Below are 57,671 nucleotides of genomic sequence, written 5' to 3' on the forward strand. Positions count from 1 at the left end.
TTTTACAGCCCTACTCAACTGTGCGGAGGTGGGACGACGAAATCGAATTCTAACGAATTACCGATTTCTGTCCCACTTTCATAATAATTGTTAGAAGAACCTTTTACTGTCCTTCTATTAATTTGTTGTACTCGATTTTCATATCCCCCAAGTTTTTCAGGGAATAACGGGAGCTTCCGTTTTTAAACCAAGTACCCAGGATATATTGCTCGGCGACCTTCTTACTTTGGTTTTTCAACCAAGTGCGGTCTTTGCCATAGGTGGCAAGTTGCTCAAGGAGTTGTTGGCCCTCGTAGGTAGTATCTTCTTTAGAAAGGTAGACCTCTTTCTGGAAAAACAACTTTTTGGATGAGTTGTATTTAAATATAAAACCAAGTGTCACACCTTTTTCCAATTGAAGATCATACATATAGGTCCAGTTGGGCGTTCCCCTAAACATCATCACGGACAGTTCTTCGTTAGCATCGACAATTCCTTTAGAATAGGGGTAGGTCTGAAAATCCTCGTTTTCTTTCCAAATACCATCGTTCCCTATCGTTTCTGTATAGGGCTTAAACATCACATAGCGCATCAATCCACCATTTTCAGAGTAGTTAATCTCCTCCATAGGGTTTTTGAGGCTCAGGTAGATTCCTACCCAATAAAGTCCAAAAAGCAGGAAGGGACTGAGCCAGAGGAATTTTTTTAGGTGTTTTTTCATGAGTCCTGTCCTGTCAGATAGTCATAGATTTCGCGAACGGTTCCAAGGGCCATTAATTCCTGCTCTTTCACCGTTTGTTTGAGATTTTGGTAGATGGTGCTTTCTGCGATTTCCCGTTTTTCTGCTGCTTTATTGACCTTCATGATGCCATTTTCAATGGTCACAAAGCCCAATTCTTGGAAGATCTGGATCATTTTAACCAAGAGGATCTGCTCGATCTTGAGATAGGTAGCTAGGTCTTTCAGTTTGTAGCGGACATCGAACTCTGGGTATTGGTAGATGGTTTTATAGAGCTTGGCATACTGGTCCCTGCTACCGTAGCCTGTCAGATAGTAGGCTTTAGCAATTTCATTTTTGAAATACACAGCTTGGAAATCATGCTCTTGAAAGATGTGACGCAGTTGCTCTATATCCTCAGGGATATTTCCAACCACTACAGCAGTTGCTCCTGCTAGATCAGGCAGTTCTTTGGTAAAATCAAGTACAGGAACACCTGCGGGGAGGCTGGCATTTTTGGAGCGGATATTAAAGAGCTGGACGCCGTCCACACGCGCATCGACCAGCATGAGCTGAAGGGTTGTTTGGCCATTCCATTGGTTGACAGATAATTGAACGGCTAGCTCTAAGTCTTGCGCCTGGGCAAACTCTGTTTCTAAGCTTCCCAAGCCAAAGGCAACCACCTCAAAGGTCGCATCTTCTTGAGAAATTTTGAGTTTCAAGTGAGTATTGCCAGCTCCCATCGAGCGCGCCCCTTCTACCTTGAAATTACGGACCAAAAAGACAGGCTTTTTATTGTCCATGCCAAAAGGACTCAAGCGTTCAAAGCTTTTCAGAGTCTCAAGCGTTAGTTCAGTTAAATGCAGTTCCTCGTCGATGGCTAAGCTGGACTTGCTACTGAGATCAATCTCTTGCTCTCGAATATAATCCGTAAGGGCCTGAGACAAGGCAGGGAGTTGGTCCACCTCGAGCGTCATCCCTGCTGCACCGGCATGTCCTCCAAAGGCGACAAAGAGCGACCGGTGAGGATCAAGAGCCTCAAAGATATTGACCGACTCAGGACTGCGAGTGCTCCCCTTAGCCCGTCCATCCTCGATGCTTAAAACAACGACCGGCTGATGGAGCTCTTCTAATAGACGGCCGGCGACAATGCCTAGCACTCCCGGATTCCAACCTTCTTTGGCTAAGACCTGGGCGGACAAGCTCGGGTCAACCATGGTTTTAGCTTCGTCGTAGATTGCTTGGACGATCTCTTTGCGTTCTTCATTCTTCTGATGAATCATGAGGGCAATCTCATGCGCCTCTTCATCGTCAAAACCAGTCAGTAGCTCGATGGCTGGATTAGGGTCATCGAGGCGGCCAAGAGCATTGAGACGAGGAGCAATCTGAAAACCAACCGTTTCTTCATTGACATCCTCCGGACGAATCCCTGCTATCTCCAAGAGTTCCTGCAAGCCCATGCGCTGGGTATGTTGGAGAACACCCAGACCGTATTTGACCAGGATCCGATTCTCATCTGTTAGGCTGACCATGTCAGCAATGGTCCCAATTGCTACCAGGTCTAAGAGATCGACTGGTACTTCCTCTAGGAGGGCACAAGCCAACTTAAAGGCTACACCACAGCCTGCTAAATAATGGAAGGGATAAGCCGCATCTGGATGTTCTGGATGAATGATCGCATAAGCATCTGGCAAAACCTCTGGCATGGAGTGGTGGTCCGTCACAATGACATCCACTCCCATTGCCTGGGCCATGGCTATGGCTTGATTGCCCGCCACGCCATTGTCCACCGTGACAATCAAAGAAATACCTTGCTGCTCGATAAAGTACTTGTAAACACTCTCATTGGGACCATAGCCATCTGTGAAGCGGTTGGGAAGGTAAACTTGCACCTCTGCTCCCATCTGCTCCAAGGTTTCCTTCATAATAGAGGCCGAAGTCATCCCGTCCGCGTCATAGTCCCCATAGATCAGGATCTGCTCGTAATCTTCGATAGCCTGTCTGATACGCTCCACTGCCTTGTCCATATCATGGAGCAAATAAGGGTCGTGTAGCTTCTCCAGCTTGGGTTCTAAAAAGTCTTCTAAATCCTCTTTGGTCTGAATGCCACGCTCATACAGCAAGGTTGCTACGGACGCTTCCAGGCCTGCTTTTTTGGCAAGGGCTAAAAAGGCCTCATCTGCACTTGGCGAAGCTAACTGCCAATCGTATTTTGAAGTGATCATCTAGCTTTTGGTCTCCTCTTTTTCTTATCTGAATATTATAACATGAAAGGCTAAAATGGCGGGAAATAAAAGGTCGACTTATACAAAAACCAAAATCAACATTTTTCGTTATTTTTGTTGCATTTAACTTGACTTATCATACTAAAAGAATATAATAATGATGATAATAATCTTTTAAATATGCAATGGGATGATTATTCTGTTAAAATTTGCAACGTTTATTATCACTTTAACATTATGACGCTTGTCATTTCCCTTGTTTTTCTATCTAAACAAACGTAGTTAGAGGGTTTGAGCTGATTTTGTCGGTGGGTTTGTTTTCTTTTAATGCATAAAGAGGAGCATATAATTCATCGATCTATCCTAAACTGAGGCAGCTGGTTTCATGGAGTAGAAATTAGAAGCCTTTCTATTTTGGGATATATCACTATGTAGAAAAGCCTCGGAAAGGGCAGGCAGAAGAAAGGAAATGAGGCCAATTGAAATCTCTTTATAAAAAGATAGTTGCATTTGTAGCTATCATCGGCGTGGTAGCCTTGGGCTTGTCTGTGATCAAACCCGTAAGCGCGGCCACTGTTTCACCAACCGTCACCAACTTAAAGGCCCAAGCAAGTGGACAAAAAGTTATCTTTTCATTTGACTGGGATTTAACTGGTAAATCAGTTAAAGACGGTGATACATTTACCATTGATGCTCCAGAGGGTGTCAATATCACTGAAATCGCAACACAATCACTCCAAGCTAATGGAGCTGAAGTCGCAACCATTTCGATGACAAACAAAAAGATTACTTTTACCTTTAAAAAAGCAATCGAGTCAATGAACGAAAATGTCAAAGGTGGATTCTCATACAAAGCAGAATGGGATAGCACTCCAGGAAATCCTGGAAACAAGACCGCCACTTCTAAAGTCGGTTCAGAATCTGTCATCATTACACGTCCTGACGGTCCTGGCGTATTTGAATCAGTCTTAAATAAATACAACCTTACAGGTGACTATGTAGCTAAGCAATTCAAATTAGACGCATCTGAAAACTATGCATGGATGAATGTTGGTGATGACTACTATCTGACAAAATGGTTCATCCGTATCAACGGGGATGGTAAGAAACAAGCCATCACAAACCCTGTTGTATCGGATAAAATCCAAGCTCCAGCTGTAGATTACTCAAAAATCACTTTTGCTCCTGCTGCAAATCACGCTGCAAGTGAATTCTTCGTGGGAACTTACTTGAAACCATCCTTCACATTAAGAAAAGGTGGACAAGTAGTTGCTTCAGGTTGGGACTTCTGGAAGCATGTGAAATTCGATGCAGACGGCAATGGATTTACTGTGAATTTATCAGACGTCAGTGATGTATTTAAAACAGCATCTAGTGATGAATTAATCGTTGAATACCAAACATTAATTCCTAAGACAACCATTCGCGTTGACAACAATGCTACATTGACAGCTGATGAAATCACAACACCTCAAACTGACCCAGCATTCTGGAACAACACTGAATTGAAATTCTGGGTGAGCGGTGATAAAACTGTCACTGTTCAAAAAGAATGGGTTGGTGACGAAGAAGCTGACCGTAAAGATATCACTGTTCAATTGTATGCGGACGGCAAAGCCTTGGATGGGTTAACACAAACCCTTACAAAAGCTTCTGGCTGGAAAGCAGAATTTACGAAATTGCCAGGTATCAAAGACGGTAAGAAGATTGAGTACTCAGTAGTGGAAACAAACACACCTGAAGGTTACACTTCTAAAGTTGAACCAATCAATGATTCGAATGTTATCAAAGTTGTCAATACTTCAAATAAACCAAAAGTTACTGAAACCACTGCAAATCTTGTTATTAAAAAAGCTTTCGAAGTAGCCGGCGATCAGGAACATACACAAGTTCCGATTACAGAAGGTCAATTCGAATTTGCCTTGAAAGACGAAAATAACAAAGTAGTCGAAACTGCCAAGAACAAAGCAGATGGCACTGTTAACTTTAAGTCTCTGACTTTCAATAAAGAAGGTACTCATACTTATACCATCACTGAAAATAAGGGTACAGATGCTAGTGTCAACTATAGTACACAAAGCATCACGGCTACTGTCGATGTGAAGAAAGATAACGACAAACTCGTTGCTACTGTCACTTACTCAGGTGGAGATGGTGAACAAAAAAATACGATCACCAATACTCAAAACAAACCAAAAGTTTCAAATGCTAAGGTGACCTTAAACCTTAAAAAAGAATTTGAAGGTGGCGAACTGAAGGGCGATGACTTTGAGTTTGTTGCAAAAGATTCAAACGATAAAGTTGTTGGTACAGCTAAGAACAAAAAAGATGGTTCGATTACTTTTGATAACATCACTGTAGACAAAGCAGGAACATTCAACTATACCATCACTGAAACAAAAGGTACGGACAAAACCATTACCTACAGTGATAAAACCATCACAGCTACGGTTGTAGTGGTTGAAAAAGACAATGCCTTGGTTGTAGAACAAGTCACCTACTCTGATGGTCAAACTGACACAGATACGTTCACCAACAAAAAAGAAGCTCCTAAAACAGAAAGTGTAAAAGCTACACTTCAAGTGAACAAGCTCCTTAAAGAAGGTGAAACAACCATACCGTTGACAGATGATCAATTTGAATTTGTCTTGAAAGAAGGAAACAATACCCTTGAAACGGCTAAAAACAAAGCAAATGGTACTGTAACCTTTAAGGAACTTACTTATACTGAAGAAGGAACACATACTTATACCATTACCGAAAATAAAGGTACGGATGCTTCTATCAACTATAGCACACAAACCATCACTGCTACTGTTGAGGTGAAGAAAGCAAACGACAAACTCGTCGCTACTGTGACTTACTCAGGTGGAGATACTGAAAAAGGTAATACGTTTACAAATACGAAAACACCTCCAACGCCTGTTCCTCCAACAGTGAAACCAACGTCCGCTCAATTCAAGGCTAAAAAAGTATTGGCGATCAATGGTTCGAGCGATCGTACATTGAAAGCAAATGAGTTTACTTTCCTTCTCAAGGATCAAAATGGTACGCTCGTTGATACTAAGACAAATGGTGAGAATGGTGATATTCTCTTCAATCCAGTAAGCTTTAATGAAGCTGGTACTTTCACCTACACAATTGCTGAACAAAAACCAGCTACACCGGAATCAGCCATCACTTATGATGAAGCTGTTCATACTGTCACAGTGACTGTCACAAAAGATGCAACTGGACAATTGAGCGCGGATGTGCAATACGATGGTAAGAAAGATACTCCTACCTTTACCAACACCTATACGCCTCCGACACCTCCAACTCCAAGTGAAAAACAAATTACCACAAGTAAGATTTTAGAAGGTCGTGACCTTCAAGGTGGCGAATTTAGCTTTAACCTCTTGGACGAAAATGGAACCGTTCTTCAAACAAAACAAAATGCTGCAGATGGTACAGTGACATTTGATGCGATCGCCTACACGGAAGCGATGATTGGTACTCATAAATATACCATTAAAGAAGTCGTACCAGCTGATCAGGCAAATATCCAATATGACGAAGGTCAAGTGGATGTCACAGTTACTGTCACAAAAGATGAAGCGGCAAACGCTATCCAAGCAGTTATTTCATACGGTGAAAAGAAAACCTTTATCAACAAGGTGATCCCACCAACTCCACCAACTATTGATATTCCTGAACTGAAACTCTACACCCTTAAGGTTCGTAAAGTGGATGAAAAGGGTAATTACCTAGCTGGTGCAGTATTTGGACTCTTTGAAGCAGATGGTGTGACACCTGTTGCAAATCCTTATGGACAAGGCCAAGCGCAAGCAATTTCTGGTCAAGATGGACTTGCAAGCTTTGTTGGATTTGAAGCGAAAGATTACGTGATCAAAGAGCTCTCTGCTCCTAATGGTTACCAACTTTCAGATACAGCCATCAAAGTTACTGCAAGCGACTTTAGTTCAGCTATAAACCTTGTCGTTGATAAAGGAAACGTGGTAAACAAACTTCTACCACCTCCACCATCAACAGATAAACCATATATTCCAACAACTAGCACAAGCAAACCTAAAAATCCATCACCAAATGGAGATAAACCTAAGTCTAACGACAAACCTAAATCCAGTGAAACTCCTAAGTCTAGCGACAAACCTAAAGAGGATAAAAAATCTCTTCCTTCAACAGGAGCTGCAGATCATTTAGGACTTCTTGCAACTGGTATGACATTAATCGCTACAGCTATTGCTTCTCTGAAACTTAAGAAGAAGGAAGACTTCTAAGAAACATGAAAGATCTAGTCAAACACGACTAGATCTTTTTTTGTATCTGCTTCTCTTATTCTGGTTTGTTTTGATCTTCATAAAAAACAACTTTCCCATCTTTAACCTTGAATGAGTAACTGATGGAATCGGCGTAACTACCTTTGGAATAGTAAAAATCATAGGCACCATCCGGTAGTTTGCTAGCGTCTAATTTTTTTGCTGCTGCTTTTAAGTCTTTTTCCTTAACGGATACACCATCCTTTATATAAATGGTCATAGTGATTAATTCTTGATCGATTAAGGTCTGAAAAGGGATTTGATAGTAACCAGCAAAGTCCTTTTTCCCTTCTTTGAGATTTTGGGTAGCAATGACATCCAACCTTGCCTCTTTCTCTTCTTTAAAAAAGTCCCCAAAGAAACTAATGAAATTAATAGGGAGACCGATCTTTTGCTTCTTTAATTGTTTCTCAATTTTATCTTCCAGTTCTTTAATCGATTTCTGCTCCAAAAAAGCTTTCTTATATTCTGGAAGATGGTCATTATATGAATCTGACCAGTCACCCGCAAAAGTTGTTTTCTGTTCTAATGACACCGTTTGATCATCGTAGGTTTTTTCAGAGTAGGTGTAGCTTACATGATAAGTTGGGAATTCCAAAGCAGTCCAATCCAGTTTGTTTATGGCCACATCCCCATGCAGACCAACCTTAGCAAGCTCACTGCTGACTACTTCCTTCGCCTTTTTATAATCACTCGGTTTCATGATCTTGCAACTGGAAAGAAACAGGCAACAAAGAATAAGTGGAATTCCTGCGAATAGTTTGAAATAGTTTGGCTTCATAGCCTGACCTCCTTGCTAAATCCGACCTAATCGATTAATTTTTTACATCATATGGGAACATTTTTTTAATATCTTCTTTCATCTTTTTATTAGGAATTTTCTCTAAATCCATATATTTGAAGAATTCCTCATCATTTTGAACGACATGAACCTTCCCATCTTTAGTATACTCAGCTGGTATGGTCAGATTACCGAAGGACTGACCAAAATCTCTAGAGACCACGTAGTTCTGTACTTCATATAAGCGTCTCAGCAATGAGAACTCTGTAGCATCGTTACTTTGATTTAATTCCTTTTTAAAATATTGGAAAAACTCCTTTTTGTTATTCACATAATGTTCTTGCCCATCTTTTGAAAGCTCTGCTGGTATCTTATGATACTGTAGGACATCATACCATCCACCTGAACGCTGCTCTGGAACTTTATAAAGCAGTTCCAAAAATGAAATATCAAAGTTGAGATCTTCTGGTCCGAGAAAGTATAGATAGGCATTCTCCCCTTTTGTCGATTCTTCACCCCATTTTACAGTAGTTGGATTATTCCCTTTGCTTAAAATAGAATATACTTTCGGATAGAGTGTTTTCAATGGGATGTCCTTAGTATAATCACTACGATCTGTAAATAACAAACGTGAATGTTGGAGCTGCAATTGTCCTCCTTCAAAATTGTATTCAAATGGATGTAAGTCTTTGTCGCTTTCTCGATTTTCTTTTTGAACTTGTTCATAACCTTTGCCTGATGAGGTTTTCCAAGCGAACTTTCCATCCTTAACATTCATTAACCCTATACGAGATTGATACTCTGTTTGTACATAGATATTTCCAGGTTCTACAATATATTTGTCTTTCTTATCGACAAGAATATCAATCGGAATGTATGTTTCTCCATCATCTGTATCCAACAACATAGAAGAAACTTTAACAGATAAGGGGATATAATTCTTATCCATATCTCGTACTATCTTAAAAACATCATATGTTTTCTTCACTAAGCGCTTGTCCTTGGTATCATAGACATCAATGAGCCAGTACTCTCCCTTTTGTGCTTTATTTGTAGTTAGGTAAGGAACTTGATTACCACGAATATAATATTGAAAATAGAGACGTGGGTCAGATTTTAATTTGTAACTTTCTTGTGCAATGTACCGTTCACTATTTCCACCATTTATAAACCATTCTACTTTAACTTTTGAATTATACGAATATGCTTCCAGCGCCTCATCCACTTCCTCTTTATTATCCCATTGAATGGCTACTGCTTTCCCACCTGCAATAAATTGGGAGTCAACTATGTTTGGACGAGGTTTCCAAGTTACAAATTGTGATATATCACGCTTATGAATTTCATACCGGATGAACCAGCCTCCTGCCAAGGTAACGAGTAATACAAATATCCAAAACTTGATTGATTTAAAAACCTTCTTCATTCTCTCATTTCTACTTTCTGTCCGCATTTTATTACCTTATTTGTTTGTCAGTTTTCTTTAAAGGTTTTCCGATTTTTCCAACCACATATGAATAAATTTTTTAATAATTCATTGATAACTGAAGCTTCTGATAATTTCTTAAACTAACTAACTTTTACAATAAGCTGACTAAAGGTTAGGATTCTTCTTTATTTTTGAAGGACCCATTTTGTATCACCATAAACAACCGTAAATGGTCCATCCCCATCTGTTAAATAGTTAATTTTATATATACCAGATTCTCCTGCTTCAAGGACTGTTGGCTGTTTATAATTTAAAGTGTTATTCAACATATAAGCAGATTTCCCCTGGCCATCATGTAGGTCTACATTTGTATAATCTGGAGTATTTGCAACGGTTAGATGAGTTGGATTTGAAATGGTAAACTGAACAATGATTTTGTGTTGATTTTTATTTTTATCAACAAATTCTTGATCGTCTTGGATATCTAGGTTCGGTTCTTCACGTACACTATCCAACGTTACGACTATTCCATTTCCGAAAACGACTGGCTCTCCAATTGCATATTTTTTGACTGGATTTTGTGGGTTAAAATCTTTTAGCTTTTCACTTACCTTTCCTTCATCAGTGACCCTATCAGTAATGATGGGCCAAAAGATACTATTATCATTTCCACCTCCAGATTGATTAGCTTTCTGCATTTGTTGAGGAATTTGTAACAAGAGTGCCAAATTTTTAGTATCAATTTGGACTTGACCTTGGTTGGTCACCTCCATTTCGATCGTCATTTCCGTACTACCAATCATATCACCTGTTGAAAAACTCGCATTAAAATTTTCCTTAACTAAATGTTGTAAGATGGTAGAAAGCATTATATAAGAAAGATGGTCTCCTCGGTTGTCTTTTTCAGCATAGTTCTCGTGTAGTTCATCTAACCAAGCATACATGGTCTCATTTGGATTCTTTGGATCAACACTCAATCTGTACCCTTTTCCTCTTGGTAATTGATTTGGACTATAGACTGGTGTTTGAATTTTTAGGACTACCTTATTCCCCTTAACTGCATATCCCTTTAATTCGTAACTCCTTTCAGTGGGTAGAGCATTGGTCATTAATTTTAAATACATGGGACCATAGATTTTGAGCGGATATTTTTCTCCTAGATACTCAAAATAAGTATTTGAATCAAAGGTCCTATTACTTTCTTCTATTTTAGGAACAATATAGTCCTTCCAGATCCGGTTATACATTTCTTCCTGACTCATTACTCCACTAGCCTTGACTACTGTGTCCATTTCATCTTGGTCAATGTAAATTGCTTCAACTACTTGCAAAGCTTTTTGAACTTTTCCCTCTTCATCGAGAGGAGCTTCATTTTGTTGCAGACTATATTTAGAAATCCCGTCACTCGGAGCTGATCTCATATATGAAGGATCATGATCAAATGTTCTGTATTTATTACCACTCTTAGCATTCCAATCAAATGATGCAGCTGGTCCTGTCTTATCAAAATGAATGTTTTTTCGATCGATTTTCTTCTGTACTTCTTTATTCGAAGAACCTTGTTTTTCTACAGTTCCTTGTTTGCAGGCACTCAAACATACTGGTATAAGTACCGAACATAAGACAAGGCACCATTTTATTTTCTTCTTCATTCCATCTCCTCCTGATCTCTTCCTCATTTTACCATCAAACTCCCCTTTTGTCAGTCAAATAGATAAGAGGCTGGGACAAAAGTCCTAGCCTCTCAATTATTTTTGGATTGTCAAGCAAGACGCAGTGGTTGAGTGGGCTCTACTACGCTGATTTCATCAGCTTTTACAGCCCTACTCAACTGTGCGGAGGTGGGACTACGAAATCGAATTCTAACGAATTACCGATTTCTGTCCCACTCTCTTTATTTCATATATATCATCCCTGTACAGGCTTGCTCTGAAAGTTCAACAAAGCCTAGTGACTGGTAAAAGGCTAGATTCTTCTCGCTACGTTCTGTGACGAGGAGCCGTTGATAGACATTTGGGAAGGTCGCTAAAGCCTCTGTTAAGAGTTTCCTTCCAATGCCTTGGCGCTGGTGATCTGGTCGTACCAAAAGGTCCTGTACCAAAAGGACAGAGTGGCCATCTCCTACCAAGCGAATGTAGGCGACGAGCTCTTTCTCATCATAGACGGCCAACTGCCAGAGACTGGCTTTGACGGCTTCTTCTAACATAGCTGGGTTCTTGGTATAATTGGTCCAGCCAACCGAGCTGTAGAGTGCGAGTAGGTCTTCCATCGCTGGAATTTCTTTTTTATAATGTAACATCTTAACTCCTTTTTAAGGTATAGTGCTGGAAGAAGGCGATATCCCGGTAAGGGGACTCTTGACAAACGGCCAGCTCCATCTCAAGCATAGACTCTCGCCAGCCTTCTTGGCCTTTGAAGCGGTTGTCCTGCAAGGCATAAAAGACTCGAATTCCTTGGTAATCCTTGACTTCAAGGGCTAGATCTTCTACTACTCTATCTAGATCATAGGCCTGAGCCAAGCCCATGGAGTGAGTTTCCAAGTCCTGACCTGCTAAGAGATCAAGCGCCTTTTGAGTATCATTTTCAAAGACGACTGTCTGCAGAACGCGGCCAACCTCATTATGCTTGACGATAGAGAGCAGGCCTCCTGGTTTCAAGAGACGAGTGAATGCCTTTAGAATCACCTTGCGATCCTCTACATACTCCAAGACATTGTGGCAGAGAATGACATCAAAGCTAGCATCTTCAAGACTTGCTAACTGGTCCAGACTTCCGACGAGTTGCTGGTAAGGATGGTCCTGGGCCCGCAAAGCCACCATTTCCTCATTAGGTTCCACAGCAAGGACCTCATTGTTTTGTGCCAGGTGGTTGGCTACAAGGCCAAAACCACTCCCGAAATCAAGCACCCGTTTTCCCTTGATGTCCTGTAATTGGGCAAAAAGGATATCATAATAGATCTGTCCCCAGGGTTGCCGGAGGTTCTCTAAATAGGCTTGAATATTTGCGGCCATCGATCTCCTCCTATTTGAAATTGAACATCTTGCTGGCTAGCTTGTCCGAGATTCGTGGGAAAAGGGTATAGAGCTTGTGGGTCAGGTTCAAAAGCCAAGGAAGATTGAGCTCACGTTTTGGTTTTCCAAAGTTCTTCACAATCTTCTTGGCTACAAAGTCCGGTTCCAAAATGTAGCGATCCACAGCTTTCACATAGCTTCTGTCTGGGTCTGCCTGGTCAAAGAAAGTAGTCCGGATGGGGCCTGGATTGACCGTCGTCACATGGACACCAAAGGGCATGAGTTCCAAACGCAGGGCATTGGAGAAGCCAATAGCCGCAAACTTGGTCGCCGAATAAAGGCTGGATTTGGCTGTTGCAACGAGACCCGCCATGCTGACTATATTGACAATGTGCCCCTTGCCTGCTGCCTTCATGTGCGCACCCATCAAGCGTGAAAGCTGCATGAGGGCAAAGGTATTGACTTCAAACATGGCATGAATTTGCTCATTGGTAATCTGGTCAAACTCTTCAAAGATCCCATAGCCTGCGTTGTTGACCAAGATATCGATCTGTCCATAGCGCTGATAGAGATCTTCTACCAAATCTTGGACGGCTGAGGAATCAGTGATATCGATCCCGATGCATTCAGCTTGAGGATGACTGGCATAGAGCTTTTCCAGTTTTTCTTGATTTCTACCTAGGAGAATCAGCCGGTCCTCAGGAAGGAGCTTTACCATTTCTTGGGCCAAACCTCCACTTGCTCCTGTTATGAGAATGGTTCGCATCTTAGATCTCCACTTCTTCCAAATCTTTGACGACATAGACATTTTCAAAAATGCTGGACGCATCCTTGCGCAATTGGCTGATGTCTTTTGATAAGAAGCGAGCACTAATATGGTTCAAAAGAAGGCGCTTGGCTCCAGCTTCACGCGCCACTTCTGCTGCCTGCATATTGGTCGAGTGACCGTGTTTCTTAGCAATCTTCTCATCACCCTTGCCATAGGTGGACTCATGGACCAAGACATCCGCATTGACTCCAAGGCGGACGCTGGCATCAGTCTTTCTGGTATCTCCGAGGATCGTGATAATCTTACCAGGCCGAGGGGCTGAAATATAATCCGCTGCAATGATCTTAGTCCCATCTTCCAGGGTGACATCTTGGCCATTTTTGACCTGACCAAAGAGTGGACCAAAAGGAACCCCTGCCGCCTTGAGCTTGTCTGCGTCCAGCGTCCCTTCGAGGTCTTTTTGCATGATTCGGTAACCCACGCAGAAAATGGTGTGGTCCAAGGCTTCCGCATAAACCGTGAATTTATCGGTTTCTAAAATCTTACCTAGAGAATGTTCATCGAATTCATGAAAATGGATGCGGTAAGGCAGGCGAGAGCCTGATACACGAAGACTAGTCATCACAAAGGATTTGATCCCTACTGGTCCATAGATATCCAGATCCGTCTGCTCTTCATTGGCCTGAAAGGCCCGACTAGAGAGGAAACCTGGCAAACCAAAAATATGGTCTCCGTGTAGGTGAGTGATAAAGATCTTGCTAACCTTTCGCGGACGAATGGTCGTTTCTAAAATTTGATTCTGTGTCGCTTCGCCACAATCAAAGAGCCAGACTTCATTGATCTCGTCCAGCAATTTGAGCGCTAGGCTCGATACATTACGGGCTTTTGAGGGTTGCCCAGCTCCCGTTCCTAAAAATTGAATGTCCATTGTCTACTTTCTATCTATATAAATCATGGCCGTCCGGTTCTCTGAACGGAAAGAAAGGTTGCCTGGGTAGGCTTGCGCTAGCTCAAGGAGCTCCTCTTGGTTATATCCTGACAGTTTCAAGCGTCCATCTTCCAAGGTCATCAAGTCAGTCAGGGCTGAGAGGGCTTCTGTTTTAGTGACCCCTTCTGGTTCAGCCTCTTGCAAGCAGATCTTACCATCTTTTTCAAAGACCAAACAATGTGGAAAGATCTCTGCGACTTCAAATAATATGGCAGGAGTGATATCTTCTGCTGGATGTTCAGCAAAGACACAGGCTAGCTCTTCATTTACGTAAGCCAAGCCATAAGACTTCCCTGATAAGTTGAGGCGGATAAAGGGCTTTCGTTCATCAAAGCTTTGCTGAACTGTGAATAAGTCAAATGCCCGGCTCAGGTCCAAGAAATAATCCATGGCCTCCTTGGGGCTCTTCTTTTGATAGAGCTCAGCAAAATAGGCGTTGATCACACTTGGGGGAGGCGTAATCACACGGAGACGCAATTCCTCAGGGATCGTGCTTAAAAGATTGGTCAGATAGACCCGATCGAGGCTGGTATAACCTCCATATTTTATTGCTAAATCAACGTAATCCGTCATAAAATTCTTCCAACTTCCACTTATTTTTCTCTGCGATATAACCTTGAATGACCTCGACGTCTTCTTCAATTTCGCGCTGGTCAATGATCGCAACCGTCTCTAGGTCATGGGTCCGATAGGATTTTGAAAAAGGAACGCGAATGGTAAAGGGAACAAAGAGTTCTCTCAATTTTTCTAGAAGCAAAGCCTGGAGATCTTCACAGGCTGTCTCAGAGCGCGCTGAAATCAGGCTAAAAGGTGTCTGGGTTGGGGTAAAGTCTGCCACTTTATCTGCTTTGTTGTAAAGCGTCAAGCGAGGGATCTCCAGCATATCCAGGTCCTTCATGATCGAAAGCACCGTCTTTTCATGCTCTTCATGATTGGGATCAGACGCATCGATGACATGGACCAGGAGGTCTACATTCTTACTTTCTTCCAGGGTCGACTTAAAGCTTGATACCAACTCTGTTGGTAGATCTTGGATAAAGCCAACCGTATCAGTCAGCGTCACTTGCAGATTGCCTGTTAGATGGATACTCTTGGTTGTGGCGTCCAAGGTCGCAAAGAGTTCATCGGCTTCATACTGGCTCTTACTGGTCAGCTGATTCATAATGGTCGACTTTCCTGCATTGGTATAGCCGATCAAACCAATCTTGAAAACAGGTGATTCCAAGCGTTTTTCACGAAGGGTTTCCCGGTTCTTTTCAACAGCCTTGAGCTGGCGCTCGATATCGGTGATTTGATTGCGAACGCTCCGGCGGTTCAACTCCAACTGACTTTCCCCTGGACCACGAGATCCAATTCCCCCGGCCTGACGGCTGAGCATGATCCCTTGACCAACAAGGCGTGGCAAGAGGTATTTAAGCTGGGCCAAGTGCACCTGCAACTTCCCTTCATGGCTTCTAGCTCGCATGGCAAAGATATCTAGAATCAGCTGCATCCGGTCAATAACCTTAACCCCAAGGATTTCTTCTAAATTGACATTTTGCCGGGGCGTCAGGCGGTTATTGACCACCACTGTCGTAATCTCATCTGCTTCGACCATCTGAGCAATTTCTTCTAATTTTCCTGAGCCGACAAAGGTCTTAGTATCGTACTTCTCCCGCTTTTGTGTATAAGAGCCCCGGACATCTCCACCGGCTGTTTTAGCTAGGCTTGCCAACTCCTCCATCGACATATCAAAATTGTCCATGCCTTGAAGTTCCACACCAACCAAAAGGATGCGTTCTTGTTTCTTTTCTGTTTCAATCATGCTCTAAAAACTCCTTTACATCTGCAAGAACCTGCTCCTTGAAGTGAGGTGCAGAAATGGCGTAAAAGGTCACTTCCATTCGATTTCGAAACCAAGTCAACTGCCGTTTGGCAAACCGCCGCGTATTGCGCTTGAGGATCTCACTGGCTTCCTCAAGGCTCTGCTCTCCCTTAAAGTAAGGAAAGAGTTCCTTGTACCCAATGCCTTTAGCTGCCTGAACCTCCGGATGGTCATCATAGAGCCAACGGGCTTCATCCAGCAAGCCTTCCTCTAGCATGCGATCTACTCGGCGATTGATGCGCTCATAGATCAAGGACCGTTCATCATCTAGACAGATGAGATAGGGGTCATAATCGGTCTCTTCGTTTGCAAGGTCCTGCCCAAAATGCGCAATTTCAAGAGCCCGCATGGCCCGACGGCGATTGAGCTGAGGAATCACAAGTCCTTGCTCCGCCACTCTTTGGTACAAGTCTTCGTCCGACAACAAGTCCAATTGAGCGCGATAGGCCAGAATCTCTTCATGAGGAACTTCACCACCTAAATGATAACCTTCGAGCAAACTTTGGATGTAAAGACCCGTCCCACCTGCAATGATAGGAAGCTTTCCTCGAGCTGTGATATCTTCAATGGCAATCTTGGCTTCTCTTACAAAATCAAAAGCCGAGTAAGACTCGGTCACCTCCCGTACATCGATCAAATGATGGGGAGCTGCAGCTTGCTCTTCTGGTGTCGCCTTGGCTGTTCCAATATCTAGCTTGCGATAGACTTGTTGGCTATCGCCACTGATAATCTCACCATTGAGGGCTTGCGCCAAATCGATCGCAAGAGCTGTTTTTCCAACAGCAGTCGGTCCCACAATCACAATTATCTTGGTTTTCATCGTTTTTCCTTGCAAAATTCACGTTTTTTCGTTACCATATATTATAACATAAATATTTAAAGTTCAGAAAAGGAGAAATTCTCATGGCTAAAGGATTTGGTAAAGGTTTTGTTACTGGTGTTGCTGGTACAGTTGCTGCTGTCGCAGGTGCAGTTTACACATTCAAGAAAAAAGTAATCGAACCAGAAGAACAAAAAGCAGCTTTCATCGAAGAAAACCGCAAAAAAGCAGCACGTCGCCGTGTCTCACACTAATCATTCAAAAGAGAGTGAGACAGAAATCGGTAATTCGTTAGAATTCGATTTCGTCGTCCCACCTCCGCACAGTTGAGTAGGGCTGTAAAAGCTGATGAAATCAGCGTAGTAGAGCCCACTCAACCACTGCGTCTTGCTCGACAATCCAAAAATAATTGAGAAGCTAGGACTTTTGTCCCAGCCTCTTTTTGTATCTGTTTCAAAGAAGGTGAAGAGATCATTCACCGTTCTTTGATCATTTTCGTTGCGATCTCCAAGAGTTCGACCCCCATCTGAAAATGCTCGTCTAACAAATCATAGACAGCATCTTCAGACAAGACACCACAAGGAAGATCTGCTGGAAAGTCAGCCTGATTGGACAAGTCCAAATCATCAAAATAGGCCTGACTACTATAATAATCGCGCAGTTGGATATAGCTTTCTTGATGCTCTCTTAGTTGATCCACTGCTTTTTTGGTTTCTTCCAAGGTCTTGGCATAGTCATTCAAATAACCTTCCATCCTTTGGATGCGTTCAATTTTATTCTTTGCAATTGTCATGTGTTACTCCACTTTCACCACTTCTAGATGAGGGCCACCTAAAAGTACCAGATATTTTTCAACGTGCTCTTGGCCATAGGAACGGCGAAGAGCTTCTGCATAGAGATCGAGCTGATCTCGGTAGCGTTCGACCAATTGGCTAGGGAACTTGTAGTGATCCGTCTTGTAATCAAAGAGCAGGATTCGGTCTTCTAGCACGATATACCCATCCAAGATCCCCCGCACGACAAAGTCCTCTCCACTAGCTGGATCTTTCTTCAGCATGGCAAAGGGGGCTTCACGATGAACACGAGGGGCTTCTCTTTGAAGCAAGGCCCCCAAAGGCGTCTCATAGAAAGCGAGAATGGCCTCTAGCTTGATGCGGGCTTTGACTGCTGGCTCTACTTGAACCTGTTCCAAGGCCTGACGCAGTGTATCAAGAGTGATTTCTTCTTCAAGAGGCACGCGCTGCATGAGTTCATGGACAGCACTACCAACTTGTGCTCCTGTCACAGCTTTTTCTTGACCAAAAGTTGGAAGCTCAAACTCAGGCGCAACAAGCTTCGCATCCATGATCTGGACGCCATTGGCATCCATGACCGGCTCGTAGAATTTCTTGATCTGACTAGGAGTACGGACACTTGGCAAATGAATGGCCGGAGCATAGAGCTGATTGAGACGATCAACATTTTCCAAGATATCCAAAGCCCGACGAATATCCTCTGACTGGCGGACATCCTTGAGCTGATCCAGGCGGGAATCCTTCTCCTTCTCTAGTGGCTCCAGCTGATCCGGTGTCAGATCTTCGTCTGTCACAAAACGCGTGTCATAGGCCAAGGTATTCTTGGCAAACACATCTTGAATAGCAAAGAGCCAGTCCTGATAAGAGGTCCATTCTTTTCGTTTTTCCGGATCCAGCTTGCCATTGCGACTAGTCCCCCAATCGGTATCGCGCAGTTTGTCCTCACGGCCTTTTCCGACCAGATAGAGCTTGAGCTCGGCCCGTGTCATAGCAACATATAGAAGACGCATCTGCTCTGAAATCGTGGCTAATTTTGTTTCTTCCACATTGCCTTGGTAGCAAGGTGTTTCGATCTGCAGGCGAATAGTTTCAGGGGCGACTGGATTTTCGGTCTCAACTGGCAGACTCGCAATATATTTAAAGCCAATCCCTTTTTGACGGCTAAGAATGATCGGTCCCGATTGATCCTTGCGGTTAAAGGCCTTGTCCATATTGAGAATAAAGACATACTTGAATTCCAGCCCCTTACTCTTATGGACGGTCATGAGCTGAACGGCATCTTTTGGTGCCGCCAGAGGGACGCTGGCCAAATCGTGTTCATTTTCGATTACCTTATCGATCATGGCAATGAAGCGCGACAAGCCCTTAAAGCTGGCCTTCTCATAATCATTGGCCCGAAGCGTCAAGGCATAGAGGTTGGCCTGGCGCTGTGCGCCATTTGGAAGGGCGCCGACATAGTCATAGTAATAGCGATCCTCATAGATTTTCCACAGCAAATCATAGAGCGAATGAGTTTTGGCCATAGCCCGCCAAGCAGATAAAACCTGGAGGAAGTTCTCGATTTTAGCGAGGAGCTTGGCATCAATCAGATTGGCATGCTCTGCAGTCTGTTCAAGAGCTAACTGGACCTTGTGGTAGAAGGCCACTTGCTTTTGCTCTGGAAGCGACTGCAAGGAAATTCGTGCCAGCTCATCTTCATCAAAGTCAAACATGGGGGATTTCATAAGGGCTACTAAGGGATAATCATGCAAAGGATTGTTAATGGTCCGCAAGGTATCCAGCATGACCATCACTTCCAGCGACTCTAGATAATGCACCTGTCCGCCATCTGCTACAATCGGAATCTGGTACTGGTCAAAAGCTTCCAGAATGGCGTCATTTCGCGTTCGAGTCGCAGTCAAGAGCGTGATCTCTTTAAAAGGTACTTTTTCTACCCGATGGAGGCGTAAAATTTCTTTGATCACTAGAAGAATTTCTCCCTTAGAAACCGTCTCAAGTCCAGAAGCAGCTTCCTCATCTTCGGCCTTTTCTTCCTGGTCTTGGCTACCATCATAGAGCAAAAATTCAGCCCGATGTTGTGGCAAGGCTATCCGCTGCTTATCGCTTCCTGCAACTAGATAGTGGGTTTGATTGTAGTCAATCTCTCCCACCTCTTCGTCCATCAAATGGCGAAAGACATCATTGGTCGCATCCAACACTTCCACATGACTCCGGAAATTTTCCTTGAGGAGGATCAACCGCCCTTTTGCTCCTTCTTCTTGATAAGCCTTAAACTTATCATTGAAAATCTGTGGATCTGCCTGACGGAAGCGGTAAATGGATTGCTTGATATCCCCCACCATGAAGCGATTGTGACCATTTGATAGCAAGTCCAACATCCGCTCTTGGGTGTGGTTGGTATCTTGGTACTCATCGACCATGACCTCATGGTATCGCTCTTGAAAGGCTTGTCTCACCTCTGGGAATTGCTCTAAAATTTGAATGGCAAAATGACTGATATCCCCAAATTCATAAGCTTTTTCTTGGATTTTTCGCTCCAGATAAGCGCGAGCAAAGTCTCTGATAAAGTCCCGTAGCAAGTAGAGCATGGGGCCTTCTTCTTGGTGGTAGGCTTGTTGAAATTCCAGCTGATAGAGCTGATTTTCCAAGTCTCTGAGGCGGTTGATATGTATGGTTTTATCCTGGTTATAAGCCGTGACTAACTCTTTCAACTCTTCTTTTCGGGCTCTGTTGGTCAAGGCTCCCCCATTTGAAGCCCGACTAATCGCCACGACCGCCTTTAGGACAGAGGTCAATTGCTCTTTATTGGTGCGACCTGTCAGGCTTCCAATCTGATCGAGCACCTCTTCTACAGCTTCCAAATATTTAGCCTTACCAAATGCTTGGCCTTCATTGGACAAATGAAAGGCAAAAAAGCTTTCTGCCTCATAAAGGGCCTGCTGGATGCTCTCCATTAGATCGCCTTCAACCTGTTCAAAATCGGTCTCCTCATAGCCTTTTAGAAAATGCTCTTCCAGCCATTTCTCCGGATCACTGGTCGACTGAAGAAAGTCATAGATCTGGTAGACCTGTTCTTTAAACAAGGTCAAATTTTTGCGCTGGCCGGTGAAATTCTTGACCATCTGCACAAAGGCTTCTTGGTTTTCTCCCTGGTAATAGCGATCAAAAACAGCTTGAAAAACTTCATTTTGTAAGAGGCGTTGCTCACTGGCGTTTTGTAAAATGCGAAACTGAGGCGCCAACCCAAGCAAATAGCCATAGCGCGTTAGGACCTTTTGGGTAAAGGAGTCCATGGTTCCAATATCGCTGGTGGCGACATCTGCGATTTGACGGGCCAAGTGTTGCTTGAGCTCTGAGTCATCACTTGCTTGCAAGGCTTTTCCAAGTTCACTTTCCAAACGCTCCTTGAGCTCTCCTGCTGCCTTGACCGTAAAGGTCGAGATAAAGAGCTCCTTAATCGAAATGCCTCGCTGGATCTGATCCAGTATCCGCTGCACCATGACAAAGGTCTTTCCTGATCCAGCAGAGGCTGACACCAGGATATTGGTCCCCGAACTATAGATGGCGTCGATCTGTTCTGGCGTCCGCTTTTGCTCTTTGGTAGAAGCTGCCTCTTGGGCCTGAAGGGCCTTGATTTCTTCTCTTGTCAAAAATGCTTGTTTGATCATTTGTTCAAGACCTCCTTCATCTTCTCGATCCAAGCGGCTTTCACCTTTTCACCGCGTATTCCTTTTTGGTCTAGTTTGGTCAAGAACCGTGCCTGACCTAGGTGACGATCGGCTTCAAATCCCGTGATGGATTTAAACTGCTCCACAAATGGTGCGATATTGCGCCCATTTTCACTATAGGGATTGATGGCAAATTGCCCCTTGAGGATCCCTTCTGCTGCTGTTTTATAGAGATAAGCGTTGTACAAGAGAAGCAAGTCCAGTTCTTCCTTACTCAGCATCATAGCCTTATTCTTATCATAGGCTTCGCCCAGATAAGGGGCCTGATCTGCCATAAAGAGCCCCTTGTACTGTTGACTTTTCATAGTTTGGTTGATGGCGTCCTCTACTGTCTTGGTCTTTTTCAGATCCACTAGGGGATCTCCCATTTCTAAATACATGGCTCCGAAAATCCCTTGTTCCTCTTGGTATTCCTTCAGATCCTGAATGGCAGAGAGATAGGTTGGCAATTGAGAATTCAGACCATTAAAGAACTTGTCATAGTGGAATTGCGTCAAGCTCGACTTGTAATCCACAACGCCAAGAGCTCCTTGTTCTCGTAATTGGTCAATTCGGTCCACCTTTCCTCGTAGCTGTAAGAGCCTGCCATCAGATAAAGGATAAGAGGTGTGAGCGCTCCCTCCAAAGAGGGTCTCCTCACCAATGGTCTCGATGCCATTTTGCTGGGCGAGGACACGCCCCGTTGTTTTAGCGGTATTAAGAAGCAAGTTTCGAATAAACTCGGTCTCTCCATTTTCTCCATACAATTGCTGGAACTCTGCTTCTTGGCTGGTTTCTCGAATCGCCTCGCTTAAGCGCTGATCAAAAGCTTGATCGGAGCTGTCTTTTAAGACTTTTTCAAAGATTCGGTGCAAGAAATTCCCATGACTGCGAGCGTCTGGCCGGATCGTCTCATCTTCTTGTAAGCCCAAGACATAGCGCAGATAAAAGGCATACTGGTGCTTGTAGTATTCATTCAAGGCAGAAGCAGATAAAGTCAAGGCTTTGCCCTTTGGATAGAGCGCTTGAAGCGTATCCGACTGGAGCTGGCGACTCTTCAATTCCGTTGAAATTTGAGGAATCTGGATGCCTTCAGCGGCCAATTTCTTTCGCAAGACCCGCACGGCCACACCCCAAAAGCTGGCTTCTTCAGGAGACAACTCACTCGTAATTTCTTCTTGATGGAGTTCGATCACGCGCGCTAAGAGGGCTCGGTAGGTCCCGATATCATCACTCGAAGCTTGGGCTTGTTTGGTCTTCCACTCGATGGCAATAGGCTCCTTGGCCAATTCTAGAAGATAAGGAGAGACACTATCTTCCGTTTCATTCACCAAGCTAGGGGCCGATAGGACCAACTGCTTGGTCGCTGCATTGAGTAGCGAAACCGCCACAAAGCGATTCTTCTTGAGATTTTCACTAGTCACCACCTGGAGCTCTGCTCCTTCTTGGGTAGCCTCATTCAACTGCTGGCGCTCTTCTTCACTGAGTAGAGAGGTGTTCTGAGCAATCTTTGGAAAACGCTCCTGGGTCAGCCCGATCGCGTAGACATAAGGCGCTGTCAAGGGTTCAATCAAGTCATAGGACTGAACCGTCACCACATCGACCGTAGCAGGAACTGTCCGGTATTGAGACAATTGCATCCCCGATAAAAGGAGAGCTAGAAAGTCATCCACTGTCAACTCTTGGTTCTCAAAGACCACGTTCAACTCTTCTAAGACGTGGAGGAAGGCCTTCCAGACCTGCTCATAGCGCTCCTGCTCCTCCAAGGCTAGATCCTTGATCAAAGCTTGTAGATTCTGAGAAAGCTGGGCCTCTTGCAGAAACTCTGTAAAGGCGGTTAAGAGTTGGGTCACCTTTTGTTTGCGCTGTGAAAAGAAGGGAGCTAGAGATTCTACGACGCGTTCCCGGAGAGTATTGAGCTCTTCCAAATTAAACTTGCCCTGACGATTGCTAGTAAAAGGCTTGTGAAATTTTGCAACACCCTTTACTTCCGCAAAGCGAAGATACTGTTCAAAAGCATCGACTTCTGCTTGCGCCAGATTACTATACAGACCCGTTTTCAACAGATTGATGACGTCTTCTGTCTGGTAATTGAACTGCTTGATCCGCCCTAGCGATTCAATGACCTGAATCAAGGGATGGTGGACCATGGCCTCACTTCGTCCTAAGTAAAAGGGGATCTGATACTGATCAAAAATGGTCTTGAGTTGCAGTTGATAAGCTTCTACATCGCCTAGCAAGACCCGAATATCGCGATAGCGCGCCCCATCATGAAGGCGCTGACGGATGGATTTAGCGACAAATTCCAACTCTTCTTTTTGTGTATTGGTTTGCCAGAGTTGAACAGCGGTTCGATCTTGGTTCTCCAGCTCATCTTCCACTTGTGAAAAATCGTAGCGCGCTTCTAACATGCGGGTCATGCGACTAAAGGAATCTTCGATGGCTTGCCCACAATACTGAGGCTGAACTTGAAAAGTCTTAGCCAGCTGGAGCAGAAAGTCAACACTAGCCTGATAGAGATTGCCCTCTCTGAAGCTTGCTCGATAGGCTTTTTCACTGGCATAGACCCCGATAACAATCTCCACTCCTTTTCGGTGAAGGAGACCAATCAAGGCCTCTTCTTCCGCAGAAAAACGCGTGAAGCCATCGACGACGATCGCCACATCCTTCAATTGCTCTTCCAAGTACCCCTCTTCAACCTGGTTGAGGAAAACGGCAATCTTGGACTGGGATTCATACTGGTGCTGGACCAGCATCTCAGAGACAGCTTCAAAAATCGCCAAGAGGTCCCCTCTTTTTTCAGCTTCCCCGAGCAACTCTAAATCTGTAAAATCCATCTGGGCTGTCTGTAATTCATGGTAGAGCTGAACCAGTTGCTGGATAAACTGAGGATCCTTGCGCAGGGCTCCGTAAACTTTAAGATCCTGCTCCTTCATGTGGGAAAGGGCTTTAAAAAATAACATGCCCAGTCCGATGTCATCTAAGGCTTGCTCCTCAAAAACTTGATTCAGGATGAAATAACGGGCCATTTGAGCAAAGCGCGTAACGGTTATGGCAAAAGAAGCCTGAGCTTCTAAATAGGACAGGACCTTGGCTTCTTTTTCAAAGGAAAGAGAGTTGGGTGCAATGTAAAATACACGCTTGCCATCTTCTACTAACCTTACGGCTTCTTGTGTCAGGACCTGGGTCAAGGGGGTCCGAACATCCGTATAGAGTAATTTCATCCGATCCGTTCTCCTTTGGGCACTTTCTTGAGAGCTTATTATCTTCTTATTATATCATTTTCACAGGAGGGACTAAAGCAAGAAGTCATGCTCCTCTTGCCCCAATTTTAGGACATTTGTGCTACAATAAAAGCTAAAGAAACAGAAAGGATGATCCCGATGACCAGCATTTATGATTTTTCTTTAGAAAACCAGCAAGGGGAAGAAATTTCTCTTTCCCACTACCAAGGTAAGGTCCTCATCGTGGTCAATACAGCAACAGGCTGTGGCCTAACCCCGCAATACCAAGGATTGCAAGATCTCTACCAGCGCTACCAAGATAAGGGGCTTGAAATCCTAGACATCCCTTGTAACCAATTCATGGGGCAAGCTCCAGGAACTGCAGAAGAAATCAATAGCTTCTGTAGCCTCAACTACCAGACCACCTTTCCACGATTCGCCAAAGCCAAGGTCAATGGTAAAGAAGCCCTTCCTCTTTATGACTGGCTCAAAAGCCAAGCAACTGGACCACTGGGCAAACGCATCGAATGGAACTTTGCAAAATTTGTCATCGACCGACAAGGCCAAGTCGCCCAACGCTTCTCCTCCAAAACAGAACCAGCTGCTATGGGAGACGTAATCCAAGAATTACTTGAGAAATAAGCAAAAGCCTGAGCGTGAACTCAAGCTTTCTGATGAATGAATATTTATTTTCGAGACTTTCCGCTGTGAGAAAAGTGCCTGAAACAATAACGTTTCAGGCACTCAGGAATTTTGAGAGTAAAACAGTTTGGGAAACTGTTTTAGCCTGAGCCCAGAAATTAAAGAGCGAAGGGGCTCAATAATTAGTCATTGAACTTCTTCGAAGTTCGCTGACGTCCGTACTCACCTAAGGAAAGTTTCTAAGAAGTCATTATCCAAAAGCCAAAAAAGCCTGAGCTAACGCTCAAGCTTTTTTTCTTTAATCAATTTCAAGTCCACCGGTGTACAAGCGGTAATAGGTGCCACGTTCTGCCATCAAGGAAGCATGGTTGCCTCGTTCGATGATGCGCCCGTGGTCCATCACCATGATGACATCGGAATTGACAATTGTCGATAGACGGTGAGCGATAACAAAGACAGTCCGACCTTCCATCAAGCGGTCCATCCCTTCTTGCACCATCTTCTCTGTCCGTGAGTCAATCGAAGACGTCGCTTCGTCCAGGATCAAGACAGGCGCATTGGCAAGGGCTGCACGGGCAATGGCGATCAATTGTCGTTGACCATTTGAAAGGCCAGCCCCATCATCTGTCAAGACTGTCTCATAGCCCTGATCCAAGTGCTTAACAAAGGAATCCACATTAGCAATCCGAGCTGCTTCAAGGATCTCTTCCCGTGTTGCATCAGCACGGCCATAAGCGATGTTTTCCGCAATCGTACCAGTGAATAAGTGGGTATCTTGAAGAACGATTCCGAGGGAACGACGCAGAGAATCTTTCTCAATCAATTTAATATCAATTCCATCATAAGTAATCATTCCTGACTGGATGTCATAGAAGCGGTTGATCAAGTTGGTGATAGTTGTCTTTCCTGCACCAGTCGCTCCGACAAAGGCCACTTTTTGCCCCTTATCCGCGTACAAGTTGATGCCATGAAGGATTTGTTTCTTCCCATCATAAGAGAAATCAACATCATCAAAGACCACATTTCCGACCATCTTGACAAGCTGATAATCCCCATTTGGACGAGGGTGTTTCCAAGCCCATTTGTTGGTTTTCTGATCAGTTTCAACCATTTCTCCATCGACCAGTTCATAATTGACCAGCGTCACTTTTCCTTGGTCGACTTCTTCTTCTTCGTCTAAAAGATCAAAGACACGATCTCCACCAGCCAAGGCCATGAGGACAAAGTTCAATTGTTGAGAGACCTGGGCAATCGGACCTGTGAAGGAACGGTTCAATTGCAGAAAGGCCATGAGACCACCAATGGTTAAACCACCGACGCCGTTTAGCGCAAAGAGCCCACCGATCAAGGCTGTCAGAACAAAGGAAACATTTCCCAAGTTCCCAAGAATCGGCATGAGGACATTGGCATAGCGGTTGGCCTGGTAGGAAGATTCAAAGAGTTGATCATTGATGCGATCAAAATCCTCAATGCTTTCTCTTTCATGTACAAAGGCCTTGACCACTTTTTGACCAGACATCATTTCTTCAATAAAGCCGTTCTCAATCCCCAAGTTCTTTTGTTGGGCCCCGAAGTAACGACCTGACTTGCCAGAGACATCCTTGATGATAAAGACCATGACGATGACCATGAAAAGAACAATTAAGAACAAGAGTGGACTAACCGTCAGCATGGTAAACGTTACCCCAAGGATGGTAATCGCTGAGGATAAGAGTTGAGGAATGGATTGTTCAATCGCTTGGCGAAGAGCATCAATATCATTGGTATAGATAGACATGATGTCCCCGTGTTGGTGGGTATCAAAGTAACGAACGGGCAGTTTTTGCATGCGGGCAAACAACTGATTTCGAAGACTTCTAAGTGAGTCTTGTGAAACGGTCGCCATAATCAAGGTAAAGCCATAGTTAGCAAGGACCCCGATCAAACAAATCAAACCAACCCGTGTCAAGAAGGACAAGAGCGGTCCGAAATCATGGCTGTTTGACGTTAGCATAGGCTCTACATAGACATCGACCAGGGACTGAATCGAAGCTGTTACATTGACCGTCGCAAGAGATGATAGAATGATTAAGATAAAGGAAACAATCAAGGATACCTTGTAGTTTTTCCAAAGGAAGTCGAGCAGGCGAAGGATAGAGCCTAGATTTGCTTTTTTCTTAGTTTTCATCTGCTTCTCCTTTCCCTTGTGTTTGCATTTCATATACTTCTTGGTAGATGGCATTGGTCGCAAGCAATTCCTCGTGATGACCGATCGCATCGATTTGACCATCATTCATCACGATGATGCGATCTGCATCTTGAATAGAGGAAATCCGTTGACCAATGATGATTTTGGTGGTCTCTTTCAAGCTGGTTGCCAATCCTTGACGGATCAAACTATCCGTCTTGGTATCGACCGCTGAAGTCGAATCATCCAAGATCAAGATCTTCGGATTCATAAGAAGGGCACGCGCGATACAAAGACGCTGGCGTTGACCACCAGAGACATTGGATCCCCCACGCTCAATCATGGTGTCATAACCCTCTTTGAAATCTTGAATAAATTCATCGGCTTGGGCAATCTTACAAGCTGCGATGATCTCTTCATCTGTCGCATCCTTATTTCCCCAGCGCATATTTTCTTTAATCGTACCAGAGAAAAGGACATTGGTCTGAAGAACCATGGCCACTTGCTTACGAAGGGAATCAAGATCGTATTCTTTGACATCGTGGCCTGCTACTGTCACCCGACCAGACTCGACATCATAGAGACGAGGAATCAACTGCACCAAGCTTGATTTTCCTGATCCTGTTCCTCCCAAGATACCAATCACTTCCCCTGAACGAATAGAAAGATTAATCCCTTGTAAGACATGGGTCTTGTCGCCATTTTCATCGGTATAAGCAAAGGTCACATCCTCAAAGTTGATGGAGCCATCAGCAACTTCTTTGATCCCATTTTCTGGAGAGTCAATCGTCGTTTTGGTCGTCAAGACTTCATTGATCCGCTCGACAGAGGCCATGGAAATCGACAACATGACAAAGATCATCATAAACATCATGAGCGACATGAGAATGGTCATGGTGTAGCTAAACATAGAAGTCAGATTCCCAGTGGAGAGTTGGCCACCAACGATCAGATGAGCCCCAATCCAAGAGATCAAAAGGAAAGAAGCATACATGGAAAGCATCATAGCTGGGCTACTCAAGACAACGACACGGATAGCCTTCATAAACATGTTATAAATCCGGCGTGAAGCTTTTTTGAATTTAACGGTTTCATCTGCTTCCTTAACGTAGGACTTCACCACTCGCATATTGGTGATGTTTTCTTGAATGCTGTTGTTGAGATTGTCATAAGCTTCAAATACTTCTGTGAAGAGCGGATACACAATCTTCATGATGATGCTTAAGACAGCTGCCAAAAAGATGGTCACATAGACAAAGATCATGGCCATTTCCGGATTGATCAAGAAACAAGCCACAATGGCAAAGATCAAATTGAGCGGTGCCCGTACACAGATCCGGATCACCATTTGATAGGCATTTTGCACATTGGTCACGTCCGTCATCATCCGAGTGACTAACCCACCTGATGAGAACTGATCAATATTCTCAAATGAGAAGGTTTGAACCTTTTTGAAAATGGCCCGACGAAGGTTTTTAGCAAAACCAGCCGATGCATAGGCGCCATAACGGGCAGACTGCATCCCACAAAAGAGGGAGCAAAAGGCACAGACCAGCATGAGCCCACCGTAAAACAAAATATTGTTCATGTTTCTTTGTTGAACACCCTGGTCCAAAAGACTCGCCATGACAAAGGGAATCGAAATCTCAAACATGACTTCAAAGACCATGAACAAGGAAGCCAAAATCGAGGGCTTCTTAAATTCTTTGATCTCGGAAATTAAGGATCGAATCATTATTACCTCCAATGTTATTCATACTTTTTCCTGCGGTAGAAGCAAAGCTTCTTTCCATCGAAAATAGGTCAAAACACACAAAATTCCCTGAGGGAAAGACCCTAGGGATTACGCATTTTTTATAGTCTTCATTGTAACCTAAATTGCAAAAAAATGCAAGATTTTTAGACAGCATCCGTTTTTCTGTTTATCCAGTACAAAAGAGGCTGGGACAAAAGTCCTAGCCTCTCAATTGTTTTTGGATTGTCGAGCAAGACGCAGTGGCTGAGTGGGCTATACTACGCTGATTTTATCAGCTTTTACAGCCCTACTCAACTGTGCGGAGGTGGGACGACGTAATCGAATTCTAACGAATTACCAATTTCTGTCCCACTCTCTTTTCTATTTATTCTGCTAAGAGCACTTCTTTGATGGTTTGCTTTTGGAGTTTTCTGTTGGATAGATAAAAGAGGCTTTCATAAACCACCGCAAAACCAAGCAAGGTCCAAAAGCACACATTCCCATCAAAGTGATGCTCAATCTTTTCAGGAACCGTATCTTTGATCACACCGATCAAGATTTCCATGATACCGTATTGGTAAACCGTCCCAAGAACAAATCCTAGATAAGCCCAGAAACGATAGGGAGCGAGAATATGACTTTGGCATTCACGATCGGTGTAGCCAAAAGCCTTCATAAGAGCCAAGGTTTCACGACTTTCTGAGACGACAATCCCCAATGACAAAAAGAGAATCGAGAAAGAAAGGATCAAACCAATCATAATCATCATGGTTTGGATGATGTCATCTGTGTAATCCTTGAGGCCAAAGGACAATTGGACCATGGCCGCAAAACACATGGAGCCAAAGACTACAAAAAACAAGATCGATTTTCTCCCCCATACCAGTGACGAGGATAGCTCTTTTAGGAAGTCTTTCTCTTTCTTAGGAACCCTCTTTCTCCTTTTGACCTTGATTGGACTTGGGGACTTTTTCAATAAGCGAAGTGCTGGCGTTTGTAGTTGTCTTCTAGCATAACCAATCGCAAGAACCATAAAGAAGCTCGTTGGCAGGATCACCAAAGCAAGCAAGAGCTGCCAATGAAAATGAATGGTGATTTCTGGCAGGATCCCCTTCTCATTACGAAAGTTGTAAAAATGTCCCATCATGAGAAATGAAGCGAGATAGCCAAGAAGCGCTCCAGCTCCAAAACTGAGTCCAAATGCCCAAAACCGTTTCGCCAACTGGCCATTGCTATAGCCCAAAGCCTTTAAAATCCCTAATTGTTCCTTGTGATCATCGACAAATTGTTTGATATAAAAACACATGAGAAGGACCGACGTCAAGGACAAGACGACTCCACTGACCATGGCCACCATCCAGGAAAGCGAAACCTGGGCATCATAGTAGGTCTGAATGATGGGATTGGTTTTCGAAATCTCCAACTGCTCGATATCCAGGTAAAAATTCAAGAAGAGATTGGCCACAAAGACCGCACAAGCCCCAATGATACTGACGACAACTAATTTTCGAATATCTTTTACTGAAAACATGGCTTACCATCCAATCTCATAAGCAGTCTGAGGTTGATCATTGGTCACAACTTGGGTAATCTTGCCACTATTGACACGAATGATGGTTTTAGCCATATCCGCAATATTTTGGTTGTGCGTCACCATGATGAGGGTAAAGCCAAGCTTCTCCTTTAATTTCCAGATATAGTCGAGAATCTTGCGCCCTGTTTCTTCATCCAGGGCTCCCGTCGGCTCATCTAAGAAAAGAATCTCTGGCTTTTTGGCCAAGGCCCGAGCAATGGACACTCTCTGCTGTTCCCCACCCGACAATTCACTCGGATACTTGTCCAGCTTATCGCCAAGTCCCAAATCCTCGATGATCTGCAAAAAATCATGATTGTTTGCTAGGTCTGCCCCCATCTTTACATTTTGTCTAACCGTTAGATTCGGCAATAGATAATACTGCTGGAAAATAAAGGCAATCTTCTCCCGTCTAAAGGCCGTCAATTGAGCATCCGTGAGTTGAGACAAATCTTGTCCTTGAATGAGGATATGCCCCTCATCTACCTTTTCTAAGCCTGATAACACATTTAAGAGAGTTGATTTCCCCGATCCAGAAGGACCGAGGATAACCACATCATCCTGGTCTTGAATCTGCAAATCAATCCCCTTTAAAACCTTGGTTTGGCCGTAACTTTTGTGCACATTTTCTAGTTGAATCATTTCTTTCCTACCATTTCTTTGATGAGAGATTGACAAACCTCTGTCAGTAATCCAATCACTTCTTCCATGCCGAACTGATAAATACCAGAAGCAACCATAGAGGCTATCCCGTGTGAGTAGATAAATAGATGCTGGTACAAGCGACTAGCTTCCTCTACAGTCAAAGGATAGTCTGCAACAATCGAATCCAGAACCAATTGGTAACTATGATCCTTCATGGGAAGAAAATCTTGAAAGCGACGAATCGGATCTTTGCTAGGATTTTGGAAAAGCAATTGAAAAAGTTGGGGCTCTTTTGAGGCGAAAAGGATATAAGCAACCCCGACAGATCGGAAAGGCTTTTCATCTTCTAAGGCCTTGCGAATATACTCCACCACGACCATTTCCGCAGCACCAATAACCTCTGCTTGTAACTCAGCCATATTAGCAAATTGCCCAAAAATGACTCTCGGTGTGGCTCCCAGTTGTTCCGCTAATGCTCGAGCCGTTAAACTAGCCATTCCCTCTTCTCTCACCAATTGTAAAGCTGTCCCAATGATAGCCTCTTTACTGAATTTAACCTTTGGTGGCATAAGACTCCTTTCGCGCAACATTCGTTGCGCAACACTTGTTGCATAAAGGATATCATAAAAAAGAAAGACTTGTCAAGAAAAATCTGAAAATCACAAAACAAAAAACCAGACCACCGATAAGAGTGGAATCTGGTTTACTAACAAGATTCTAAGGCAAATCATTTCCCGTCGCCAAGTAGATTTGGTACCATTCCTTGCGCGTCAAAGTGACTGTTGCTGCTTTCCCTGCTTCAAGGACATGCTTGGGCTTGGTCGTTCCGATGACGGCCTGCACCTTACCTGGATAGCGAAGGACCCAAGCGAGGGCAATAGCTGTCGGTGTGACCTGGTATTTTTTCGCCAAGTCAGTAAGGACGTGATTGAGAGCCGCAAACTCTTCTTTACCGACAAAATTCCCCTTGAAATAGCCATGCTGGAGAACAGACCAGGCCTGAATCACCGTATCAGTTAAGCGACAATACTCAAAGACACTGCCATCTCGCACGGCTGCTTTAGGCCCTTCCATGTTGACATGAAAACCAGCTTCAAAGCTCGGCGTAAAGGCTGCACTCAACTGCAACTGGTTGACCTTGAGAGGTTGTTTGACAGCCGTCTTAAGCAATTCCATCATCATAGGATTTTGATTAGACACCCCAAAATGACGGACCTTGCCCGCTTGCTCCAACTGATCAAAAGCTGCCGCCACCTCTTCAGGCTCCATGAGAGCATCCGGTCGATGAAGGAGAAGACTATCTAAGCGCTCAATCTGCAAACGCTCGAGAATGCCATTGACGGAGTCCAAAATATAGTCCTTGGAAAAATCAAAATAGGTAAAGCCGTCTTTGCGAATCCCACACTTGGACTGGATCCACATCTGGTCCCGAAGATCCGGACGACGCTTGAGAACCTTACCCAGCAGGACCTCACACTGGCCATCGCCATAGATATCCGCCAGATCAAAAGTGTTGATCCCAATCGACAAAGCTGCCTCCACCAAGGCCTCCACCTCATCTTCACTCATCTGACTGATCCGCATCATCCCAAGGACAATCGTGGACAGACGCTCATTTTCAGCAAACTCAATATAGTTCATGTCCGCCTCCTTTTCTGTAGTTCTATTGTAGTGAAAAGGATTTCAAAAGTCAATTTGAAATCAAAAAGCCCTCAGCTGTAACTGAGAGCTTATTTGATTAGCGATAGCTGAGAGCACGTTTGATGGTCTTCCACGGTCCGAGGTCATCGGTCTGGAGGATTAAGCTCGCATAGATACGGGCAATAAGCACTGTTCCCACGATGGTAAAGAGGACCGCAATTCCCAAAGAAGCCCAAGATTCAAGACCAGTCGCATAGCCATTGATGGTACGGAAAGGCATAAAGAAGGTTGAGATGAAAGGAATGTACGAACCGATCTTCAATAAGAAGACATCACCGGCACTTCCCAAGGTGGTTACCCCAAGGAAGCTAAAGATAACTAACATCATTAGTGGCGAAATCGCTTTTCCTGAATCTTCAGGTCGTGCAACTGTTGAGCCTAAGAAGGCAGAGAGCACCACATACATAAAGATCCCAAGGATAATGAAGAAGACGGTATTAAGCGAGATCGCTTCTGCTAGGTGTTGGGTAATTGGAGAGTTTGGAGCAAGAATATCCTTGACAACTGGGATATCTGCTCTAAAGATCCAAACAGCTACTAGCCCAACTACATAGACAAAAATATGGGTAAAAATCACTCCGAAGAGTCCGAGCATGCGTGCGAAGAAATAGTCGGTTGCTTTAATACTAGAGAAGACCACTTCCATGATCTTAGTTCCCTTTTCACTAGCCACTTCTTGGGCTGTGATACTCGAGTAGAAGATCAAAATCATATAAAGCAACATTCCTAGACCACCTGCAACCATGGTTTGCACCATTTTCAAGCCTTCTTTTTTCTCATCAATTTTTTCTTTGAGAGAAACCTGTTGAGACAAGGCTGTCAGCTGCTCTTTGCTTAGATTGGCACGCGCTAGATTGATCCCTTGTTGGACCTGGCTTAATTTCGCAGTGACAAGCGATTTTAAATCTGTTTTCATGGCTTGGTCACCCACATAAGTCGCTTCTAGCTGGCCATCTTTTTCATCAACCATTAGGTAAGCAGCTGCTTTCTCATCCTTGATGGCTTTTTTAGCTGCAGCTTCATCTTTATAGTCTAAGGTCAAGTCATCGGTTCCTTTGAGGCTTTCTTTGACAGCTGGCACTTCGGTCACCAAGGCCACCTGATTCTTCGCATCTGTAGAAGAATCCGTTAGATAACCGATTCCAACGCCCAACCCTAAAAAGAGGAAGGGACCGAAGACCATGAAGAGAAAACTCCATGATTTCACTTGTCTGATATAGGTTTCTTTCATTACGACAAACATCTGTTTCATACTTCTACTCCTGATTCAAGTTTAAAGATCTCATCAATAGTTGGGGCTTGGTGGTCAAAGGTCGCAAGGTAGTGGCCCTTGGTTAAGCGATCAAATAATTCTGGACCCGCTGACGCATCATCCAAGATCAGCTTCCAAGTCCCTTGCTTGGTCATGCTGACCTTGGTCACGTGTGGCAGAGCTTCTAACTCTTCTTTGCTAAAGTCGTTAGAGACAAAGAGGCGAGTCTTGCCATAGCTATTCCGGACCTCTTGGACAGGCCCTGAAAGGACCACCGAACCATCACGGATCATTAGGATATCATCACACAACTCTTCGACGTTGGTCATGACGTGGTCAGAAAAGATAATGGTGGCCCCACGCTCTTTTTCTTCAAAGATGACCTGCTTGAGCACTTCTGTGTTGACCGGATCCAAGCCACTAAAGGGTTCATCTAAAATGATCAATTTAGGCTCATGGATCAAGGTGATGATCAGTTGCACCTTCTGTTGGTTCCCTTTTGAGAGACTCTTGATTTTATCGGTTAATTTCCCTTTTACTTGAAGTTTTTCCATCCAGGTCGGTAATTTTTCCTTGACCTCGGCAGTGCTCATTCCTTTTAAGGCAGCCAAATAGCGGACCTGCTCAAAAATCGTGAGTTTTGGCATGAGACTACGCTCTTCCGGCAAATAACCAATTTCTTTGTAAGTTTCTTGCGTAATCGCTTTGCCATCTAGGCGGATCTCACCGCTGTAGTCCAAAAAGCGCAGGATGCTGTGGAAAATGGTGGTTTTTCCGGCTCCATTTTTCCCAACCAAACCAAGAATATGACCTTGTTGAGCTGTTAGATCCACTCCAAAGAGGACCTGCTTATTGCCAAAGCTTTTTTCTAAATTTCTAATTTCTAACATGAATGACTCCTTTACTCTTTATAATAACGTTTGGTAATCTTGTACTGAGAGACCAAGATATAAACATAAATCAGTGATACAACTACTAATGCTAACAAGATATCTGCCTGGAATGTAATGCCAACTAAGAATATCGCCATTAAAGAAATCGGTAAGACATAATTGCTTAACTTAAAGACAATATCGAAGTTTTCCTCATAGCAAATTTGTTTTTCTGCTTCATCCATCATGCTCATCATTAATTCACGGACTTCTGCCCCACTAGCATTGCGTGGGATCGCTTTTCCATAAATCTGTTTAAACATCTTTCGAAACTGATGTTCCAGTCCAAAAGTGAGAAGGAGCAAGCCAAGGAAAACAAGCGGGATGGTGTATTTTCCAAGGGTACCTGTTAGTTTTTCTTCATAGACTAGTTTTTGGCAAGAGAAGTAAATCACTAATAGATAGGGAACAATCATGACGCCTTTAAATATCGCGGCCAAGTCATAAAGCCTTCTCGTTTGGCCTTCATAATGATAGGCCTCATCCTCATCTTCTGTCTCCTCCATCATCTGATAAGACTGGCGAGACGACAATAGATAAGTAGACGCAATTCCGAAGCTCACCAGATATAAAATGATTGACCCTATATAGAGCATATCTCGATCAAATAGCTTTTGGATTTCAATAGGATGATCTGAACCAAAATAACCTGTCAAAAAGCCAATGATTAATCCTAAAAGGAGCATACCTATGTTTCTCCAAAAACGGTAACGCGCTGACCTTTCTTTATATTTCTTTTTCATACTCATTCCTCTTCCTCTACTAGACTAAAAACATTTTCCACCAGTTCCTTGAAAATCTGGGCGATGGTGATCGCAATGATAACCGAAGGGGTGTATTCCCCTCGCTCCAAGAGACTGATGGACTGACGCGAGACCCCTGCTAGCTTTGCTAGCTCGGATTGGTTGAGCCCATCACGCGCCCTCAGCTCTTTCAGTCGATTTTTTAAGATCATGGCTTTCGCCCCCTTATAGTTGAATACCTTGAATATCTTCGATGCGAACTAATTTGGTTTCCTTCTCTTTTTTCTTATTCTCACGGCTCAATTTCACCCAATCTTCATCGATATCCATAATCTCATATTCGGTTCCAAAACCATTCACTGTAACAGTAGCCGTTTGGCCTTTCAATTCTTCTAAAAGTCTAGACATGTCTTGATTTCCTTTCACTTGTTTTTCTAATCTTTTGATGCGTTTGTTCAACCTTTTTATCTTCTTTTCTGAGCTTGTATAAAATATAACTAGAAAAGGGATAAAGAGAATCCAAATGGCGTCCATAAGAAACCCTCCCCTTCTTTCAACTAAAATCATTGTAACACTTCTTTTTCTTTTTGACAAGTATATTTGTCAAAAAAATAAAAATATTTGTCAAAAATAGCAGGATGGTTGACATAGATATTTTGAGGTAAGAAATAAAATGCCCGCATTTGCGCACCTTTTAGCGATCCTTTTTCCATTGACAAGCTCTGTAAAAAATTTTTATAATATAGAAAATACGACTAAGGAGAACCTACATGACGATTCGTTTAGCGCAACCAAAAGATATTCCTGCTTTGATTGGTCTCTTAGAACAGATTCTTTCCGTTCACCACCAAGCTCGTCCCGATATTTTCAAGGAAAGTGGCGGAAAATATAGTGAAGAAGAATTGGAAAAGTTAATGACGCAAGAGCAGACACCGATTTTCGTCTATGAAAATGAAGATGGCCAAATCCTAGGGCATCTCTTTGTCACTATTAAAGAAGTATCTGACAATCCTGTTCTTCATCCGATAAAAACCATCTTCATCGAGGACTTGTGTGTCGATCAAGCAACGCGTGGACAAAAAATTGGCGATCAACTTTATCAGTTTGCCCTTCGTTATGCCAAGGAAATCGGATGCTACAACATGACACTTAATGTCTGGAATGACAATGAAAGAGCCCTTCGCTTCTATCAAAGACAGGGAATGAAGCCTCAAGAAACAGTCATGGAAACCATCTTATAAAACTGATCAAAAAACCGTTGATGCATCTCATCAACGGTTTTTCCTATACACATTTGTTACCGCACTTCTGCGTTTACTTTTTCTTCTAGTGAAGCTTGGATTTTTTCCATGTAGCGTGCGACTTCTTCGTCTGATTAAAACCTCTTTTGTGTAGATCAAGTAGCTCGAGGCAAAAGATTGGCAATCAATTGTATTCATTCCCTGTCAACTATGCCAAGAAAATCGGTGGCTACAACCTAATACTCCATTTCTGGAATGACTATAAAGGAGAGCCCTACACTACTATCAAAGGCAGGGCATGAAACCTCAAAAAACTTGATGGAAGTTATCATTGACTAACCTTTCAAACATAAACAAACAATTTCTTTGTTAATCTTACTATTTTATGATTAGATTAAACAATCTAACTCAAAAAAAAATCATCAATTTCACTTATATTATGTAAAAGATTACTATCATCAACATCCAATTCTCTCGCTAATTGAACTGAATATTCAAGTCTTAAGGAAATATTTATTTGAACATCGAAAGCATAGTTCTGTAACTCACCTAGTTTTTTATACTTTTCAACTATCTCATTAAAAATTTCTTGATATTTTAAATCTAGTTTATTTAGATAATGTTGCATTTTTGAGTTATACTCTTCAATCATCTTACGTTCACGATTACTCAAAAATTGTTTACCTATATCTAATATAATACTTGTTGCAATAGATCCAATTACAGGTCCTACCACAGGAATCGGAATAATCGCTTGCCCTAAACATGCTCCTAAAGCAGCTCCTGTTGCATCAATCGCATTAAATAATGCTAAATTAATAAAGTCATCATCATTCAATTTTCCTATCCTATAATCAAGTATAAGTCGAATAATTCCAAATGTTCCAGCCGAAATAGCGCCTGCACTAGAAGCCGACATTCCACAAACATTTGTTAACCCATAGATAGAATAAGATGAGATACCACCTTTCATAATACCATCTCCTGCACTCATTCCGCAGTCTATCCAATCTTCATCAGTGAATGTCAAAATATCTTTGCCTTCTTGATACTTCTGTATCAATTTAGAACTTAGACTAAATCCTCCCTGTACTATTGAAGAAATTGTAGCGGCACGATTTGCCTCTTTTAAACTAGGCAACGATTTTATATAGGCGGTTTTTTTCTCTAAATTAGTATTGTTATTAATTAATTCTCTTCTTTCAGCAGATTTATTTGAAATATCTTTTCTAATAGCAGATAGTGTTTTTCGAATACTTTTAGTCTGCACTTCCTTATAATTCAATTTTGATGCATTTAACCATTTAGTATGAGATGTCACATGTCTAGCTTTATTTTCTTCACTTATTAAGAGTTTAATTCTATCAATAGTGTTTTTTGTCAGTCGGTTACCATTGAAAGTAATATATTCATCACCATTCATAATTTTATTTATCAATTTAACATGATCTTTCGGAATCATCATTTTCATATTTCGATAATTTGCAGCCTGTTTCAATTCTTTACAAACATTATCGTAAAATTTCATCTGTACTTGATTTTTTCCGAAATTTAAATCTGCTGGACCATTATCATTTAAAACTTTTGCTAATTTCCTCATTCCTTCAAAAGCTCTATAAGCATTTGTGACCCCTTCTTCCGCAAACTCAGCAATGAATCCATGTAATCCTCGACTACCTCCCCTATTATTAAGGATTAACTTATTTATCTCTTCTTCAGCTTTGTCTAGACTAATTTTAGCTTTTAAATTATGTTTTGCTAATTCTAATAACTCATCTTTATTGGCTTGTATTATTTTTTCTAAAGAGGTCGATAATTCTTCCAATCTTAAATGATTTAAAAAATCAATATAATATGCAATCCCTTCATTCAGGATATATTCATTATTTATTTTCATCTATAACGATTTCCTTATTAACTAACTGCGCAAGCGAAAGTGTTGAATTTACTAGAATTCCTGCCAAATACTTTTCATTATCAGTAAATAAACTATAATCATTTCCAGTAAAATTTTTATTTAATTCACTTAACTCTAAAATCTGTTTTTTCGTGAATTCTATCATTTTCTTTATTTCTTCATTAGATTTTTGAGTGCTTTTAATTAAAAATTCAACCTTCTTCCTCTGTTCAGTTGCCTCTTTAATCGCTTCATCATTTTTAAAATTTGCATACACACCTGCTCCAATTGACGCAGTTAACATTAGTCCAGCAATTGTCCATCCAACTGGTCCTGCTAGAGCAAGCAAACCATTACCTGCTGACATTCCACCTCCACCAGCTGCTAATGCTCCTCCTCCTAGCCATGCTAAAGCTGCATTGCTTGCTGCCGCTCCTGATAAACTAGAAATTGCTGTACCAGTTGAAGCTACTCCAAAAGTAGTTGCAATACCCATAGCTGCAGTAGGTCCTAATGTTGCAACAGCCACTCCCAATGCACTTAGAGATGCAGTTGCAGCACTACTACCGCCTGCAGCTTTAGCATCAAACTCCGCTTTCTTTATCTGGTCCTTCTTATCTTGAAAGTTATGGATTTCATGTTTTATCATTTGCAAATTTGTTTTAAATTCTTTCGGAGAGTTAGCTAATTCACTAATTCTCTTCTCAAGAATTCCTACGACTTCCACAGCTTCTTCTCTAACATTATACAATTCATTCGATGAATGTATTAGCTCTTTTGATTTTAATTCATATTTTGAAACAGATTGATTAAACTCATCTACTGCTTTCCTTCGTAATTTATCATTAAATAAATCAACAGAGTTAACTTGCTCTTTTATATTATTGGCAGATTTTCCGACTTGATTCACTACATTTCCTGCAATCTTTCCTGTTTCAGTAACGACATCACCTGTGACTTTCACCACGTTATCAGTCACCTCGCCTACAAATTTTCCTGTATTTTGTACTACATCACTAGATGTTTTTATAACATTATTAGAAACTTCTCCAACAAATTTTCCTGTATTTCTAGCAACATCACCCGTTACTCCTGCAATATTATTCGTAACATCTCCTGCAATTTTCCCTGCATCATTTAATACTTTTCCTGTTTCTTTGACAATGCCATTAGCTAAATCAGATGTCATTTTCCCAATTTGATTAAATAAATCCATAATAAACTCCATTCATAGTAGTGACCAATTATGAAACACTAATTATTAATAACCTAATTATCTAATAAAATAATTATTTAGTCAATATATTAAAGAATAATAAACTCAGAATAGACAATCATTATAATTATTTGATTTCAAAAAAACAGCTGAGAAATTCTCAACTGTTTCATGTTTTTACGATTTACCGCACTTCTGCATTGACTTTTTCTTCAAGTGAAGCTTGGATTTTTTCCATGTAGCGTGCGACTTCTTCATCCGTCAAGCTATCTTCTGGATTTTGGAAGGTCAAACTGTAGGCCATAGACTTCATGCCAAGTCCTAGTTTTTCACCGGAGAAGACGTCAAAGAGTTTGATAGCTGTTAAGCGTTTCACGCCAGCAGCTTGAATGGCATCGACTACCTCTTGGTGAGTCACTTCTGCTTTGAGGAGAAGGGCGATATCACGGCTCACAGCTGGGAATTTGGTGATTTCCACAAAGGCTGCGGCTGGTTGAAGAGCTGCTTCAATAGCAGATAAGTTCAATTCTGCCACATAGGTTTCTGGGATATCATAAGACTTAGCTGTTACAGGATGCACTTGCCCCAAGACCCCAATCACCTGGTCACCAAGTGAGAGCAAGGCTGTACGTCCTGGGTGGAGACTCTTGATTTCTTGTGTTGCTGTATAAGTCACTTCAAGACCCAAGCGAGCAAAGAGGGCTTCCAAGATTCCCTTAGCATAGAAGAAGTCAACTGGAACAGCTGGAGTTTGGAAGTCTTTTTCAGCAACTAAACCTGTCAAAGCAAAAGCAAAGCTGTTGATTTCATTTGGCAAGTCTTCTTTTGGATTGCCTGTCTGTTCAAAGACTTTTCCGATCTCATAGAGGGCCAAATCTTTGTTCTTACGCGCTACGTTGTAGGCAACTGTATCTAAAATACCTGAAACCATATTTTGACGGAGGACTGAACGATCCACAGTCATTGGCCACATGAGCTCTGTTAAATTGCTTGGCGCAGTCGCAAATTCAACGGCTTTTTCAGGAGTTGTTAAAGCATAAGTGATGATTTCTGTCAAACCAGCCCCTTCAGCAATAGTCCGAACCTGACGACGTAATTTTTGTGTCGCTGTCAATTCACCGGCTGTCCCGTCATCTTTTGGAAGGGTTGCTGGTAATTTGTCATAACCATAAATCCGAGCAATTTCTTCAAAGAGGTCCGCTTCGATAGTGATGTCCCAACGGCGACGAGGAACGCTCACTGTGAAGCTTTCTGCATTTCCAGAAAGGCCAAAACCAAGACGACGGAAGACATCTTCGACATCCGCGTAGGAAAGCTCTGTTCCAAGGACACGGTTCACGTCTGCAAGAGTAGAAGAAACTTCTACATCAGAAGTGTCCAACTGTCCTGCTGAAACAATGCCCTTACGCACGGTTGCACCAGTCAATTCAGCAATCATGCTTGCTGCCGCATCAAGGGCTTCATTAACAGTTGCCACGTTGATGCCTTTTTCAAAACGAGAAGATGATTCAGAACGAAGGTTGAGGCGACCGCTGGTCTTACGGATCGATTTGCCATTGAAGACAGCTGCTTCAAGGACGACACGAGTAGACTTTTCAGAGATTTCTGTAGCCTCTCCCCCCATGACACCTGCAAGGGCTACTGCTTTGTCAGCAACCGTAATCACGAGGTCACTTGTTTCCAACTCACGCTCTTCCCCATCCAAGGTCACTAATTTCTCACCAGCACGCGCTTCACGTACACGGATATCAGTTCCTTCAAAGGTATCCAAGTCAAAGGCATGCATAGGCTGACCAAAGTAAAGCAGGATATAGTTGGTCACGTCAACCACATTATTGATGGGACGGATACCTTCATTCATGAGGAGGTTTTGCAACCATTGTGGACTTGGTGCAATGGTCACATTGTCCAAGATACGAGCTGCATAATAAGGAGCCTTGTCTGTATCAATGCTGACAGAAAGAGCATCTGCTGCAGCTTGGTCCGTTTCGGTCAAGGTAAAGTCTCTGAAGTTGACTGCCTTGTCATAGATGGCTGCTACTTCATGTGCTACCCCACGCATCGAAAGGGCATCTGCACGGTTTGGAGTGATGGAAAGTTCGATGATTTCATCATCCAAGTCTAGGTAAGAGAAGACTTCTTCTCCTGGAACAGCATCCTCTGGCAAGATTTGGATCCCATCTGCAAATTCTTTCGGTACAACAGAATCAGAAATGCCCAACTCACCAAGTGAACAGATCATCCCAAGGGATTCCAAACCACGGATTTTCCCTTTTTTAATCTTGTAGTTGTCCGCGATGCGAGCACCTGGAAGAGCCACCATAACCTTGATGCCAGCGCGCACATTTGGTGCTCCACAGACGATTTGACGTGCTTCTTCTTCCCCCACATTGACTTGGCAGACATGCAAGTGTGTTTCGGGTACATCTTCACAAGACAAGACTTCACCGACGACAATTTTTGAGAGACCAGCAGCAGGTGATTCCACACCTTCTACCTCGATCCCTGTGGTTGACATTTTTTCAGCCAACTCTTCTGATGGCACATCCACGTCCACCAATTGTTTTAACCATTTATATGATACTAACATAATTCCGATCATAAGATCCCACTAGGTGAGATCTTCTCAATTCCTTTCTCTCAATTTGAACCCACAATTAAGCTTACGGATTCTCCTTCAAATGCTTGCGCAACAACCAGTCTGTATCCACGGTATCTCCGGTGATATACTGGTGTTCACTAAATCGTTCAAATCCAAAGCGGTAGTAAAAATCTTGCGCCTTAAAGTTGCGTTCCCATACACCTAGCCAAGCCCACTCAAAGCCACGACTCTTGGCTTGATCCAGTGCAAAGGTGAACATTTCCTTGCCGAAACCAGCCCCTTGACATTCCTTCTTGACATAGATCCGTTGGATCTCAAAGGACTTATCCATCTCTACTGGCTCGGTCTGCGCCTGATCCCAGTTGATCTTGAGAAAACCACAGATTTCTTGTTCTTCATTGAGGACAAAATAGGTTTCAGATTCTGGATCTAGCAGATCCTTCTCGATTTGCTCCAAAGAGAGCACAGTAGAGAAGTAATCTTCCAAATCTTCCTCAACAATATAGGGACCAAAGGTATCCCGATAGGTTTCCACTTCTAGGTCACGTAAGGTCTCTAATTGATCGATTTTTACTCTAACTAACATGATTATTTAAACTGTTCTGAGAAGCGAACATCTCCTTGATAGAAGCCACGGATATCATTGATTCCGTAACGAAGCATGGCCACACGCTCTTGACCAAGTCCAAAGGCAAATCCTGAATAGACTGTTGGGTCAATACCACTCATCTCAAGGACGCGTGGGTGAACCATACCGGCTCCCATGATTTCAATCCAACCAGTTTTCTTACATACGTTACATCCCGCTCCACCACATTTGAAGCAAGAAACGTCCACCTCAACCGATGGCTCAGTGAATGGGAAGTAAGAAGGACGCAAACGGATTTGGCGTTCTGCACCAAACATCTTTTGCACGATCAACTGAAGCGTTCCTTGAAGGTCGGCCATAGAAATGTTCTTCCCAACGACCAAGCCTTCGATTTGATGGAATTGGTGGCTGTGGGTAGCATCATCCGTATCCCGACGGAAAACACGCCCTGGAGAGATCATTTTCAAAGGTCCCTTGCTAAAGTCATGCGCATCCATCGCCCGCGCCTGTACAGGTGAAGTATGGGTCCGAAGCAAGATTTCTTCTGTGATATAGAAGGTATCCTGCATATCCCGCGCTGGGTGATCTTTAGGCAGATTCATCCGTTCAAAGTTATAATAGTCTTGCTCGACTTCAAAGCCGTCTACGACTTGATACCCCATCCCGATAAAGATATCTTCGATTTCTTCACTGGTTTGGGTCAAGATATGACGGTAACCACTAGCGACTGGACGACCTGGAAGGGTCACATCGATGCTTTCGCTCGCTAGTTTAGCTTGGACTTTCTTTTCTTCCAAGAGTTTGGCGGTTTCTTCAAAGGCAGCCGTCAAGACATCACGGGCTTCATTGACGTGTTTCCCGATAACCGGACGCATTTCAGCAGAGACATCTTTCATCCCTTTAAGAATTTCCGTCAGAGATCCTTTTTTCCCAAGAACAGAGACCCGTAGTTCTTGCATCTCTTTTTCATTTTCAGCAGAGATCTGCTTCAAGGCTGCCAGCGTTTCTTCTCGAAGCGCTTTTAGTTGTTCTTCAATCGTTGACATATTTCCTCCATCATGGTCCATCTACAGACATAGAAAAAAACCGCGTGCCTTCTCCTAATCGGAGCGTTGACACGCGGTACCATCCGTTTTTTATCTGTATACCAGACCTTAATTTCTAAATCCTTGCGCAAGTGAATTCACCCAGCTTTCATGCAAAGAGCTTTCAGTCACGGCTCTTCTCCCTGTCGCACTTCCCTTGAGGTACTAGTCTTGCAGATTTCTATTCAATTACTATCTAGTTTATCAGATTTTTAGTTAAAAAACAAGTTAGATGAGACTAATTTCAATAGAAGAAGGAACAGGACGTAATGCATTATCTATTTGCCTGGTCGGTTTCATCTGCTTTCCTTCTCAATAGAAGAGTTGCTGCTTGGTTAAAACCATCACACCAGTTATACCATTTTGCTTCATACTCATCTTGAGGTAAGATACGATTTTTTAAATCCAAGACAGAGTCTATCTTTCTTTCCTCGCAAGCTTGCGCATAGAGAGCATACAAGTCATCGCCACCATCTCTATCAAACTCAGCAGAAATCGTATCCCGACCTGCCAATAAAGCCTGATAAGCCCTGTGATGCCCGTCTGTAATCAAGAAGCGATTTCCAAATGTAAGAATACTAATTGGATCCATATTGATGATTTCTGCCGACTGATCAAGCATCTGGATAGCTTGTAACTTCTTTTCTGATAAGTATAGTTGGGTCGGATGAAGGTCTGTTATCTTAACTTCCATATCTTTCTCCTCTACCATGAGTAACATAGTTGGTTGTGAGCACTGTAGATATTGTTAAAGGTCACGATTTTAAGACCTGCCAAAGCCAAATTCCCCTGCCATTCTTGTGATTCGTTTTCTTTTTATTTAATGACTTGTCCAGCATCTTTCAAGACAGATTCTGGAATAGTAATGCCCAATTCATCTGCGACTTTTTTATTGATGACAGATTTTCCTTGGCTAAAGATTTCAACAGGTGTGTCTGCAGGTTTTTGACCTTTCAAGATCTTCGCAGCCATTTTACCAGTTGCTACCCCAAGATCATGTTGGTCGACAACGACTGAACCAAGGCCACCAGCTTCTACCATGGCTGTCGCACTTGGGAAGATTGGTTTTTTAGCATCTTTATTGGCTTCAACAACAGTTGAGAATGCTGATGCGATGGTATTGTCGATTGGAACCCAGATAGCATCCACTTTACCTGACATAACCGATACTGTTGAAGCAATTTCGTTTGTAGAAGGAACTGAATACGGAACCACCTTGTAGCCTGCTTTTTCAGCCAATTTTGTAAATTCTTCTACTTGAGATTTAGAATTGTCTTCACTGGTTGAGTAAAGAACCCCGATTGTTTTTACGTTTGGAGTCAACTCTTTGATCAATTTCAACTGTTGCTCAGTAGGATTGTGGTCAGATACCCCAGTGATATTGCCACCTGGTTTTTTCAAATCTTTGACCAAGTTTGCACCGACTGGATCGGTTACAGCACCCATGACAATTGGTTTGTCTTTGGTTGCACTAGCCAAACCTTGAGCAGATGGGGTTGCAATCCCAATCAAGACTTGATTATCTTTTTCTGCCAATTGCTTACTCATAGTTGCAACCTTGTTTTGGTCCCCTTCTGCATTGAGGAAATCAATGTCCACTTTGTCCTTGTCATAGCCTTCTTCAGCTAGACCATCTTGAATCCCCTTGTAGATCAAATCAAGCGAAGGGTGGCTGACCAACTGCAAGACCCCAACTTTTGCCTTTTCATTGCTAGTTGCTGCCTTGTTGTCCTTACCAGCTGTAGCTGAATAGATCGCTGTCCCAATGACTGCTGCTGCAATCAAACCAATAATTCCCATTAACCGTTTATTTTTCATTTTACTACCTCTTCTATTTTTTCATTTTCTTCTATTTTTCATCCTCTAAAGAATGCGACGCCATCGTTTCTTCATATCTTTTCTCCCTTCTCATCTAAAACAAAAAACACGCCCACACATAGCAAAAGCTATGTGAGGACGTGTCATCGCGGTGCCACCTCACTTATGGGAAAAGGATAGTCTCCCCCCATATCTCTGTCTTGTCTAGCAACAAGTTGCACGATAAGGTGTGCCAACCGAATTTTTATTGTTTCAAATTCATCTCATCATTAGTCCAATTTCATAAACTGCCGCTACCCACTCTCAGCAACCGTGGGCTCTCTTGAAACTTTCATTTACTACTTTTCTAATTTCTTACATTTTAAAGTTTTCTTTCAAAAAAGTCAATACTTTTTCAGTATTTTTTTGGAAACGTTCGCATTTTCTATATTACATCCCCTTGCTTCTTTCTGGGATTTCCGCTCTATTTTTGATATAATTTACTAGAATAACAGCTAGAATGATGAGGAATCCCATGTCTTTTGATGGATTTTTTTTACACCATATGGTGCAAGAATTGAAGGCCGAACTCTTAAGTGGTCGCATTCAAAAAATTAATCAACCTTTCGAGCAAGAATTGGTACTCCAAATCCGAGGCAATCGGAAAAACCAAAAACTCTTACTCTCTGCCCATTCTGTTTTCGGACGGATCCAACGGACCCAAACCAACTTTGAAAATCCTGCCTTTCCTAATACCTTTATTATGGTCATGCGTAAATATCTTCAAGGCGCTGTCATCGAAGGGATTGAGCAATTGGAGAACGACCGGATTCTCGAAATCCGTGTCTCCAATAAAAACGAAATTGGAGATGCCATTTCTGTCAGCTTAATGATCGAAATCATGGGCAAGCACAGTAATATTATTCTCCTAGACCGGACCAGCAATAAAATCATCGAGGCCATCAAACATGTCGGCTTCTCACAAAATAGCTACCGGACCATTCTTCCTGGATCAATCTATGTAGCCCCTCCGAAAACAGACGCGGTTAATCCTTTTACAATTGGAGATGAAGCCCTTTTTGCCCTTCTTCACAAAGAAGAGTTAAGCCCAAAGAACCTTCAAAAATGTTTCCAAGGTTTGGGGCGAGATACGTCTCAAGAATTGGCCAAGCGACTTGAGACGGATGAAAAATTAAAAACCTTCCGTGCCTTTTTCCAAGCTCCAACTGAGCCACGCCTAACGACCAAATCCTTCTCGGCTATTCCCTTTGAAGATGCCACTAGTCAAACCTTTGAGACACTTTCCGATCTGCTAGATGACTATTACCGAGACAAGGCTGAGCGCGATCGGGTGCAACAACAGGCTAGTGAATTGATCCGCAAGGTCGAAAACGATCTTGAAAAGAACCGAAAAAAATTAGCCAAACAAGAAGCGGAGTTAGCGGCGACCGACAATGCGGAAGAATTCCGCCAAAAAGGAGAATTACTGACCACCTTCCTCCATCAGGTACCAAACGACCAAGACCAGGTTGTCCTGGACAATTACTATACCAACGAACCCATCACCATCCAACTCAATAAGGCTCTGACCCCCAACCAAAATGCGCAACGCTACTTCAAACGCTACCAGAAGTTAAAAGAAGCCGTTAAACATTTGACCATCCTCATTCAAGAAACCAAGGAAACCATTTCTTATCTTGAAACGGTTGAAACGGCCCTTTCTCAAGCGAGCCTGGCTGAGGTGGCAGAGATTCGTGAAGAGTTAATCCAGACCGGCTTTATCAAACGGCGCAACCGAGAAAAAATCCATAAACGGAAAAAACCAGAAAAATACCTGGCTAGTGATGGCAAAACCATCATTTTAGTGGGTCGCAATAATCTGCAAAACGATGAACTGACCTTTAAGATCGCTAAAAAAGACGAGCTCTGGTTCCATGCAAAAGATATCCCGGGAAGTCATGTCGTCATTACAGGAAATCTAAATCCATCGGATGAAGTGAAGACCGATGCTGCAGAGTTGGCCGCCTACTATTCCAAGGCCCGTCTCTCAAACCTGGTCCAAGTAGATATGATCGAAGCTAAGAAACTCAATAAACCAACTGGTGGAAAGCCCGGCTTTGTCACCTACACAGGCCAAAAGACTCTGCGGGTCACCCCAGAAGAAGAAAAAATCAAAGCCATGAAACTAACGGACTGATTTCAAATATAAAAGGTTGAGCGACGCTCAACCTTTTAGAATGTAGACAAATTGTTCTACGTATGCTGAAAAAAATGAGGTCTACTTTTAGGATCATTCAACATATATTGAAACTTTCCGCCGTGAGAAAAGTGCTAGAAACAATCTTGTTTCTAGCACTCGGGAGTTTTGGAACCTTAGGTCCAAAACTAAGTCATGGAACTTCTTTGAAGTTCGCTGACGTCCGTTCTCACCTAAGGAAAGTTTCTTAAATAACATTATCTTCAATACGAAAGGTTGAGCGATGCTCAACCTTTTTATTCTGCTTTATTGATGTCTTCTTTGACCTCATCAACATTGAATTTAGCAAAGAGGTACTGACGGTCTTGAACTGGGAAACGTTGATCCAGCTGATCGATGGCCCCCACCTCTACAATTCCTTCTGTGATGACAAAATCCATGACATGGCCACCAAAGGTGTGGTCATCTGAGATAAAGTGCAAATGATAACCAGCCACGCTCACGCCATGGAAAATTTCTGGTGTCCAAAAACCGACGATGGTTCCAGTGACATTTTCTCGTGTATACTCTGGCTGATGGGTTGCAACCTCTGCAAACTTCATCTCTGGTGTTGATTTTGGAATCATACGGACATGCATCTTGGCAAAGTCACCATGAATCTTAATGGAGCGGAAAAGATTTTCCCCATCATAATAAGACTCAATACGAGCTTCCAATTCCTCGTCTGTCATTTCAAAACGTTGGCGGAAAATCACTTCTGCTTGGTGAGGAACGACTGCTGCATAAGGAACCTTGGCATCCGGAGAAACTTCAACAATTTCAGGATGGTCGCCAGATCCCTTGGCCTGATATGCCTTACCATCTAATACGATCAACTCTCCATCAATAGAATCCAGCGTCCCAATTCCGAGGTTCCCATGTTCTAAGAGTTCTCCTATCGTAAATGACCCCCCGTACAGACCCGCCATTAGGGCACCTAAGGTATTATATTGAAAAAGTTTCACTGGTTCCATGTTTTTCTCTCCTCATTCTATCTTCTACCAGTATACCACAAACTATTCCGAATCTTCACGATATGGTTTTGATTAGAGGCTATCATAGAGGGTTTGCATCTGCACATCGTCTGGTACGATCGCCAAATACTGATTAGCCACTTCACGCGCCTTCGTCACATCTCCAGCCTCACGCAACAAATAAACATAGGCTTCGAGGAATTCTGGGTTGTCCTTTAAATCCTCATAGAGCTCTTGGTAGGCTGAGACGGCCTCTTCTGTTTTCTCCAAGGCAGCCAAAGCACGGGCAATGTTCCAACGGGTGACAACCGTTTCGACTTCTTCATTTTGCCAATCCAAGACTTGGTCAAAGCGTTCCTGTTCCAAATAAAGGGTGGTCAGGCGAAGAGCAATCTCTTCTATATCATCTGCCACTTCTTTAGCCTCTAATAGATAAGCTTCTGCTTGCTCAGGTTGGTGGAGTTCATAAGAAAGCTGAGAAGCAAGGAGCTTCAATTGGGCATCAAATGGATTCTTCTGGATCCCTTGTTTAGCAATCTCAAGCGCTTTTTCACGGTCATTTTCAGCCTGTAAAGCCAAGGCATAACCATACTCATAGCCCTCAAAATCAGGCGACAAGGTATCAATTTGTTTGTAGTAGATCAGGGCTTTTTGGAATTCTTCTTGGTCAGACAATAGGGTCGCTAATTCGTAAGCAATCTGGTCATCAAACTCAATCTCCAGAGCTTTCTCTAAGAAAGGAACAGCTGCTTCAAACTTACCAAGATTGGCATAGGCAAAACCAATCCGTTGATAGGTGGAAATTCCTGTTGCTTCCAAAATCTCCCGATTGTCTAACTGGGCATACTCTTGGATAGCCTCTTGATAGCGTTCCAATTCCAGATCAATTTCAGCTAGCCCTAATTGAATGATCGGATCATCAGACAAATGAGCAGCTTCAACTAATTTTTCACGCGCTACATCTGCTAGGCCTTCCATCTGATAGAGATCCGCCTTAACCAAGAGACTGGCCACATACCAGTTTGATTCAGGTCCAATTTCTTCTAAATAAGCAAAGGCCTCTTCCATTTGGCCTTCCTCTGCAAGGATGGTTGCTAAACTCAAATACACTTCTGGATAGGTTTCTGCAATCTGTTCGTAAACCTCTTTTGCCTGAGGGTAAAAACCGATACTTTCAAGATATTGACCTAAATCCAATAATTGTGCTTCACTATCTTCTAACAAGGCCTGTTGAAATTGAACTTCTGCCTCTTCTAGCTCTTGCCGATCGAGAGCTTCTACCATTTGTTGACTATGACTCACTGTGTGTTTCCTCTTCTACTTCATTGTGTTCTTCATACAAGCCACTGACGACCTTATACCATTCAAAGATAGCTCCGATAACCACCTTAGCAGATGCATAGACTGGAATTCCAAGGAAAACTCCCCAGATTCCAAACATAGATCCTGAGGTCAAGAGCACAAATAAAATGGTAATCGGATGGATATTTAACTGGCTTCCCAAAACCAAAGGAGATACGAAACGTCCTTCAATGGTTTGCTCCACGGCAAATACAATTAAGACCTTGATAAACATCTCTGGTCCTGCTACCAAGCCTAAGACTAAAGCAGGTAACATGGCTAAGAAACTACCCAAGTAAGGGATCAAATTCAAGATCCCTGCAGAGATCCCTAGTGTCACCGCATAGCGCAAGCCAATGATCTTAAAGAAGATGATGAACATAATAGCGACGACAATGGCTACCGTAATTTGCCCTCTAACGTAGTTGGAGAGTTGGGTGTTGACATCTGAGAGAACTTGTTCAGCCGATTTACGAATCTTAGTCGGTAAGAAGCGAACAATGTGACCCTTTAAATTTTTTCCATCTCGCAGAAGATAGAAAACAATAAAAGGCATGATGATCAAGGCAACGATGACTTGCGAAGCAACTCCGATCAAGTTGCTGACCCAATTGACAGCCCGCCCAGAGATCGAACTGGCCCAAGAAGTAATGTTTGCAGACAATTCCTTGGTGATCTCATCTAACTGAGGTTTGATATCTGAGGAGACGCGATTGTCTAGAAAATCGTCGATGGTTGCATTGGCCTTCTCCAAATAAGACGGCAGGTTATGAAAGAAACTCACCACTTGTCGTTGAACAGCTGGAATCACGACAGCTAGACCCCAGATTAAGAGCACTGCAATCAAGAAAAAGACGAAGGAAATCGCAAAAATCCGCTTGAGTCCTTTTCTTTCAAGAAAGTCGACAATAGGATTGAGCAGGTAATAGAGCAAACCAGAAATAATGACTGGCAACATGACTGCTCCTGCAAACTCAAAAATAGGAATAAAAATAAAAGTGATTTTACTCAAAACCAAAAGGTTCAAGCCCAAGAGCAAGGTAACTAAAAATACGGTAATGGCCTTGTTGTCTAAAAACCATCTAAAAAACCAGGACAAACTAAACTGTTTTTCTTTATTATCCACAGAGAACTCCTTTTCATTTCAATCTGTTTCTATTTTAGCATTTTTTGAGCTTGAAGTTACGAAAAAACTAGCAAAATAAGAAAGAAAGGCCCTCGCCTTTTCAACTAGCAATTGCCTTCCAATAGGACCTTTGATATAATAAACCTAACAAATCATACGAGGTGACCTATGTCTCAAACCATTTATTTCGGTACCTATACCAAAAAAGAATCCAAAGGAATTTACAAGGCACAATTTGACCCTGAAACAGGGACATTGAGCCATCTTGAACTAGTGGCAGCCGAGCCCAATCCAACCTATATCGCTTTTTCTGAAAAAGGCAACCTCTACAGTGTCGGAGCTGAAGAGGGAAAAGGAGGAATCGCAAGTTTTACAGCTGATTTTCAGCCGCTCAATCACGTTGTCGAAGAAGGGGCTCCACTCTGCTATGTCTCTGTCGATGACAAGCGTCAACTGGTCTATGGATCCAACTATCACAAAGGCCAAGTTCTCGTATATAAGCTAGAGGCAGATGGGCGTTTGTCCTTTGTCGATCAAGACACCCACCAAGGAAGTGGTCCTCATGCCAATCAATCAAGTCCACATACCCACTATGCAGACCTTACGCCAGATCAGTACTTAATCACGTGTGACCTAGGAACAGATAGTTTGCATGTCTATGATGTCAGTGAGGAAGGAAACCTAACCCTGATCAATCAGTATCAAACAGCCCCAGGGGCAGGACCTCGTCACCTGGTCTTTCATCCTCACTATAAGACTGCCTATCTCATCAATGAATTAAATGCTACGATCGATGTACTCTTTTATGATGGTATGGGTGAATTCGAACACTTCCAAACTGTTTCCACACTTCCATCAGACTACGATGGTCAAAAATGGGCTTCTGCGATCAAGCTCTCAGCTGATGGAAAATTCCTCTATGCATCTAACCGTGCTCACAATTCCATCGCTGTCTTCAAAGTTGTGGCTGATGGTAGCCTAGAACTGATTGAAATTGTTCCAACTCAAGGCCTCAATCCACGAGATTTCACACTTAGTCCTGATCAAAACTATTTGATCGTAGCCCATCAAGATTCACCTAATGCCACGGTCTTCAAGCGGGATTCTGCTAGCGGAAAATTGACCCTTCTATCCGACGACTTCTATGTTCCAGAGGCCGTTTGTACGGTTTTTCATTAAGTCGTTTTAGTTGTCAAACCTCTAAAAAAATGATTAAATAGATGAGAAAAAGGCGTGAGCCTGACTTCACAACTTATATTTTAGGAGATCCTAACATGAATCCATTGGACTTATTTAACCAAGTGAAAGAAATGATCGAAAAGAAAGATTTCGACGCTGCAAAGAAATTTGTTGATGACAACAAAGACAACCTTGGCGACTACCTTGAACAAGCCAAAGGGCTTGTATCTGGAAATGAAATGGTCAGCGGTGCCTTGGACAAAATCAAAGGCTTGTTCTAATAAGACGATTCCTCAACTATCTGGTTGAGGAATTTTTGTTTACCACAAGCAAAAAAGATCCTTGAGAAAACTCAAGGATCTTTTTAGTCTAGTAAACTAGATTATTTCTTAAGGTTGTAGAATGATTTCAATCCACGGTATTCAGCTACTTCACCAAGTTGATCTTCGATGCGAAGCAATTGGTTGTATTTAGCGATACGGTCTGTACGTGAAAGTGAACCAGTCTTGATTTGTCCTGCGTTTGTTGCAACTGCGATGTCAGCGATTGTTGAATCTTCAGTTTCACCTGAACGGTGTGATACAACGGCAGTGTAACCAGCTTCTTTCGCCATTTCGATAGCGTCGAATGTTTCAGTAAGAGTACCGATTTGGTTAACTTTGATAAGGATTGAGTTAGCAGCACCTTCTTCGATACCACGTGAAAGGTAATCAGTGTTTGTTACGAAGAAGTCGTCACCAACCAATTGAACTTTACCACCAAGACGTTCAGTAAGAGCTTTCCAACCTTCCCAGTCGTTTTCATCCATACCATCTTCGATAGTGATGATAGGGTATTTGTCAACCAATCCTTCAAGGTAAGCGATTTGTTCTTCAGCAGTACGAACAGCAGCGCCTTCACCTTCAAATTTAGTGTAATCGTAAACTTTGCGTTCTTTATCGTAGAATTCTGATGATGCACAGTCAAATCCGATAAATACGTCTTTACCTGGAACATAACCAGCAGCTTCGATAGCAGCGATGATAGTTTCTACACCATCTTCAGTTCCGTCGAAACGAGGAGCGAATCCACCTTCGTCACCAACGGCAGTTTCAAGACCACGACCTTTAAGGATTTTCTTAAGTGCGTGGAAGATTTCAGCACCCCAACGAAGAGCTTCTTTGAATGTAGGTGCACCAGCAGGTACGATCATGAATTCTTGGAAAGCGATTGGAGCATCTGAGTGAGATCCACCATTGATGATGTTCATCATTGGAGTTGGAAGAACTTTAGTGTTGAATCCACCAAGGTAGCTGTAAAGTGGGATTTCAAGGTAGTCAGCAGCAGCACGAGCTACAGCGATAGACACACCAAGGATTGCGTTTGCTCCCAATTTACCTTTGTTAGGAGTACCGTCAAGAGCGATCATAGCACGGTCGATAGCTTGTTGATCACGTACATCATAGCCGATGATTGCTTCAGCAATAATGTTGTTTACGTTGTCAACAGCTTTTTGAGTACCAAGACCACCGTAACGAGATTTGTCACCGTCACGAAGTTCAACTGCTTCGTGTTCACCAGTAGAAGCTCCTGATGGAACCATACCACGTCCATGAGCACCTGATTCAGTATATACTTCTACTTCAAGTGTTGGGTTACCGCGTGAGTCTAGGACTTCGCGAGCGTAAACATCAGTAATAATTGACATTTCTTACTCTCCTTATTGAGTTATATTTTTTACTCCTCTATCATATCGTAATTAGGCTATTTTTTCAAGAAAAAACAAGGAAATCTACGAAAATTGAGAAGTTTTTAACAAGAAAACGGTTCCACTGCCTTATTTTCTTCCATTTCCCTTCCTTATTTAATTTTTTAGCATTCTTCTACTCTTCTGCTGCGCTTTATGCTATACTAAGCTTATGACAGATATTAATAAAACGATTTTAGAAAAAGCTGCTGGTCCTACTCGATTCAATCCGGATGAGCAGCGTCGATTTTTGGAGACGTATGAGGAACGGGTGATTGCTTCATGCACCTTGGAGGAGGCAAGGGACAAGATGTACCTGGAGCAGTATTCGACAATCCTCACTGATATTTCAGAGCGCTTTCAACCTATTTTGGTCAAGATCTCTCCAGCTTTAGATGAAAGCAGCCAGCTACAATATTTGAAAAAAACCAAGGACCTTGGCTTGGTAGCGAGCATCGTTTCGGATGACTGTCGCCATTCCCCCTTTGGTCTCATCATCCATACTGACCACCCATCTGGAATTTCTCCAACAGATATGAGTCTCCAGTATCCAAATTTGTTTGAAAAGAAAGAAGAGACTGCCAGTCCAGAAAAGAAATCATTTTGGAAACGTCTCTTTAGCTAAAGAAAAACCAATGGAAGGGAACATCTCCTTTCCATTGGTTTTTTAGTTTGCTTTTATTTTCAAAAGGTTCCCAATATTTCGAGCGCAGGAAATTAAATTTCTTTCAGCGTGAGCGAGTGCATCTGCTACCTCACAAGGACCATTTACGATAGAGAAGGCAGCATCAATGTGATGACTAGGAAAAGCAGGCAAATCCTCCGCTAAGCTACCACAAATAGCAAGCACTGGGATCTTCTCTGGTGTTCGTTTGGCTACCCCGACAGGAGCCTTCCCAGAAAGAGATTGGAGATCCATCCTACCTTCCCCAACGACGACCAGATCAGCTTTTTGTACTTTGTGATCAAAGTCAATCAAATCGAGGCTTTTTTCAATTCCTGAGGAAATCTGACCTCCCGCAAAAACAACCAAGCCAGCAGCCATGCCACCTCCAGCTCCGGCGCCAGGCATGGACAATATTCGTGCATCAGCAAGCTGGTAAAAATCCTGCATAGCCTGATCAACAGCTGGAAACAGAAGGGGATTCAATCCCTTTTGCCCACCAAAGATATAGGTCGCTCCTTGACTGCCACAGAGAGGATTGGTTACATCCGTTAAGACTTGGAGCTCGATGTCTTCTAAAGCTTTTGGAACCGCACTGGTATCTATTCTAGCCACACGACCGAGCGAAGCTCCTACAGGACGAAGCAGATGGCCTTGATCATCATAGAAGGCTACCCCTAATCCAGCTGCCATCCCAATCCCAGCATCATTCGTTGCAGAACCGCCAATTCCCACACAGATCGTTTTAACCCCTTGGTCAACCAATTGCAAAATAAGTTCACCAATTCCTCGTGTTTCCAGTTCAAGAGGATTTCGTTTTTCAGCTGGAATCGACCCTAAACCGACAAGAGACGCCATCTCAAAAAAGGCCATCTCATCTTTTTGGTAGTAAGACATTGAAACAGGCTGTCCAAATGGTCCGGTTACTTGCGTTTGGTACTCCGTTACATCCAGAACTCCAGCTAGGGTTTCCATGGTGCCTTCGCCACCATCCCCTATAGGAAGGAGGTCAAAAGTTGCATCTGGTAGAGCCTCTTGAAATCCTTTTTTCAAGGCTTCTGCTACTTGTTTGGCAGATAAGGATTCTTTAAATGAATCCGGTGCTAGTAGGATATGCATGCTGTTTCCTTTCTATGCTGGTCTAGAATTTCAAGAACAAGGCTTAGATCCCTCGTCTCAATACGGTATGGAGCTCGTTCGGCAACGATCGGCTTTGCCATAAAGGCAATCCCGATTCCGGCTGTTTCAATCATGGGAAGATCATTGGCACCATCTCCCATAGCAATCGTCTGACTTCGTGGAATATGATTTTCTCTCGCCCATGTCAGGAGGGAGTCTTTTTTTCTTTCAGGGGTCACAATCTCTCCGAGCACTTTCCCTGTCAGACGGCCATCAAAAGTCTGCAAACGATTAGCACGAACCAGATCAATTCCTAAAGACTTCGCGATAGGATCGATGACTTCATGAAATCCCCCTGAAACAAGACCAACCTTGTAACCTCTTTGATGAAGTTCCGTGATTAAGATCTTAGCTCCCGGTGTGACGTCCATCTGCTCTACAATTTTCGGAAAAATAGAGGCCTCTAATCCCTTCAATAAAGCGACACGCGCCTGTAAAGATGCTTTAAAATCCAACTCTCCATTCATTGCTTGTGCCGTAATCTCTGCTACTTTTTGTCCCACGCCAGCTTCTTGAGCTAGTAAATCAATTCCTTCTTGTTGGATCAAAGTTCCATCTACATCCATAACGAGGAGACCTGTTACTTCTTTCATCGCTTTCCCTTCTTATTTCTCCCTTACTATACAAAAATAGGGTTTAAATTTCAAGTTTCAATGATCATTTGAAGATAAAAAAAACGACCTCCTAAAAAGTCGTTTTTTTGTTATTAGAAGCGAATTTGCTCCCGAGTTTTTTCATACGAAGTAACAAAGCGATCGGTCACTCCAGCTTCTACCATCTCCAAAGCATCTGAGATGACTT

48 protein-coding genes and 1 other annotated feature (1 of these 49 running past the window's edge) are annotated in these 57,671 nt (G+C 42.8%); of the genes, 8 read left to right on the forward strand and 40 right to left on the reverse strand.

What is annotated here, in order from left to right; genetic code table 11:
- Positions 1-103 precede the first annotated feature (103 nt).
- Together H7T97_RS02130 and recJ are read right to left on the reverse strand one after the other, a co-directional pair.
- Positions 104-700 carry a TipC family immunity protein gene (locus H7T97_RS02130; protein WP_201089203.1) on the reverse strand — a complete coding sequence of 199 codons (597 nt, stop codon included), beginning with the start codon at positions 698-700 and terminating at the stop codon, positions 104-106.
- Positions 697-2,922 (reverse strand): single-stranded-DNA-specific exonuclease RecJ, encoded by a 2,226-nt coding sequence (recJ, locus tag H7T97_RS02135; protein ID WP_201089205.1) that lies wholly within the window; start codon positions 2,920-2,922, stop codon positions 697-699. The genes H7T97_RS02130 and recJ overlap by 4 nt, the downstream gene beginning before the upstream one ends.
- A gap of 479 nt (positions 2,923-3,401) precedes the next feature.
- Between recJ and H7T97_RS02140 the strand changes: the two genes are divergently transcribed.
- Positions 3,402-7,202: a Spy0128 family protein gene (locus H7T97_RS02140; RefSeq protein ID WP_201089207.1), complete on the forward strand. Its 3,801-nt coding sequence runs from the start codon at positions 3,402-3,404 to the stop codon at positions 7,200-7,202.
- Positions 7,203-7,257: 55 nt separating this feature from the next.
- Here the strand turns inward: H7T97_RS02140 and H7T97_RS10265 are convergent, their stop codons facing one another.
- The 10 genes from H7T97_RS10265 to miaA all read right to left on the reverse strand — a co-directional run bounded on the left by H7T97_RS10265 (position 7,258) and on the right by miaA (position 16,903).
- Complete coding sequence (locus tag H7T97_RS10265; RefSeq protein WP_229100833.1) at positions 7,258-8,022, reverse strand: hypothetical protein; 765 nt, start codon at positions 8,020-8,022, stop codon at positions 7,258-7,260.
- Positions 8,023-8,056: 34 nt separating this feature from the next.
- On the reverse strand, positions 8,057-9,448 hold the full coding sequence (locus H7T97_RS02155; protein ID WP_195529139.1) for a hypothetical protein: 1,392 nt from the start codon (positions 9,446-9,448) through the stop codon (positions 8,057-8,059).
- Positions 9,449-9,636: 188 nt separating this feature from the next.
- Complete coding sequence (locus H7T97_RS02160) at positions 9,637-11,103, reverse strand: hypothetical protein (RefSeq protein WP_229100830.1); 1,467 nt, start codon at positions 11,101-11,103, stop codon at positions 9,637-9,639.
- Between the two features lie 242 nt (positions 11,104-11,345).
- On the reverse strand, positions 11,346-11,750 hold the full coding sequence (locus H7T97_RS02165) for a GNAT family N-acetyltransferase (RefSeq protein ID WP_049491465.1): 405 nt from the start codon (positions 11,748-11,750) through the stop codon (positions 11,346-11,348).
- A gap of 1 nt (position 11,751) precedes the next feature.
- Complete coding sequence (locus tag H7T97_RS02170) at positions 11,752-12,462, reverse strand: class I SAM-dependent methyltransferase (protein ID WP_195529137.1); 711 nt, start codon at positions 12,460-12,462, stop codon at positions 11,752-11,754.
- Between the two features lie 10 nt (positions 12,463-12,472).
- Complete coding sequence (locus H7T97_RS02175; RefSeq protein WP_118228009.1) at positions 12,473-13,228, reverse strand: SDR family NAD(P)-dependent oxidoreductase; 756 nt, start codon at positions 13,226-13,228, stop codon at positions 12,473-12,475.
- A 1-nt stretch (position 13,229) separates the two neighbouring features.
- Positions 13,230-14,159: a ribonuclease Z gene (gene rnz, locus H7T97_RS02180; protein WP_003011107.1), complete on the reverse strand. Its 930-nt coding sequence runs from the start codon at positions 14,157-14,159 to the stop codon at positions 13,230-13,232.
- Positions 14,160-14,162: 3 nt separating this feature from the next.
- Positions 14,163-14,792 (reverse strand): cystathionine beta-lyase, encoded by a 630-nt coding sequence (locus tag H7T97_RS02185; protein ID WP_118228008.1) that lies wholly within the window; start codon positions 14,790-14,792, stop codon positions 14,163-14,165.
- Positions 14,776-16,023 (reverse strand): GTPase HflX, encoded by a 1,248-nt coding sequence (gene hflX / locus H7T97_RS02190; protein ID WP_195529135.1) that lies wholly within the window; start codon positions 16,021-16,023, stop codon positions 14,776-14,778. Before hflX ends, H7T97_RS02185 begins: the two co-directional genes overlap by 17 nt.
- Positions 16,016-16,903 carry a tRNA (adenosine(37)-N6)-dimethylallyltransferase MiaA gene (miaA, locus tag H7T97_RS02195; protein WP_201089209.1) on the reverse strand — a complete coding sequence of 296 codons (888 nt, stop codon included), beginning with the start codon at positions 16,901-16,903 and terminating at the stop codon, positions 16,016-16,018. Before miaA ends, hflX begins: the two co-directional genes overlap by 8 nt.
- A gap of 83 nt (positions 16,904-16,986) precedes the next feature.
- Between miaA and H7T97_RS02200 the strand changes: the two genes are divergently transcribed.
- Positions 16,987-17,157 (forward strand): DUF3042 family protein, encoded by a 171-nt coding sequence (locus H7T97_RS02200; RefSeq protein ID WP_003002781.1) that lies wholly within the window; start codon positions 16,987-16,989, stop codon positions 17,155-17,157.
- A 221-nt stretch (positions 17,158-17,378) separates the two neighbouring features.
- Here the strand turns inward: H7T97_RS02200 and H7T97_RS02205 are convergent, their stop codons facing one another.
- The 3 genes from H7T97_RS02205 to rexB are packed head-to-tail and all read right to left on the reverse strand — an operon-like array spanning position 17,379 to position 24,628.
- Positions 17,379-17,696 (reverse strand): DUF4298 domain-containing protein, encoded by a 318-nt coding sequence (locus H7T97_RS02205; RefSeq protein WP_201089211.1) that lies wholly within the window; start codon positions 17,694-17,696, stop codon positions 17,379-17,381.
- Between the two features lie 3 nt (positions 17,697-17,699).
- Positions 17,700-21,365, reverse strand: coding sequence for a helicase-exonuclease AddAB subunit AddA (addA, locus tag H7T97_RS02210; RefSeq protein ID WP_201089284.1), 3,666 nt, complete (start codon positions 21,363-21,365; stop codon positions 17,700-17,702).
- Positions 21,362-24,628 (reverse strand): ATP-dependent nuclease subunit B, encoded by a 3,267-nt coding sequence (rexB, locus tag H7T97_RS02215; RefSeq protein WP_201089213.1) that lies wholly within the window; start codon positions 24,626-24,628, stop codon positions 21,362-21,364. Before rexB ends, addA begins: the two co-directional genes overlap by 4 nt.
- Positions 24,629-24,787: 159 nt before the next feature.
- Here rexB and H7T97_RS02220 point away from each other — a divergent pair, with 159 nt between their 5' ends.
- Positions 24,788-25,270 carry a glutathione peroxidase gene (locus H7T97_RS02220; RefSeq protein WP_195487639.1) on the forward strand — a complete coding sequence of 161 codons (483 nt, stop codon included), beginning with the start codon at positions 24,788-24,790 and terminating at the stop codon, positions 25,268-25,270.
- A 298-nt stretch (positions 25,271-25,568) separates the two neighbouring features.
- On the opposite strand, the gene H7T97_RS02225 is transcribed toward H7T97_RS02220, so the two are convergent.
- The 11 genes from H7T97_RS02225 to H7T97_RS02275 all read right to left on the reverse strand — a co-directional run bounded on the left by H7T97_RS02225 (position 25,569) and on the right by H7T97_RS02275 (position 36,552).
- Complete coding sequence (locus H7T97_RS02225; RefSeq protein WP_195487640.1) at positions 25,569-27,437, reverse strand: ABC transporter ATP-binding protein; 1,869 nt, start codon at positions 27,435-27,437, stop codon at positions 25,569-25,571.
- Positions 27,427-29,172, reverse strand: a complete 1,746-nt coding sequence (locus tag H7T97_RS02230) for an ABC transporter ATP-binding protein (protein ID WP_201089215.1) — start codon at positions 29,170-29,172, stop codon at positions 27,427-27,429. Before H7T97_RS02230 ends, H7T97_RS02225 begins: the two co-directional genes overlap by 11 nt.
- Before the next feature lie 385 nt (positions 29,173-29,557).
- Positions 29,558-30,703 (reverse strand): FtsX-like permease family protein, encoded by a 1,146-nt coding sequence (locus tag H7T97_RS02235; RefSeq protein WP_195487641.1) that lies wholly within the window; start codon positions 30,701-30,703, stop codon positions 29,558-29,560.
- Positions 30,704-30,706: 3 nt separating this feature from the next.
- Positions 30,707-31,387 carry an ABC transporter ATP-binding protein gene (locus H7T97_RS02240; RefSeq protein WP_049522584.1) on the reverse strand — a complete coding sequence of 227 codons (681 nt, stop codon included), beginning with the start codon at positions 31,385-31,387 and terminating at the stop codon, positions 30,707-30,709.
- Positions 31,384-31,959, reverse strand: a complete 576-nt coding sequence (locus H7T97_RS02245; protein ID WP_195487642.1) for a TetR/AcrR family transcriptional regulator — start codon at positions 31,957-31,959, stop codon at positions 31,384-31,386. The genes H7T97_RS02240 and H7T97_RS02245 overlap by 4 nt, the downstream gene beginning before the upstream one ends.
- A 148-nt stretch (positions 31,960-32,107) precedes the next feature.
- Positions 32,108-33,031, reverse strand: coding sequence for an aldo/keto reductase (locus tag H7T97_RS02250; RefSeq protein ID WP_195487643.1), 924 nt, complete (start codon positions 33,029-33,031; stop codon positions 32,108-32,110).
- Between the two features lie 97 nt (positions 33,032-33,128).
- Complete coding sequence (locus H7T97_RS02255; RefSeq protein ID WP_195487644.1) at positions 33,129-34,343, reverse strand: ABC transporter permease; 1,215 nt, start codon at positions 34,341-34,343, stop codon at positions 33,129-33,131.
- Complete coding sequence (locus H7T97_RS02260; RefSeq protein WP_049482268.1) at positions 34,340-35,233, reverse strand: ABC transporter ATP-binding protein; 894 nt, start codon at positions 35,231-35,233, stop codon at positions 34,340-34,342. Before H7T97_RS02260 ends, H7T97_RS02255 begins: the two co-directional genes overlap by 4 nt.
- A gap of 11 nt (positions 35,234-35,244) precedes the next feature.
- Positions 35,245-36,024: a DUF3169 family protein gene (locus H7T97_RS02265; protein WP_173018849.1), complete on the reverse strand. Its 780-nt coding sequence runs from the start codon at positions 36,022-36,024 to the stop codon at positions 35,245-35,247.
- Positions 36,021-36,230, reverse strand: a complete 210-nt coding sequence (locus H7T97_RS02270; RefSeq protein WP_201089217.1) for a helix-turn-helix transcriptional regulator — start codon at positions 36,228-36,230, stop codon at positions 36,021-36,023. Before H7T97_RS02270 ends, H7T97_RS02265 begins: the two co-directional genes overlap by 4 nt.
- Before the next feature lie 13 nt (positions 36,231-36,243).
- Entirely contained in the window at positions 36,244-36,552 is a 309-nt protein-coding gene (locus tag H7T97_RS02275) for a hypothetical protein (protein ID WP_049482296.1), read from the reverse strand.
- A 236-nt stretch (positions 36,553-36,788) separates the two neighbouring features.
- On the opposite strand from H7T97_RS02275, the gene H7T97_RS02280 reads away from it, so the two are divergent.
- Complete coding sequence (locus tag H7T97_RS02280; protein ID WP_049482275.1) at positions 36,789-37,259, forward strand: GNAT family N-acetyltransferase; 471 nt, start codon at positions 36,789-36,791, stop codon at positions 37,257-37,259.
- A 403-nt stretch (positions 37,260-37,662) separates the two neighbouring features.
- On the opposite strand, the gene H7T97_RS02285 is transcribed toward H7T97_RS02280, so the two are convergent.
- The 7 genes from H7T97_RS02285 to trpX all read right to left on the reverse strand — a co-directional run bounded on the left by H7T97_RS02285 (position 37,663) and on the right by trpX (position 46,466).
- Positions 37,663-39,156 carry a hypothetical protein gene (locus H7T97_RS02285; RefSeq protein WP_195487645.1) on the reverse strand — a complete coding sequence of 498 codons (1,494 nt, stop codon included), beginning with the start codon at positions 39,154-39,156 and terminating at the stop codon, positions 37,663-37,665.
- Complete coding sequence (locus tag H7T97_RS02290; protein WP_229289732.1) at positions 39,143-40,372, reverse strand: hypothetical protein; 1,230 nt, start codon at positions 40,370-40,372, stop codon at positions 39,143-39,145. The genes H7T97_RS02285 and H7T97_RS02290 overlap by 14 nt, the downstream gene beginning before the upstream one ends.
- Before the next feature lie 184 nt (positions 40,373-40,556).
- A complete protein-coding gene (pheT, locus tag H7T97_RS02295; protein ID WP_201089286.1) occupies positions 40,557-42,962 on the reverse strand; it encodes a phenylalanine--tRNA ligase subunit beta in 2,406 nt (801 codons plus the stop codon).
- A 73-nt stretch (positions 42,963-43,035) separates the two neighbouring features.
- Positions 43,036-43,560, reverse strand: coding sequence for a GNAT family N-acetyltransferase (locus H7T97_RS02300; protein ID WP_201089219.1), 525 nt, complete (start codon positions 43,558-43,560; stop codon positions 43,036-43,038).
- 2 nt (positions 43,561-43,562) lie between these two features.
- Positions 43,563-44,609 carry a phenylalanine--tRNA ligase subunit alpha gene (gene pheS / locus H7T97_RS02305; protein ID WP_129299125.1) on the reverse strand — a complete coding sequence of 349 codons (1,047 nt, stop codon included), beginning with the start codon at positions 44,607-44,609 and terminating at the stop codon, positions 43,563-43,565.
- Positions 44,610-44,922: 313 nt separating this feature from the next.
- Positions 44,923-45,342: a chromosome partitioning protein ParB gene (locus H7T97_RS02310; protein ID WP_201089221.1), complete on the reverse strand. Its 420-nt coding sequence runs from the start codon at positions 45,340-45,342 to the stop codon at positions 44,923-44,925.
- Positions 45,343-45,464: 122 nt separating this feature from the next.
- Positions 45,465-46,466, reverse strand: coding sequence for a tryptophan ABC transporter substrate-binding protein (trpX, locus tag H7T97_RS02315; protein WP_031574527.1), 1,002 nt, complete (start codon positions 46,464-46,466; stop codon positions 45,465-45,467).
- A gap of 131 nt (positions 46,467-46,597) precedes the next feature.
- Positions 46,598-46,830 (reverse strand) — a binding site (T-box leader).
- 150 nt (positions 46,831-46,980) lie between these two features.
- On the opposite strand from trpX, the gene H7T97_RS02320 reads away from it, so the two are divergent.
- Positions 46,981-48,642 (forward strand): Rqc2 family fibronectin-binding protein, encoded by a 1,662-nt coding sequence (locus H7T97_RS02320; RefSeq protein WP_045759654.1) that lies wholly within the window; start codon positions 46,981-46,983, stop codon positions 48,640-48,642.
- Between the two features lie 296 nt (positions 48,643-48,938).
- Here the strand turns inward: H7T97_RS02320 and budA are convergent, their stop codons facing one another.
- The 3 genes from budA to H7T97_RS02335 form a co-directional block, all read right to left on the reverse strand.
- On the reverse strand, positions 48,939-49,655 hold the full coding sequence (gene budA, locus H7T97_RS02325) for an acetolactate decarboxylase (RefSeq protein WP_195189484.1): 717 nt from the start codon (positions 49,653-49,655) through the stop codon (positions 48,939-48,941).
- Between the two features lie 72 nt (positions 49,656-49,727).
- Positions 49,728-50,957: a tetratricopeptide repeat protein gene (locus H7T97_RS02330; protein ID WP_201089223.1), complete on the reverse strand. Its 1,230-nt coding sequence runs from the start codon at positions 50,955-50,957 to the stop codon at positions 49,728-49,730.
- The gene (locus H7T97_RS02335) at positions 50,947-52,122 is read right to left on the reverse strand and encodes an AI-2E family transporter (protein WP_195529117.1); all 1,176 of its coding nucleotides are present in this window, start codon (positions 52,120-52,122) and stop codon (positions 50,947-50,949) included. The genes H7T97_RS02330 and H7T97_RS02335 overlap by 11 nt, the downstream gene beginning before the upstream one ends.
- 168 nt (positions 52,123-52,290) lie before the next feature.
- Between H7T97_RS02335 and H7T97_RS02340 the strand changes: the two genes are divergently transcribed.
- Both H7T97_RS02340 and H7T97_RS02345 read left to right on the forward strand, forming a co-directional pair.
- On the forward strand, positions 52,291-53,301 hold the full coding sequence (locus H7T97_RS02340; protein WP_049483378.1) for a lactonase family protein: 1,011 nt from the start codon (positions 52,291-52,293) through the stop codon (positions 53,299-53,301).
- Between the two features lie 95 nt (positions 53,302-53,396).
- A complete protein-coding gene (locus H7T97_RS02345) occupies positions 53,397-53,582 on the forward strand; it encodes a hypothetical protein (protein ID WP_003002861.1) in 186 nt (61 codons plus the stop codon).
- Between the two features lie 101 nt (positions 53,583-53,683).
- Here H7T97_RS02345 and eno read toward each other — a convergent pair whose 3' ends face one another.
- Positions 53,684-54,988: a surface-displayed alpha-enolase gene (gene eno, locus H7T97_RS02350; RefSeq protein WP_049483377.1), complete on the reverse strand. Its 1,305-nt coding sequence runs from the start codon at positions 54,986-54,988 to the stop codon at positions 53,684-53,686.
- A 211-nt stretch (positions 54,989-55,199) separates the two neighbouring features.
- Here eno and H7T97_RS02355 point away from each other — a divergent pair, with 211 nt between their 5' ends.
- The gene (locus H7T97_RS02355; protein WP_024055076.1) at positions 55,200-55,652 is read left to right on the forward strand and encodes a DUF1694 domain-containing protein; all 453 of its coding nucleotides are present in this window, start codon (positions 55,200-55,202) and stop codon (positions 55,650-55,652) included.
- A gap of 42 nt (positions 55,653-55,694) precedes the next feature.
- Here H7T97_RS02355 and H7T97_RS02360 read toward each other — a convergent pair whose 3' ends face one another.
- The 3 genes from H7T97_RS02360 to ezrA form a co-directional block, all read right to left on the reverse strand.
- On the reverse strand, positions 55,695-56,810 hold the full coding sequence (locus H7T97_RS02360; RefSeq protein ID WP_070674330.1) for a glycerate kinase: 1,116 nt from the start codon (positions 56,808-56,810) through the stop codon (positions 55,695-55,697).
- Positions 56,795-57,463 (reverse strand): phosphoserine phosphatase SerB, encoded by a 669-nt coding sequence (serB, locus tag H7T97_RS02365; protein WP_201089225.1) that lies wholly within the window; start codon positions 57,461-57,463, stop codon positions 56,795-56,797. Before serB ends, H7T97_RS02360 begins: the two co-directional genes overlap by 16 nt.
- A 113-nt stretch (positions 57,464-57,576) precedes the next feature.
- Positions 57,577-57,671: the final stretch of a septation ring formation regulator EzrA gene (gene ezrA / locus H7T97_RS02370; RefSeq protein WP_201089227.1), read on the reverse strand. The gene runs 1,630 nt beyond the window's last position; the window shows 95 of its 1,725 coding nt (coding positions 1,631-1,725); the start codon falls outside the window, past its right edge; it ends in the stop codon at positions 57,577-57,579.

Origin of the sequence: Streptococcus parasanguinis, assembly GCF_016648925.1 — a bacterium.
GTDB lineage: Bacteria > Bacillota > Bacilli > Lactobacillales > Streptococcaceae > Streptococcus.

Excerpts from the sequence above, each read along its gene's own strand:
- H7T97_RS02130 (WP_201089203.1), bottom strand. The coding sequence starts at position 700 with ATGAAAAAACACCTAAAAAAATTCCTCTGGCTCAGTCCCTTCCTGCTT.
- recJ (WP_201089205.1), bottom strand. The coding sequence starts at position 2,922 with ATGATCACTTCAAAATACGATTGGCAGTTAGCTTCGCCAAGTGCAGAT.
- H7T97_RS10265 (WP_229100833.1), bottom strand. The coding sequence starts at position 8,022 with ATGAAGCCAAACTATTTCAAACTATTCGCAGGAATTCCACTTATTCTT.
- H7T97_RS02155 (WP_195529139.1), bottom strand. The coding sequence starts at position 9,448 with ATGAAGAAGGTTTTTAAATCAATCAAGTTTTGGATATTTGTATTACTC.
- H7T97_RS02160 (WP_229100830.1), bottom strand. The coding sequence starts at position 11,103 with ATGAAGAAGAAAATAAAATGGTGCCTTGTCTTATGTTCGGTACTTATA.
- H7T97_RS02165 (WP_049491465.1), bottom strand. The coding sequence starts at position 11,750 with ATGTTACATTATAAAAAAGAAATTCCAGCGATGGAAGACCTACTCGCA.
- H7T97_RS02170 (WP_195529137.1), bottom strand. The coding sequence starts at position 12,462 with ATGGCCGCAAATATTCAAGCCTATTTAGAGAACCTCCGGCAACCCTGG.
- H7T97_RS02175 (WP_118228009.1), bottom strand. The coding sequence starts at position 13,228 with ATGCGAACCATTCTCATAACAGGAGCAAGTGGAGGTTTGGCCCAAGAA.
- rnz (WP_003011107.1), bottom strand. The coding sequence starts at position 14,159 with ATGGACATTCAATTTTTAGGAACGGGAGCTGGGCAACCCTCAAAAGCC.
- H7T97_RS02185 (WP_118228008.1), bottom strand. The coding sequence starts at position 14,792 with ATGACGGATTACGTTGATTTAGCAATAAAATATGGAGGTTATACCAGC.
- hflX (WP_195529135.1), bottom strand. The coding sequence starts at position 16,023 with ATGATTGAAACAGAAAAGAAACAAGAACGCATCCTTTTGGTTGGTGTG.
- miaA (WP_201089209.1), bottom strand. The coding sequence starts at position 16,903 with ATGAAAACCAAGATAATTGTGATTGTGGGACCGACTGCTGTTGGAAAA.
- H7T97_RS02200 (WP_003002781.1), top strand. The coding sequence starts at position 16,987 with ATGGCTAAAGGATTTGGTAAAGGTTTTGTTACTGGTGTTGCTGGTACA.
- H7T97_RS02205 (WP_201089211.1), bottom strand. The coding sequence starts at position 17,696 with ATGACAATTGCAAAGAATAAAATTGAACGCATCCAAAGGATGGAAGGT.
- addA (WP_201089284.1), bottom strand. The coding sequence starts at position 21,365 with ATGATCAAACAAGCATTTTTGACAAGAGAAGAAATCAAGGCCCTTCAG.
- rexB (WP_201089213.1), bottom strand. The coding sequence starts at position 24,628 with ATGAAATTACTCTATACGGATGTTCGGACCCCCTTGACCCAGGTCCTG.
- H7T97_RS02220 (WP_195487639.1), top strand. The coding sequence starts at position 24,788 with ATGACCAGCATTTATGATTTTTCTTTAGAAAACCAGCAAGGGGAAGAA.
- H7T97_RS02225 (WP_195487640.1), bottom strand. The coding sequence starts at position 27,437 with ATGAAAACTAAGAAAAAAGCAAATCTAGGCTCTATCCTTCGCCTGCTC.
- H7T97_RS02230 (WP_201089215.1), bottom strand. The coding sequence starts at position 29,172 with ATGATTCGATCCTTAATTTCCGAGATCAAAGAATTTAAGAAGCCCTCG.
- H7T97_RS02235 (WP_195487641.1), bottom strand. The coding sequence starts at position 30,703 with ATGTTTTCAGTAAAAGATATTCGAAAATTAGTTGTCGTCAGTATCATT.
- H7T97_RS02240 (WP_049522584.1), bottom strand. The coding sequence starts at position 31,387 with ATGATTCAACTAGAAAATGTGCACAAAAGTTACGGCCAAACCAAGGTT.
- H7T97_RS02245 (WP_195487642.1), bottom strand. The coding sequence starts at position 31,959 with ATGCCACCAAAGGTTAAATTCAGTAAAGAGGCTATCATTGGGACAGCT.
- H7T97_RS02250 (WP_195487643.1), bottom strand. The coding sequence starts at position 33,031 with ATGAACTATATTGAGTTTGCTGAAAATGAGCGTCTGTCCACGATTGTC.
- H7T97_RS02255 (WP_195487644.1), bottom strand. The coding sequence starts at position 34,343 with ATGAAACAGATGTTTGTCGTAATGAAAGAAACCTATATCAGACAAGTG.
- H7T97_RS02260 (WP_049482268.1), bottom strand. The coding sequence starts at position 35,233 with ATGTTAGAAATTAGAAATTTAGAAAAAAGCTTTGGCAATAAGCAGGTC.
- H7T97_RS02265 (WP_173018849.1), bottom strand. The coding sequence starts at position 36,024 with ATGAGTATGAAAAAGAAATATAAAGAAAGGTCAGCGCGTTACCGTTTT.
- H7T97_RS02270 (WP_201089217.1), bottom strand. The coding sequence starts at position 36,230 with ATGATCTTAAAAAATCGACTGAAAGAGCTGAGGGCGCGTGATGGGCTC.
- H7T97_RS02275 (WP_049482296.1), bottom strand. The coding sequence starts at position 36,552 with ATGGACGCCATTTGGATTCTCTTTATCCCTTTTCTAGTTATATTTTAT.
- H7T97_RS02280 (WP_049482275.1), top strand. The coding sequence starts at position 36,789 with ATGACGATTCGTTTAGCGCAACCAAAAGATATTCCTGCTTTGATTGGT.
- H7T97_RS02285 (WP_195487645.1), bottom strand. The coding sequence starts at position 39,156 with ATGAAAATAAATAATGAATATATCCTGAATGAAGGGATTGCATATTAT.
- H7T97_RS02290 (WP_229289732.1), bottom strand. The coding sequence starts at position 40,372 with ATGGATTTATTTAATCAAATTGGGAAAATGACATCTGATTTAGCTAAT.
- pheT (WP_201089286.1), bottom strand. The coding sequence starts at position 42,962 with ATGTTAGTATCATATAAATGGTTAAAACAATTGGTGGACGTGGATGTG.
- H7T97_RS02300 (WP_201089219.1), bottom strand. The coding sequence starts at position 43,560 with ATGTTAGTTAGAGTAAAAATCGATCAATTAGAGACCTTACGTGACCTA.
- pheS (WP_129299125.1), bottom strand. The coding sequence starts at position 44,609 with ATGTCAACGATTGAAGAACAACTAAAAGCGCTTCGAGAAGAAACGCTG.
- H7T97_RS02310 (WP_201089221.1), bottom strand. The coding sequence starts at position 45,342 with ATGGAAGTTAAGATAACAGACCTTCATCCGACCCAACTATACTTATCA.
- trpX (WP_031574527.1), bottom strand. The coding sequence starts at position 46,466 with ATGAAAAATAAACGGTTAATGGGAATTATTGGTTTGATTGCAGCAGCA.
- H7T97_RS02320 (WP_045759654.1), top strand. The coding sequence starts at position 46,981 with ATGTCTTTTGATGGATTTTTTTTACACCATATGGTGCAAGAATTGAAG.
- budA (WP_195189484.1), bottom strand. The coding sequence starts at position 49,655 with ATGGAACCAGTGAAACTTTTTCAATATAATACCTTAGGTGCCCTAATG.
- H7T97_RS02340 (WP_049483378.1), top strand. The coding sequence starts at position 52,291 with ATGTCTCAAACCATTTATTTCGGTACCTATACCAAAAAAGAATCCAAA.
- H7T97_RS02345 (WP_003002861.1), top strand. The coding sequence starts at position 53,397 with ATGAATCCATTGGACTTATTTAACCAAGTGAAAGAAATGATCGAAAAG.
- eno (WP_049483377.1), bottom strand. The coding sequence starts at position 54,988 with ATGTCAATTATTACTGATGTTTACGCTCGCGAAGTCCTAGACTCACGC.
- H7T97_RS02355 (WP_024055076.1), top strand. The coding sequence starts at position 55,200 with ATGACAGATATTAATAAAACGATTTTAGAAAAAGCTGCTGGTCCTACT.
- H7T97_RS02360 (WP_070674330.1), bottom strand. The coding sequence starts at position 56,810 with ATGCATATCCTACTAGCACCGGATTCATTTAAAGAATCCTTATCTGCC.
- serB (WP_201089225.1), bottom strand. The coding sequence starts at position 57,463 with ATGAAAGAAGTAACAGGTCTCCTCGTTATGGATGTAGATGGAACTTTG.